The sequence below is a fragment of the Pseudarthrobacter sp. NPDC058362 genome (genome assembly GCF_042723515.1).
Classification (GTDB): Bacteria; Actinomycetota; Actinomycetes; order Actinomycetales; family Micrococcaceae; genus Arthrobacter.
The window spans coordinates 1,120-57,638 of sequence record NZ_JBHXIW010000009.1 but is presented as its reverse complement, the minus strand read 5'-3'; the positions used below and the strand labels follow the sequence as shown (position 1 = coordinate 57,638).

Below are 56,519 nucleotides of genomic sequence, written 5' to 3'. Positions count from 1 at the left end.
ACGTCCTCGCTGCGCCTGGCGGATGCCCTGGACCAGCTGGCCCGGCGATGGGGGATCGCCCAGTGACGCCCGCCCAGGGAACTCCGCATCCCGCAGCGGCGTTGCGCCGCCTTATCCGGCCGGCGGCACTGGGGGCCTGGCGGGCCGCGGCCTCGGCACCCCTGACGGTGACGGTGCTGCTGGCCCTGCTGGGGATTGGCGCGCTGACCGGGAGTATCCTGACCGGTCCACCGCCCGCCCTGCAGGATATTGCCGGCGTGAGTGCTTCCGGGCTCCGGTCCGGCAACTGGTGGTCCATGTTCACCAGCCTGTTCTTTGCCACCAACCCGCTGGCGTACGTTGCAGCGTCGCTGATGCTCCTCTTCCTGATGGGTCCCGCTGAGCGGAAACTGGGTACTGCTGCCGCTGCGGCGCTGTTGCTCGGCGGACAGTTTGCTGCCGTGACGATCTTCCTATTGCTGACGCAGTTGGCTGGGTATGCGGGCGACACCTGGCTCGGACCGATGGCGGATGAGACGCTGGTTGGCCCGTACGCTCCGGACCTTACAGCGGGGCTAGCCGCCAGTGCCCGCCTTCCGGTGCTGTGGCAGCGGCGCCTGCGGGCCCTGGTCCTGGCAGGCTCGCTGCTGCTCGTTCTTTACGTGGGCCACCCGGAAACAGTCGTGGGCCTGCTGGGCGCCACGGTTGGCCTGGTGGCAGGCTGGTGGATTCAAAGCGGACACGGCCAGCCGCGGCGCCACCACTCCACGGGAAGGGAAACCCGCAACCTGCTGGCGCTCACCGTGGCGGTATTTGCAGTGGGACCTGTACTGACGGCCGTCACGCGCGCACCCACCGGACCGCTGGCGCTGCTCCGCGACATCGTCCTGAGCCCCGTTCCCACCCTCGGGCAGCTCGCGGCCGGCTGCGGAGCTTCCGAGGGTGCGGCGTGCCTGGAGCGCGGGACCGCGGAATTCGGCGGCCCCCTGGGGTTGGCGCTGGCTGTAGTTCCGGTTGCGCTGCTGCTGATTTGCGCTGAAGCGATGCGCCGGGGCCGGCGGCTGGCCCTGAATATCGTCCTTGCCGTGCAGTTGTCCGTGGCGGCACTCGCCGTCGTCTACCTTGCGCTTTTCGCCATTGTTCCCGCGCCGGAGGCTGCCCGCGGCGCGGCAGCCGGCACCGCAGCCATCCTCCTCCTGCCGGTCGCCCTGGCCCCACTCCTTCTGGCGGGCGTGTTGTGGCTGAAATGGCGCCACTTCCGCGTGCAGACGCCGCCCGCGGTCCGGAAAAAACTGGGCCTGGCGGTGGGCGGCACCTGGCTGCTGCTGGCGGGGTCCTACGCAGGCGCGTGGTTCGCTTCGGGCGGCCCCCAGCGTGACGAAGGCGTTTCCGGTCTCTTCGAGGAACTGGCAAGGCAGTATCTTCCCGTCCCGCTGCCGCAGCACTACCAAGGGCTCTTTGCCGGCCGGAGCAGCGCTGAAACCATTCTGTTCGCCGCGTCAGGACCCGTTTTCTGGAGCATTGCGCTGGCCGCGGTGTGGTGGGCCCTGCGCGGCAGCCACCGCGCCCAGGACCCGGGACAGGAGGAGCGCGAAAAAGTGCGCAGCCTGCTCCATCAGGGCGGGGGACCGCTGTCCTGGATGGCTTTATGGGAACCCAACTCCTATTGGCTAAGCCCCGACGGAAACGGCGCCGTCGCCTTCCAACCGCACGGCAGCGTCGCGCTGACGCTGGGCGACCCGTTTGGGCCGTCCACCCATCGGCAGGCGACGCTTGAGGGGTTTCTTGCGTATTGCCGGGACCATGCCCTGGTGCCGGCACTCTACTCCTGCAGCGAGGACCTTTGGCCTGCTTTGCGGGGCCGCGGTTTCGCGCGGGTGGAGGTGGCCCAGGAGACCCGGCTTGACGTCCGGAACCTTGAGTTCAAGGGCAAGGAGTGGCAGAACGTCAGGACAGCGCAGAACCGCGCCGCGAAGCTGGGCATCCGCCCGGTATGGGCGCCGTACCGTGAGCTCCCTGCGGGGCTGCGCGCGCGGCTGGACGAGGTATCGGAGGAGTGGGCCGCCGGCAAGTCGGTGCCGGAGATGGGCTTTACCCTGGGCGGCGTGGACGAACTGGACGACCCCGCGGTCCTCTGCTGCCTCGCCGTGGATCCGGAGGGCGCCGTGCACGGGGTCACCAGCTGGCTACCCGTGTACGACGGCGGGAGGCTGGTCAGTCGCACGCTGGACGTCATGCGCCGGGGTGCCGCAGCATTTCCCGGCGTGATGGAGTTCCTGATCGCGTCCGCCGTGCTGGAATTGCGCGGATCGGTGGACACGATCTCGCTGTCCGGGTCGCCGCTGGCCCGCCGGCCCGAAGGCGCGGCAGGCGTGGAGGCTCCGGCTGCTGCCCTTGGCCCGGCGACGGCCGGCGGCGGACAACCTGCCGGCGACGGCGGCCACGAAAGCCTGGTGCGGATCCTGGACGTGGTGGGCAAGGCTCTGGAACCGGTGTACGGCTTCCGCTCGCTGGCGGCCTTCAAATCAAGGTTCAAACCGGAATACCGGTCCCTTTACCTTTATTACCAGGATCCACTGCACCTTCCGGCGATCGGGCGGGCCCTGACCCGTGCGTACCTGCCCGGCCTGTCCTTCGGGCAGGGCGCTCGGCTCCTGCGCACCCTGGTGCGGTAGTGCGTCCGGACTGACACTCGGTGGCAGCCACGCGCTAGCATTGAGTGCACGATGACGCACATATGCACTTGACGGAGGCCCGATGCTGGCGGTGTTGCGGGACACGACGTACCGGAGGCTATTCTCCGCCAAGGTGGTGGCCCTGCTGGGAACCGGCCTGTTGACCGTTGCGCTGGGCTTGCTCGCCTTCGACATTGCGGGAAGCAGTGCCGGCGCAGTCATGGGAACGGCGCTGACCATCAAGATGCTGGCTTACGTGGGCTTCGCACCGGTAGTGAACGCACTGGTGGCCCGGCTTCCCAAGAAGCCGGTGCTGATCGGTGCCGACCTGGTCCGGGCCGGCATGGCGCTGTGCCTGCCGTTCATCACGGAAGCCTGGCAGATCTATGTGGTCACCTTCCTGCTGCAGTCAGCGTCGGCCACCTTCACGCCGACCTTCCAGTCCCTGATTCCCAGCGTGCTGAAAGACGAACGGGACTACACCCGGGCGCTATCGCTCTCCCGGCTAGCGTATGACCTGGAAGCCCTGGCCAGCCCTGCGTTGGCGGCGTTGCTGCTGACCAGGGTCAGTTACAGCAACCTCTTTCTCGGCACGGTGGCCGGCTTCCTCGTATCGGCAGGCCTGGTTGCGGTGACAATGCTGCCGGCGCCGGATGCCGCCCCCGGGACGACAGGGTCGCTCTGGCAGCGCACCACCCTGGGCACGCGAATCTTTTGGCGGAACGGAAGGCTGCGCTCGCTGCTGGCCCTTAACCTGGTGGTGGCCGCTCCCACCGCGCTGGTCCTGGTCAACTCCGTGGTCTACGTGCGGGAGGTGCTGCGGCGGCCGGAGACGGACCTCGCGCTGGTGCTGGCCTGCTTCGGCGTGGGATCCATGCTCGTAGCGCTCTCGGCGCCGGCGCTGTTGGCGCGATACGGGGACCGCGCTGTGATGATGGCCGGAGCAGCATTGATCCCGGTGGTGCTGGCCGGTGTCACCGCACTGACGTTCCGGGCCGCCGCCTTGGCCGGCTCCGGGCCGGGTTGGTGGTGGCTGCCGGCCCTGTGGTTCCTGCTGGGCGCCGGAAACTCCACCATCCTGACGCCCTCTGCCCGGTTGCTGCGGGAGGCGTCTACGGAGCACACCCGTCCGTATGTCTTCACTGCGCAGTTTTCGCTGTCCCATGCCTGCTATATGGTGGCGTACCCGCTGGCCGGGTGGCTTGGCGCGGCCGCCGGGCTGGGACCCATGGCAGCGGCGCTGACAATCCTCGCCACACTGGGCACTGCGGCGGCGTTCGCCGCCTGGCCAGCCCGGGACGCTGGAGCCGCTGACGCAGCAGAGGAGGAGGAGGGCAGTGGAGAGACGCATGCCGGACGCCGGACCGGACAACGGCGTTAGCGGCGGAGGCGGCAGGCAGCCCTCTCTGTTCCACGCCGTCACGCCGGATGTCGCGTTGCTGGACAGCGCAGCAGCCACATTGCGCATGCTGGGCGAACCCACCCGTCTACAGCTTCTCTGGCAGCTGTCGCAGGGGCCGCGGTCGGTGACCGAGCTCGTGGACGCGGCCGCGGTACCGCGGACTGTTGTCAGCCAGCACTTGGCCAAGCTGCGCCTCAGCGGACTGGTGGACACCAGGAAGGAGGGGCGCCGCGTCATCTATTCCCTCCATGACGGGCACCTGCTGCGGCTGATCCAGGAGACCATCAACCTCGCCGATCACCGGAGGACAGGTGAGCCCAGCCACGGTTAAGCAAAGATGATCCCCGGCGATGGTGCCGGGGATCATCTCTGTCGCTGCGCACCGGTCGGTGGCCCGGCGGCTGGAAGGCTAGACCAGGGTCACGCCGGTGGCCTGGGGGCCCTTGGCGCCCTGGCCGATTTCGAACTGAACGCGCTGGTTCTCGTCGAGGGTCTTGAATCCACCGGTCTGGATCTCGGAGTAGTGAACAAAGACGTCACCGTCGGAGTCGTCCGGGGTAATGAAGCCGAAGCCCTTTTCTGCGTTGAACCACTTCACGGTTCCCTGTGCCATGTATTTCTCCTCATTTGGAACTTGTTTAAGACCGGCACACCTCGCGCCGGCCTTGGTCACTCCGCGAGAAGAATCCTGGATTACCCGCCCTGCTCAGGGCCGGTGCTGCAGGAGCTTCGCGCTCGCAACATGTCTTGCGAGCATGAAAAACACCTACACAAAGACTGACTCAAGAATTTCATGCCCGTTCCCGCAGGTCAACGGCCCAGAGAGGCAAAAAATGCAAATTTTGGTAAAAAACAGGTTAACCGCATCGGCCCTATCGCTTGCGGATACCTAGAAGAGCCGGGACTCGCTGTCGTCCACGCCGCGCATTGCGTCATAATCCAGCGTGACGCAATCAATTCCACGGTCGTTGGCCAGGACTTTCGCCTGGGGCTTGATTTGCTGGGCCGCGAAGATGCCCCGGACCGGAGCCAGGAGGGGGTCGCGGTTCAGGAGTTCAAGGTAGCGGGTAAGCTGCTCCACGCCGTCGATGTCACCGCGGCGTTTCAGCTCGATGGCCACCGTGGCGCCGTCCGCGTCCCGGGCCAGGATGTCCACCGGACCGATCGCGGTGAAGTACTCGCGGCGAATCAGGGAGTAGCCCGTTCCCAAGGTTTCGATCTGTTCTGCCAGGAGCCGCTGGAGGTCCGCTTCCACCCCGTCCTTGATCAGGCCCGGGTCCACGCCGAGGTCATGCGAGGACTCGTCCAGTTTCTCGTGGATGTTGATGATCAGGCGGTCGTCGGTCTTGGCGGATTGGACCGTCCACTGTTCCACCACTCCCAACTCCAGGTCCACCTCGTCCGGAGAGGTGACACGGAGGGTTGCCGGCGGGCTCATCCAGTTGAGCGGCTTGTAGGAACCGCCATCGGAGTGGACCAGCACGGAGCCGTCCGCCTTGACCAGGAGGAGCCTGGTCGCGAGGGGGAGGTGGGCTTTGAGCCGGCCAACGTAATCAACGGAGCATTTGGCTATCACGAGTCGCACGCCGTACAGACTACCGTCTGCCGGGGCAAGGGCTTGCGCCGGACGCCGCCGGCGTCGGGCAGAATGGAACCATGCCGCGCTCCAACCGCCCCCGCCGTCCGGTCTCCGGGAAGGGTGGTCCCCGTGCCGCAGGCAGGAAGGGCAGCAGCGAGGTGCCGGAGCTCGACCTGGAGCGCGCCCGCGCCGGCATTGCCCGCCGGGAAAGCGCGCCCGACGGCGACTGGATGGTCCGCACCATGACCGCCCGGAACGCTGAGAAGACCTATATCTGCCCGGAATGCTCCACGGCGGTCCTTCCCGGGGTAGCGCACCTGGTGGTGTGGAAGGACGACCATCTCTTCGGGGCGGCCGCCGGCCTGGCGGAACGCCGCCACTGGCACACAAACTGCTGGATGACCCGCAGCTACCGTTACCGGTAGGCCATGCCGCACCGCTCCAGCCCTGCGCCCCAGCCCATCCACGGGCAAAGACGACATGAAACTGGCTAAGCTTGCAGGCATGACTTTTGATCCGGCGTCGTACGATTTCATCCAGTCCCCGGGGCCTGTGCCCATCCGCGCCGCAACGGTCCTGCCGGCGCGGCGCGAGAACGTGGAACTGCGCACGGCGGACGGGCACACCCTGGTGGGGGAGCTCGCGCTCCCGGAGTCGGGCGAGGTCAAAGCGACCCTCATAACGCTTCACCCGCTGCCCACCCACGGCGGATTCATGGACTCGCACGTTTTCCGAAAGGCGTCCTACCGCCTCCCGGCGCTGGCCGGCGTTGCCGTGCTGCGCTTCAACACCCGCGGTACCTCGTCGCCGCGGGGTACCAGCGGCGGATCGTTCGAGGAAGGCGTGGGTGAACGCTACGACGTAGAGGCGGCCGTGGCATACGCCGTTGAGCGCGGCCTGCCCAACCGCTGGCTGGTGGGCTGGTCCTTCGGCACCGAACTGGCCCTGATGTACGGTGCTGTGGACCCCGTGGCGCAGGAGGTTGAGGGTGCCGTGCTGTTGTCCCCGCCGCTGCACCGCGCCACGGACAAGAACCTGGTGCAGTGGGCCGAATCCGGCAAGCCGTTGACCGTTGTGGTCCCCGAACACGACGACTATCTGCAGCCGGCCGAAGCCGCCTCGCGGTTCAGCCTGGTGCCGCAGGCCCGCGTGGTGGGGGTCGACGGCGCCAAGCACCTCTGGGTGGGGGAGAAGCAGGCGTCGCGCGCGTTGATGGAAATAGTCGGGACGGTTGTTCCTGGCGGGACGCCGGGCGGGCTTCCCTCGGAGTGGGACGGGCCGGCGGCCACCGCAACGGCCTAGCTGCGGGTCCCGGGTTCCCAGGCTGCGGAGCCCGGTGCTTGTCCTGCCGGGAGCGCGTGCCCTTTAGTGTTTGTCCTGCCGGACGACAAAGATCTCCCGGATCAGGAGCAGCGCTGCCGCCGCGGTGGGGATAGCGATCAGCGCGCCGAGGACGCCCAGGAGGCTTCCGCCGGCGATTACCGAGATGACTGCCACCGCGCCGGGAACAGCCACGGCCTTTTGCATGATGCGTGGAGAGATGAAGTAAGCCTCGAACTGGAGGTAGGCGAAGTAGGCGATGGCGTAGATGGCCGCGCTCTGCCAGCCTTCGGTCAGTGACACCAGGATAACCACGACCCCGGCAATCACGCCGCCCACCAGCGGTATGAACGCAAGCAACGCCACAACGAAACCCAGCAGCAGCGCAAAGGGGATGCCCACGATGGACATCACAATGAAGGCAAACGTCGCGTTAAGCAGCGCCACGATGGCCTGGCCCATGACGTAGTTGCCGACGGAGCGGGTGATTTCTTCGGAGAGGGCCTCCACACGGTCCCGGCGGGAACGCGGCGCCAGCCGGTAGCCCCATTTCTTCATGGCCGGAAGCGCCGCCAGGAAGTAGAGGCTGAGCACCAGGACGATCAGGGCGCCGAACAGCCCGTTGGCCACCGTTGATCCGAAGCCCACCACACCACCGAAGATGCCTCCCATGGCGGCGGGGTCGTTGACGAACTTGTCCAGTTCGTCCGTGACCCGGTCGCGCACGCCGAACTGGTTGTCCAGGCTCTGGAAGAATTCGGAGTCGAGGAAGTCCCGGATCCAGACCGGAGCCTGCTCCACGATTTCGGTCACCTGTTCCACGATGGTGGGGATCAGGGTGGCAAAGAATCCAACGACGGCGCTCACCAGCACGCCGACGGAGACGAGGATGCCCGCCGGCCGGGGGATCCTGCGGCTTTCGAGCCAGCTGACCACCGGCTCCAGTCCCAGGGCGATGAACAGGGCCGCGACGATCCACAGCAGCAGCTGCGTGGTGTTGGACCCGATCCAGTAGACCAGCAGTGCGAGGCCAACGCCTACCGTGCCCATGAATCCCATGTACAGGGGGTGCTGCGGGGACATGCGCGGACCAAGGTCGCCAAACCGGGGTTCCAGCTGGTCCTGGCCGTCCACTTCGCTGCTTCCGTTGTGTTGGGCCTCCGGCGGCATTTCGAAGCGCAGCCTGGGCTGGGCGCCGGGCAGCGGCTGGCGCAGCCTGCGCATGACGAGGCCAAGGCCGGCGGCGGCAGGGAACTTGCGCCGGGCGGCAGCGGGTCCAGCCGCGGGGCCGGGCAGACCGGTTGCCTGGTTGGGTGACGCCTGGCCCTGTGACCGCCTGCCCTGTGACGGCTGGTCGGGCGCAGCACCGCGCTGCGGCGGTCGGCCCTGCGGCGCCTGACCCTGCGAAGACCGGTTTTGTGCAGCCTGGCCGCGCGCGGCCCCCGCAGGCCCGGCCCCGGCAGCGGAACCGGCAGTCGTGGAAGGGCCGGTGCCCGGGGTTGGCTTCCCGCCCGGTTGTCCGGCTGCCGCCGGGCCGCCGTCCGTCTTGTCAGTCACTGAATCCTGGGGCCTGTTCCGTGCGGGGCACCGCGTGGGCGGGCCGGTCTGTCGAATCTTCGCAAACACTATCAGCAGCCCTGTCAACAGGGCCGCAGGACCCGCTCCGGCGCCCCGCTCCGCGGACCTGGTAACAAAACGGTTACTATTGAAGGTAAACCCCCGCTGATGATAGGTGTTTCCCTTGCGTTTAAAGACTGCAGCCGCACTTGTGCTGCTCGGCCTCCTGACACTTTTGGCCGGTATCGGCCAGAGAACCATCTGGGCACCGGCAGAGACCTTTACGGCATCCCTGCCGGAAAGCGCCGCCGAAGCCCCCCTCACGGTCATTGACCAGGAGCTCCGTACCCTCCACGGCGGCACGCCGACCATCACGGTCGAAGGCGACGGCAGCTTCCTGCTGGCCGCCGGCCGGCCGGACGACGTCGAAGCCTGGGTCGGGAAAACGGCGCACAACACTGTCACGGGGGTCTCCGAGGACGGCAAGGAGCTGCAGGTGGAGCACGCCGATGGCGAGGCCACCGCGCCCAACCCGGCCGCGTCCGACCTCTGGGTGGCCACCGAGAACGCCAGCGGCGAGCTGGAGTACTCCTGGACCCCGCCCGCAGACGGCGACTGGTCCCTCCTGCTGGCCTCGGACGGAACCAAGGCGGCTCCCGCCAAGGTCTCCATGACCTTCCCCAACGACACCTCCACTCCGTGGGCCATTCCGCTCATGGTCCTGGGCGGCCTGCTCATCCTGGCCGGCGTCTTCATGGCTCTGGGCGGTGCGGCTGCCATCCGCGGCGGCGGCAAGGGCTTCGGCGGCGGCTTCGCCCGAAAAGCCCGCGCCCGCAACGAGGCGAAAGCCAGGTCCCGGCAGGCATCCGGGCTCAGCATGGTGGCGGCCGGACTGGCTGCCATCCTTGTCGCGGTCTCCGCGCCTGTGGCGCAAGCGGCCAGTCCGAGTCCTCAGCCCACCGGGGGAGCTTCGTCGGCCGAGCCTTCCCCGGGCGGAGCGGAAGGCGCCGATGCCGCGGCGTCGCCGGTCCTGCTGGACACGCAGTTCCGCCGCATCCTGGAGCAGGTCTCCAGCGCGGTCGAGGCTGGGGACGCAGCAAAGAATGCGGGCAGGCTGGCCAGCCGCGTGGGAGGCACCGAGCTTGAGGTCCGCACCCAGAACTACAAGATCCGGTCCAAGGTGGGAAGCTATGCCGCCAGGATGCCTGTCCGGGCCACCAAGCTCCTCACCACGGTGGTGACCACCGACCGCGACTGGCCGCGGTCCGTCCTTGCAGTCACCCAGGGTGACGGCAATGTTGTCCCGCAGCTGCTGACGCTGGTCCAGTCATCTCCGCGCGAGAACTACAAGCTCGTGGAAACCACCCCACTGCAGCCCGGCGCTACCTTCCCCTCCATCAGCCGTGAAGGAACGGACACCCTGGCCGCGGATGACAAGTCCGGACTGCTCTACAGCGGTGCCGAGGCCATGGCCGGCCTGGCTGACCGGCTCACCAAGTCCAACTCGGCCTTCAAATCCAAGCTGGTGGAAGGCAACTCCTCGCCGTACATCGCAGACACGCTGTCTTACCAGGCAGAGGTGGTCAAGGCCGGAACCAATGGCAACTTCACCTTCACCCATAAGGTGGTTCCGGACAGCACCGTGGTGTTCCGCACCTCCGACGGCGGCGCATTGGTGTTGGGCAGGATCAACTTCGGCTTCCAAGGCACGCCCAAGGCCGAGGGGGACAAGCTCACCATTGGCAGCGATGCCGCCGCGCTGGCCGGAGGAACGGTCACCACAACCGGCATGGTGCTGACCTTCGCCGAATCCGTGGCGGTCTACGTCCCGCCGGCTGGTTCTGCGGACCCGATGAAACTGGTAGCCGCAACCCGCGGCCTGGTGGGCGCCAGCTTCAAGTAGGACCCGCCCCCAGTACTTCCGGCAGCGGCCGGAGTGGCTAGAGTGGAAAGCATGAGTTCGCCAGCTTCCCGCCCAGTCCCTCCTGCCGCTGCCAATCTGGTTAACCTGCGCGGCGCCGTCGACCTTTCTTCCCTGAAACGGCCTTCACAGCCTGCCCCGCAAGCGCCCGGCGGTGTTCCCGGCGGGCCGGGAACCCAGGCCGGACAGGAGACCCCTGGCGGCCAGGGCAGCCCCGAACTGAGCGTCACGGTCACCGAGGGCAATTTCCAGCAGCTCGTTGAGCTCTCGGCCCAGGTCCCCGTCGTGTTCGCGCTGTGGGCCTCCTACTCGCCCGAATCTGCCGCCATGGTGGAAACGCTGGAACGCCTCGTGGCCGGTTACGGCGGACGCCTGGTGCTGGGCACCGCGGACATTGACGCTTTCCCGCAGCTGGCCCAGGCCTTCCAGGTCCAGGCTGTGCCCACGGCCGTCGCGGTTCTCAAGGGCCAGCCTGTCCCGCTGTTCCAGGGCGGCGCCGACGAGCAGCAGGTCCGGAGCCTGTTCGATGAACTGCTCAAGGTCGCCGCTGCCAACGGCGTCACCGGAAGCCTGGGCGCCGGGGAACCCCAGGATGCCGCACCCGCGCCGCTGCCCCCGCTCCACCAGGCCGCCTTTGATGCCATCGAGGCAGGCGACTACGCCGCCGCAGCCGATGCCTACCGGCAGGCGCTCAATGAAATGCCGTCGGACCACGAGGCCAAGGCGGGCCTGGCCCAGGTAGAGCTGATGGCCAGGCTTCAGCCGCTTTCGGCCCAGGACAGTGAGGCCGTGCGTTCGCAGGCCGCCGACGAACCTGACAACCTGCAGGCGCAACTGGCGGTGGCCGATCTCGACGTCGCCGGCGGGCATGTAGAAGACGCCCTCAACCGGCTGGTCGCGTTCATCGGACGGAACTTCGGACCGGAACGGGAAACAGCCCGCGTCCGCCTGCTGGAGCTGTTCGACGTGGTGGGCGCCGGCGACGAGCGGGTGGCCAAGGCCCGCCAGGCGCTCGCCCGGGTCCTGTTCTAGTGCCGGCGCTCTTCGAACCGCTGACGCTGCGCGGCCTGGAGATCCCCCACCGGGGCTGGGTTTCCCCGATGTGCCAATACAGCTGCGATGATCCTGAAGCGCCAGGCGTGCCGAACGACTGGCACCTGATGCACCTGGGATCCTTCGCCGCCGGCGGGGCCGCCCTGATCCTGACAGAGGCCACCGCGGTCAACCCCGAGGGCCGGATCAGCCCGCGGGACACTGGCCTCTACAACGATGCGCAGCAGGAAGCCTGGCAGCGCATCACCGGGTTCGTCCACCGGCACGGCGCGGGCACCCGGATCGGCGTCCAGCTTGCGCACGCGGGCCGGAAGGCATCGGTCTACTGGCCGTTCTCGGACCGGCGGGGCAGCGTGGAAGCGGCCGACGGCGGTTGGACCACCCGGGGTCCCTCACCGGTCGCGTTTGACGGCTATGCCGCACCGGCTGCCATGACCGAGGATCAGATCCGCCAGGTCATCGCAGACTTCGCCGCTTCCGCTCACCGTGCCGTGGATGCCGGCTTCGACACCGTCGAGATTCACGGGGCGCACGGCTACCTCCTGCACCAGTTCCAGAGCCCGCTGAGCAACACGCGCCAGGACGGCTGGGGCGGCGACGAAGCCGGCCGCAACCGGCTCATGTTGGCTGTCGTGGATGCTGTGCGCGGTGCCATTCCCGATTCCATGCCGCTCCTTCTGCGGATTTCGGCGACTGACTGGTCGCCTGGCGGCGTGGACCCTGCCGCCTCGGTACGCCTGGCGAGGGAAGCGGTGCACCGCGGTGTGGACCTGATCGACGTCTCCAGCGGGGGATTGGTACCCCACCAGCAGATCAAGCCAGGTCCGGGCTACCAAACCGGATTTGCCGCGGCCATTCGCAGCCAGGCGGACGTTCCCACCGGAACAGTGGGGCTGCTGACCTCGCCGGACCAGGCGGAACACGCTGTGGCCACGGGACAGGCTGACGCGGTCCTGATCGCCCGGGCGGCGCTGCGTGATCCGCACTGGTGGCTGCGTGCCGCGTTCGAACTGGGGCATGACTTGCCGTGGCCGCCGCAGTATGAACGGGCCATGCCCCGACAGTCGTTCTAGGGTCTAGGCTGGCAGCATGACCGTCCCGTCGCAGCCGGTAGCCCACACGGAAGTGCCAGCCTTGTCCCTTCGCGGCCTGGCCAAGCGGTTCGGCAACAAGATTGCCGTGGACGGCATCAGCCTTGACGTTCCCGCAAGGTCGTTCTTCGGCATCGTAGGCCCCAACGGGGCCGGCAAGACCACGCTGTTGTCCATGGCCACGGGACTGCTGCGTCCGGAGTTCGGCACCGCACTGGTCCACGGCATGGATGTCTGGCAGCACCCGCTCGAGGCAAAGCGGCTCCTGGGCATCCTGCCGGACGGCGTCCGCCTCTTTGACCGGCTGAGCGGGGAGCAGCTCCTGACCTACGCAGGCCTGCTGCGGGGCATGGACCGCGCCACGGTGGCCCCCCGGGTTGCTGAGCTCCTGGCGGCAATGGACCTGGACCAGGAGGCCGGGACGCTGGTGGTGGACTACTCAGCCGGGATGACCAAGAAGATCGCTCTTGCCTCGGCCCTCATCCATGCCCCTCGCGTCCTGGTGCTGGATGAACCGTTCGAAGCCGTGGACCCTGTGTCCGCAGCCAACATCCGCGCCATCCTGGACCGCTACGTGGCGTCCGGCGGAACGGTGATTGTCTCCAGCCATGTCATGGACTTGGTCCAGCGCATGTGCAGCCACGTGGCGGTGGTGGCCTCCGGCAGGATCCTCGCCGCGGGAACCGTGGCAGAGGTGCGTGGAAACGTCACGCTCGAGGAACGCTTCGTGGACCTGGTAGGCGGCAGGAACAGCACGGAGGGGCTGGAATGGTTGCGCACCTTCTGAGGCTGAAGCTGGCGCTGCTTCGCAACGGGCTGCGGCGAAGCCCGTGGCAGCTGGCCGGCATGGTCCTGGCAGCGCTCTATGCGCTCGGTGTGGTCGCCACCTTGGTCCTGATCCTCGTGGCGCTGCGCTCCGCCCCGCACGAGGCGGCCTATACCGCCGTCGTCCTCGGCGGAACCGCGGCGATCGGCGGGTGGGGAATCGTGCCGGTGGTGGCCGCCGCCACGGACCTGACTCTGGATCCGTCCCGTTTCACCACTTTCGCCGTTCCCATGACCCAACTGCTCGCCGGCCTCGCCCTGGCAGGCCTGCTCGGAGTGCCCGGCCTTGCCACGCTCCTTGTTGCCCTTGCCACCGTTGCCACCTGGTCCACCGGAATCGTTCCGGCGCTCGCGGCAGTCGCCGGCGCCCTGCTGGGCGTTGCCGGCTGCATCATCCTTGCCAAGGTGGTCACCACCGCCACGGCCGGCCTTGCCGCTTCCCGGCGGTTCAAGGACGCCAGCGGCCTGGCCTTCCTGGTTCCGCTGGTGGTCCTGGTTCCGGTGCTGGCGGTCCTGGCCAAGGAGGGGCAGGCGCCTGCATTCCTCCCCGGACTGGCCCGGGTGCTGTCCTGGACGCCCCTGGGTGCGGCCTGGTCTGTGGGCGGCGACGCCTCCGCCGGACTGGGCGGTGCCGCGGCCCTCAAGCTGCTGATTGCCGCGGCGACGGTGGCGGGGCTGACCTGGTGCTGGAAGGCACTTCTGGAACGCGCCCTGGTCACTCCACCGTTTGCGGGTTCGGCCAAACGCGGCGGCGGCCACCCCGGGCTCCTCGGGGCCGTTCCTGCTGTTCCCGCAGCCGCCGTCATGGCCCGCTGCCTGACCTACTGGGTCAAGGACCCGCGCTATTCCGGGTCGCTGGCAGTGATCCCGCTGCTGCCTCTTGTCCTCTACTTCCAGGGCGTCCAAACAGGAGACTTCGACGGGCTGGTGATCCTTCCTCCTCTGGTGGCGTTCATTCTGGCGTGGTCGATATCCGCGGACGTCTCGTATGACAACACCGCCTTCGCGCTGCATCTGGCCACCGGAGTCTCCGGCGCGGCGGACAGGCTGGGGCGCGTGCTGGCCTGCCTCGCCTTTGCCCTGCCGGTGGTCCTGGCCTTCGGAGTGGGGCAGGCGGCACTCAACGGGTCGTGGACAGGCCTCCCGGGCCTGCTGGGCCTCAGCGTGGGGATCCTGCTGACCGGCCTCGGCCTGTCCTCAGTGGTGTCCGCGCGGTACACGGTGGCCGTTCCACTTCCCGGCGACAGTCCCTTCAAGAAGCCGCCCGGAAACGTGGCCCAGACCTTGGCCGTCCAACTCATCGGCATGGCGCTCCTGGGGGTCCTGGTCCTGCCGGAAGCCGTCCTGTTCGTGGCCGAAGTCACCACCGGGAACCACGTGCTGGGCTGGGCCAACCTCGCGGCGGGCCCACTGCTGGGTCTGGCCCTGCTGGCCGGGGGAGTCCGGCTGGGAGGCAGGTGGCTCGAAGCCCGCGGCCCTGAGCTGCTGGCCCAGGTGGCGGTGAACCGGTGAAGCAGTCACCGCCGCTTTAGACAATCCGGAAAGGAATCCCCATGGAAGTAGTGATCCTCAACGGCAGCAAAGCGCCGGGACGCCTGGCCGCGGACGCCATCCAGGCCCTCCTGGAGCGCACGCCGGACGCGGTCCTGGGCCTTGCCACGGGCTCCTCGCCCCTGCCCGTTTACGATGAGCTGGCAGCAAGGCCCGGCCTGGATTTCAACCGTGTATCCGCTTTCGCGCTGGACGAGTACGTGGGGCTTCCGGAAGGCCATCCCGAGTCCTACCGAGAGGTGATCCGACGCGGGTTCACCAACCGGGTGAACATCCGGCCGGAGAACGTGCATTGCCCGGACGGGACGGCGGCGGACATTCCGGCAGCGTGCGCCGCCTACGAAGAAGCCATCGCGGCCGCCGGGGGAATCGACCTGCAGTTGCTGGGCGTGGGCACCGACGGGCATCTCGCCTTCAACGAGCCGGGGTCCTCGCTGGCCTCGCGGACTCGGATCAAGAGTCTGATCGAGCAAACCCGCAGGGACAACGCGCGGTTCTTCACCAGCCTGGCCGATGTCCCGCACCACGTCATCACCCAGGGCCTGGGCACCATCATGGAAGCCCGGCACGTGGTGCTCCTGGCCACCGGTGCGCGGAAAGCACAGGCCGTCCGGGACCTGGTAGAAGGACCGGTATCGGCCATCTGCCCGGCATCGGTGCTGCAGTTCCACCCGCACGCCACCGTGCTGCTGGATGAAGCGGCAGCTTCCGCCTTGAAGCTCGCCGACTTCTACCGGCATACCTATGACAGCAAGCCGGCGTGGCAGGGCCTCTAGCTCAGGGGCTCCGGGCCGGCGCGCCTGGGCTGGTGCCCGGCGCGCCGGCGGCGCCTTCCGGCCACCGCGGACGGCACGACGGCGGCAGGTTCCGCGGGCGCGCTGGTGACACGCCGCCGTCGGACGCGGAGCCTCACGAACGGCTAAGATGGAAGGCATGACTAGCATGACGGACCCTCTCGAAAACGACCCGATGCGCGAGCTTTCCGGGGCTGGAACGTCCACGGCCACCATTGAGCGCGAGGAACTGCGCCAGGAAGTGGAGCCGGGTGACCGGGAGCGCTTTTCGCACTATGTGCGCAAGGAAAAAATCATGGAGTCCGCACTGACCGGCGAGCCCGTCATCGCCCTGTGCGGCAAAGTCTGGACGCCGGGCCGGGACCCGCAGAAGTTCCCGGTGTGCCCCACCTGCAAAGAGGTCTACGAGGGCCTCCGCCCGGGCAATGACGGCGGCAAGGGTCCCGGAGGGGACTCGGGCAACAACAAGTAGTGACGGAGACGCTCTTTGGCGGCCCCACCCTGCCTCCGGCCTATCCGGAACGTGCAGCCTGGGGAACCGCCCCGAAACTCCGTGCCTGGCAGCAGGAAGCTCTGGACCTTTACCTGCGCAACAGCCCCCGGGATTTCCTGGCCGTAGCAACCCCCGGTGCGGGTAAGACCACCTTTGCGCTGCGCGTGGCGTCAACGCTGATCGACTCCGGCGTGGTCAATCGGGTGACCATTGTGGCGCCCACCGACCACCTGAAGCGCCAGTGGGCCGACGCTGCCGCGCGGGTGGGCATTGCCATCGATCCCAACTTCAAGAACTCGGACGGCCAGCACGGCCGCGGCTTCATCGGCGTTGCCGTCACCTATGCCCAGGTGGCCAGCAAGCCGCTGCTGCACCGGGCCAAGACGGAAGCCGCACGCACCCTGGTGATCCTGGATGAGATCCACCACGGTGGCGAGGCGCTCTCCTGGGGCGACGGCCTGCGCGAGGCCTTCGACCCCGCCGTGCGCCGGCTGTCACTGACCGGTACGCCGTTCCGTTCGGACACCTCGCCCATCCCGTTCGTCGAGTACGCGCAGGACCGGGACGGCATCCGCCGCTCCAAGGCGGACTACACATACGGCTACGGCAACGCCCTGCGCGACCACGTGGTCCGGCCCGTGATGTTCATGGCGTATTCGGGGCAGATGCGATGGCGCACCAGCGGCGGCGAGGAAATGGCCGCGTCCCTGGGCGAGGCCGCGGTGACGAAGGACGTTACCTCGCAGGCATGGCGTACGGCGCTCAACCCGGCCGGAGAATGGATCCCCGCGGTCCTGGCCGGCGCAGACAAGCGGCTCAGCGAAGTCCGCCGCACCGTGCCGGATGCCGGCGGCCTGGTCATCGCCACGGACCATGAGGACGCCCGTGCGTACGCCGGGCAGCTGAAGCGCATCACGGGGGAATCGCCCACGGTCATCCTCTCCGACGACGCCAAGGCCTCCAGCAAGATCGAGGAGTTCTCCGCAGGGGAGCAGCGCTGGATGGTGGCCGTGCGGATGGTGTCCGAAGGCGTGGACGTGCCGCGGCTCTCGGTCGGCGTGTACGCCACGTCAACCTCAACGCCGCTGTTCTTCGCGCAGGCCGTAGGGCGCTTCGTCCGTGCCCGCAAGAGGGGCGAGACGGCGTCGGTCTTCCTGCCGTCGGTCCCGCAGCTAATGGCGCTGGCCAACAGCATGGAAGCCGAACGGGACCACGCCCTGGACCGTCCGGAGAAGGACGACGACGGCCTCTTCACCCCTGAAGACTCCCTGATGGACGAGGCCAACCGCGAGGAGAAGGCCTCGGACAGCCTGACCAAGGGCAAGTTCGAGGCGCTCGATTCGCAGGCGTCCTTCGACCGCGTGCTCTTCGACGGCGGCGAGTTCGGCACCGGCGGCGAGGTAGGGTCCGACGACGAACTGGACTTTCTGGGCATCCCCGGGCTGCTGGACGCAGAGCAGGTGGGAACCCTGCTGCGGCAACGCCAGCACGAGCAGTTGAGCCGCAAGGGCAGGAAGGCGCCCGCGCAGGCTGCCGAAACCCAGACGCCCGCCGTGCCGGACCATAGGATGCTGATGGACCTGCGGAACGAGCTGGCCAAGAACGTAGCCGCGTGGTCTGCCCGTACGGGAACACCCCACGGTGTGGTCCACACCAAGCTGCGCACGGTCTGCGGCGGCCCCGCGGTGGCCCAGGCGAACGAGGAGCAGCTGCAGGCACGCCTGCGAAAGCTCCAGGACTGGTTTATCGGGCGGAAGTAGCCGCTCAGGCCACGTCCACACCGCCGAGCTCCAGCTCAGCGACTGTTTCCTCAAGGTCTTCGGCGATCCCCGCAGTCAGCGAGCGGATCACAGTGACGGAATAGCCGGCCTGGACGGCGTCCAGCGCCGTAGCCCGCACGCAATAGTCCGTGGCGATGCCTACCACCACCACGTCTTCCACGTCGTGGCTCTGCAGCCAGTCGTCCAGTCCAATGGCGTCCTCATTGGGAGCGAACCGGTCCAGGTCCCCCGTGCCGGGCTGGCGTTCTCCGGTGGGGACGGCGTCCTCGGGCGCCAGCAGGCCCTCGAAGCCCGAGTAGGCTGCGGCGTACTGGCCCTTCTGGAAGTAGGCCTGGATGTACTCGGTGTCGAGATCCGGGTGCAGCTCCGCTCCCCGCGTGCCGGCCACACAGTGCGGCGGCCAGCTGTCCTTGAAATCGGGAGTGTCGGAGAAGTGGCTTCCCGGGTCGATGTGCCAGTCCTGCGTCGCCACGATGTGGTCAAAGGCAGCATGGTGCGAATCCACGTAGTCGCTGATGGCGCCGGCAACGGCGGCGCCGCCGGTAACGGCCAGCGATCCGCCTTCACAAAAGTCGTTCTGCACGTCGACAATGATCAGGGCGCGTGACATCAGTCCTCCTCATAAATGGTGGGGATGGCGGCCTCGCCGCGCTGGAGGCGGTTGACCACCAGAGGGAGTTCGGCCATCGAATCCGCGTGCCGCTGCCGTGCCCGGACCACGCCGTCATGGCCGGTCCAGCCCGGGAGGAGCTCGCCGTTCTTCATGAACTGCTGCAGCAGGGGCCGGTCGTTGCCGTCGTCCTCGGGCCGCTGGCCAACGCCCACCACCTCGGCAGTGGCGGTGCCGCGCTCGTTGAGCCTGCGCAGGGCGTACTTGCGGCCGCCGACGCTGGCCTTGTTCTTCGCCGCCTTTGCCACGGAAACGAAATTGCCGGCGTCGTCGGTGCGGCTGACCAGCTTGTAGACCATGCTGGCCGTAGGCGCTCCGGACCCGGTAACCAGCGAGGTGCCCACCCCGTAGGAATCCACGGGGGCCGACTGCAGCGCCGCGATGGCGAACTCGTCCAGGTCCGAGGTGACCACGATCTTGGTGTTCTCATTGCCCAGGTCGTCCAGCAGCCGGCGCACCCACTGCGCCTGGTCCACGAGGTCGCCCGAGTCCAGCCGCACCGCGCCCAGCCGCGGACCCGCAAGGTCAACGGCCCTGCGGACGGCCGCTTCGACGTCGTACGTATCCACCAGGAGCGACGTGCCCTCGCCGAGCGAGGCGATCTGGGCCTCGAAGGCGTCCCGTTCTGTGTCATGCAGGAGCGTGAAGGAGTGGGCGGCGGTGCCCACAGTCCGGATGCCGTAGCGGATGCCGGCCTCCAGGTTCGAAGTGCTGTCGAAGCCGGCGATGACGGCGGCGCGGGCAGACGCTGCGGCCGCTTCCTCATGCGTACGCCGCGAGCCCATTTCGATGCAGGGCCGGCCGTGGGCGGCACTGACCATGCGGGACGCGGCCGAGGCAATGGCGCTGTCATGGTTAAGTACGGACAGGATGTAGGTTTCCAGCATGCACGCCTCGGCGAACGTGCCCTCCACGATCAGGATGGGGGAGTGCGGGAAATAGGCGTCGCCCTCGGCGTAGCCCCAGATGTCCCCGCTGAAGCGGTAGGACGCCAGGAAATCCAGGGTCTTGCCGTTGACCACGTTGGTCCGTTCGAGGAATTCGAGTTCAGCATCTCCAAACCGGAAGTTTGCGATCCCCTCGAGCAGGCGGCCCGTGCCGGCCACGATGCCGTACCGCCGGCCATCCGGGAGGCGCCGGGCAAACGCCTCGAACACCGACTTCCGGTGCGCGGCCCCCGAATGCAGCGAGGCCTGGAGCATGGTGAGCTCGTAGTGGTCGGTGTAAAAGGACGTGCGGGGATGGTCCCAGCCGGCTGAGGTACTCACGAAAATCACTTTAGTCCCCACCGGCTCCCGCGTCTCGCTTCGCTTCGCTGCGGGCCCCTCGCCGGCGTGGCCCCACCCACCGGCTTCCGCGTCTCGCCGGTGTGGTTCCATTCATCCCCATAGAATGGACAGATGACCTTAAGCGTTACGCTCGGCCCTGACACCCAGGAGAGCACCCGGACCGGGACAGCGGAGGCCACAGCCTCCCTGACCGCCCCCGATATCCCCTGGAACCTGGTGGTCTGGAACGATCCCGTAAACCTCATGAGCTACGTCAGCTACATTTTCCAAAGCTATTTCGGCTACGCGGAGAGCAAGGCCAACAAGCTCATGATGGAGGTCCACAAAAAGGGCCGCTCCGTGGTCGCCTCAGGCAGCAAGGAACAGGTGGAACGCCACGCCGTGGCCATGCACGGTTTCGGCCTCTGGGCCACGGTGGAGAAGGCCGGCGGCGGTTCCGGCGGCTCAGGGAAATCCGGCGGATCCGGCCAGGGCAAGGGGAAACGTGGCTAAGGCATTCAAAAGCGGGCTTAAAGGCATTACCGGGTTCCTGGAACCGGCCGAGCGGGATCTCCTCCGCAGCCTTTTCAGCGACGTCATCTCCATGCTCGAGCCCGAGGAGCGGGAGGGGCAAGACCCTCTGGCCGCCCTGATCGGGCTGGATATGGACGTGGCCGAGCCGTCGGACCGCGCCATGAAACGGCTCCTTCCGAACGTTTCCAAGGACGACGTCGGCGCCTCGCTGGAGTTCCGGCAGCTCACCGAGCGCTCACTGCGGGAGACCAAGACCGGCGCCCTGCGGGCCGCCGCGCTGGACCTGGACAAGGACGAGATCATCCTGACGCCCCAAGGCGCAAAGCACTGGTCCATGGCGCTCAACGACGTGCGGCTCGTTCTGGCGGAGCGGCTGGACATCCGCGACGAGGCGGACGCGGACCACGTCCACAGGATGCAGGACTGGTCCCAGGCCGAGGACGTGGAAAGCTACCTGGCCCTGGTCTACAACTTCGCCACCTGGCTGCAGGAATCGCTGGTTCAGGCCATGCTGCAGTCGCTGGAACCCCGCCGGTGACCGTTGCCCCGCCGCGGCGGCCCTGTGAGAAACCAGACATGAGGCGAAGGCCACAACATCATGGCTGACACGCCCCGGACCACCTATCCTCGAATGATCATGACAACATCCCCGGGCACCCCCGCGCCGCTCCAGGACCCGCCTGCGGATACCGCCGCGCCGGTGGCCTCACGCCCCATCGGGGTGTTCGATTCCGGAGTCGGCGGGCTCACCGTGGCCCGCTCCATCATCGACCAGCTCCCCAACGAGTCCATCCTCTACGTGGGCGACACCGCCAACGGGCCCTATGGGCCCCTCCCCATCGCCGAAGTGAGGGCGAATGCCCTCGGCGTGATGGACGAACTGGTGGACTCCGGAGTCAAGCTGCTCACCATTGCCTGCAACTCGGCGTCGGCCGCTGTTCTGCGCGACGCCCGGGAACGCTACACCGCCAGGTACGGCATCCCGGTGATCGAGGTCATCCAGCCGGCCGTCCGGCGTGCCGTCTCTGCCACCCGGAGCGGCCGCGTCGGCGTGATCGGCACCTCCGCCACGGTAGGATCCCGCGCGTATGAGGACACGTTCGCCGCCGCCCCGGACCTGGCCATCACCTCCGTTGCCTGCCCCGCCTTCGTGGAATACGTCGAAGCGGGAATCACCACCGGCGCCGAACTGCTTGCCGTCGCTGAGGAATACCTGGCGCCGCTGAAGGCCGCGGAGGTGGACACTGTGGTTCTCGGCTGCACGCACTATCCGCTCCTCACCGGCGTCATCTCCTACGTCATGGGCTCCGAGGTCACCCTCGTCTCCAGTGCCGAGGAAACCGCCAAGGACGTCTACCGCGCCCTGGCCACGCACGGGCTGCAGCGGGCCGCCGCGGCGCCGCCGGAACACCACTTCGTGGCCACCGGGGACGCCCGCCAGTTTGAAACCCTGGCCCGCCGGTTCCTCGGCCCGGAGGTCCTTTCCGTGCGGCATGTCGACCACGTCGCCGCGCAGTACCCTACGGGCAGCCTTGCGCGCATCACGCCTGAGATGATCGCCGCCGCCCGGAACTCCCGGACGCGTCCGCGCATCTCCAACTTCGTGGGAGGACCGGAGCTGTGAAGCTGACCATCGTGGGCTGCACCGGGTCATTTCCCGGTCCCGGTTCGCCGGCCTCCTGCTACCTGCTTACCGCCACGGACGGCCAGCGGACGTGGAAAGTCGTCATGGACCTGGGCAGCGGAGCGCTCGGGGCGATCCAGCGCTACACGGACCTGGAGGACATCGACGCCATTTTCCTGACCCACCTGCACCCCGACCACTGCATGGACCTCTGCGGCCTGCACGTGGCGGTCCGCTGGAAACCGGGCGGCTGGGGCCGGGACCGGATCCCGGTATGGGGACCGGCAGCGACGGCGGACAGGATGGCCACCGCCTATGGCCTTGACCTGGACCCGGGCATGCATGAGGAATTCGACTTCACCAACTGGGCCGAGCGCGAGCCTGTGACCGTGGGCCCGTTCACCGTCACCCCCTTCGCGGTGAACCACCCGGTGGAGGAGGCTTACGCCCTGCGCGTGGAGGTGGTGGAACCCGACAAGGACGGCAGTCCGGTGTCCCGGACCCTGACCTACTCCGGCGACACGGATTCCTGCCCCGGCCTGGAAGAAGCCGCCAAGGACGCGGACCTGTTCCTCTGCGAGGCCGCGTTCGAAGAGGGCCGCGACGACGCCATCAAGGATGTGCACCTGACCGGAAAGCGTGCCGGCGAGGCCGCCGCGGCGGCCGGCGCCCGGCGGCTGCTGCTGACTCACATCCCGGTCTGGACCTCACCCACCACGGTCATGGCCGAGGCCCGGCCCGTCTTCGGCGGGGACGTGGCCGTTGCCGTGGCCGGAGTCCACTACTCCATCTAGGCTGTGCCTGGATTGGGGCCGGCAGTCCGTGAGCATTCCTGGGCCGGGCGTAAACCCGCGCCGGTGCAGTGGATAAGCTAATGGCATGACTTCTGAAGCAACTGCAGTACCCATCGTGCGTGCCGACGGCCGTGCGCCGGACCAGCTCCGGCCCATCAGCATTACCCGCGGCTGGTCCAACCAGGCCGAAGGCTCGGCCCTGATCGAGTTCGGCAACACCCGGGTCCTGTGCACGGCTTCCCTCACCGCCGGTGTGCCCCGCTGGCTCAAGGGCGAGGGGCGCGGCTGGGTCACCGCGGAATACGCCATGCTGCCGCGGGCCACCAACACCCGCTCGGACCGTGAGTCGGTCAAGGGCAAGATCGGCGGTCGGACCCATGAGATTTCCCGCCTGATCGGCCGTTCACTGCGCTCCATCATCGACACCAAGGCGCTGGGCGAGAACACCATCGTCCTGGACTGCGACGTTCTTCAGGCCGATGGCGGCACCCGCACCGCCGCCATCACCGGCGCCTACGTGGCGCTCGCCGACGCCATCCGCTTCGCGCGGGACAACAAGCTGATTGCGCGCACCGCAGAGCCGCTGGTGGATACCATCGCGGCCGTCTCGGTCGGGATCATCGACGGCGTTCCCATGCTGGACCTGCCCTATGTTGAGGACGTCCGGGCCGAGACGGACATGAACGTAGTGGTCACCGGCTCCGGGAAGTTCGTGGAGGTCCAGGGAACCGCCGAAGGTGCACCGTTCGACCGCGCGGAACTCGATGCGCTCCTGGACCTTGCCCTGCTGGGTACCGCGCAGCTTGCCGCTATCCAGCGCGAAACCCTGGCTGACACCCTGTGAGTGCAGAACTACGCGGAGGCGCCTCAGCCGCCGCGGGCGCCCAGGGCGCGCGGCTGGTGCTCGCCACCCACAACCAGGGCAAGCTCCGCGAGCTCCGCGAACTGCTTCGCGGGCAGGTGCCGGGGCTCGACGTCGACACCCAGGTAGTGGACGCGGCGGCGGCAGGTGCCCCCGACGTCGTCGAAAGCGGAGTGACGTTCGCCGAGAATTCGCTGCTGAAGGCACGGGCGGTGGCGGAGGCCACCGGGCTGGTGGCCATCGCGGACGATTCCGGCCTGGCTGTTGACGTTCTGGGCGGGGCGCCGGGAATCTTCTCGGCGCGCTGGGCAGGCCGCCACGGCGATGACGAGGCCAACCTGCAGTTGCTGCTCGCCCAGCTCAGCGATGTGCCGGACGCACACCGCGGCGCGGCCTTTGTTTGCGCCGCCGCACTGGCCGTCCCCGACACCGGCGGCCTGCGGGGGCGCGAGGTGGTGGAGTACGGCCAGCTCGAGGGCTTCCTGCTGCGCGAACCGCGTGGCGACGGCGGCTTCGGGTACGACCCCATCCTGCAGCCCGTGGGAGAAGACCGCAGCTGTGCGGAACTGACGTCTCCGGAGAAGAACGCGATCAGCCACCGCGGGAAGGCATTCCGTGCCCTGCTGCCGGCCATCGTCGAGGCCCTGGACCGCCCCTGACCTGGAGTCTTATTTCTCCGGCCGGATGCCCTGGGTGCTGCGGGGCGTGCGGTGCTCTTCTTCCGGCGCGTGCTCCTCGATGAACTCGTCCACAGGGTCGGTTCCGTAAGCTTCGGCCTGGCGCCTGGCGGACATGCCGCGCAGGACTTCGACGCCGATGGGCAGCACGGAGACGAGGACGATGGCGATGAAGATGATGTCCAGGTTGTCGCGGACCCAGGGGATGCGGTCGCCCAAGAGATAGCCCAGGAGGGTGACTCCGCCGCCCCACAGCAGGGCGCCGATGACGTTGTAGAGGAAGAACTTCTTCCGGCTCATCTGTGCAACGCCCACGATGACGGGGACGAAGGTGCGGATGATCGGAACGAACCGGGCCAGGATCAGCGCCTTGCCGCCGTGCTTTTCGAAGAAGGCATGGGCGTTTTCCACGTTTTCGCGCTTGAACAGGCGCGAGTTGGGCTTGTTGAAGATGGCCGGACCGGCTTTGGAACCGATGAGGTAGCCGGTCTGGTTGCCGATGATTGCGGACACCACGATCAGCAGGGCGAACAGCCAGATATTGAACTTGATGGTCTCCGTTGCCACCAGGAGGCCGGCAGTGAACAGCATGGAATCGCCGGGGAGGAAGAAGCCCACCAGCAGTCCGGTCTCGGCGAAGACGATGCCGCAGACCAGGAGCACCACCCAGGGAGCGAGGGCGGGATCAGCCAGGAAGACCTGGGGGTTCAGCCAGTCAGGCAGGAACGAGGCCAGCTGGGGCTGGACCGGTCCTGCCCCGCCCAGCATGGACACGGCGAGGTCGTTTATCACAGGAAAGTTCACCCCTCAAGGGTACTTGACGGGTTTGTGGGGTCACCGGCGGTAAAGTGGGCGCGTGGGTTTGGACTTTACGGCGATCGACTTCGAAACGGCCAACGGCTTCCGCGGATCTCCGTGTTCCGTTGGCCTGACCAAGGTGCGGGACGGCCGGGTCGTGGAGGAAGCGTCCTGGCTGATGCGGCCCCCGGCCCGTCACGACCATTTCGAGCACCACAACGTCCGGATCCACGGCATCACTGCTGCGGATGTGGCGGGCATGCCGCGCTTCGGGGACCTGTTTCCGGAAATCGGCGCCTTCATTGGCGACGACATCCTGGCCGCCCACAACGCAGCTTTCGACCTGGGCGTGATCCGGTCCGCCCTGGAAGTGTCCGGGCTGCCCGGTCCCGCGTACGACTACGTGTGCACGGTGATACTGTCCCGCCGCTGCTACTCGCTGGTGTCCAATTCGCTGCCGTTCGCCGCTGAAGAGGCGGGCGTGCCGCTGCTGAACCACCACGACGCCGTCGAGGATGCCCGCGCCTGTGCAGGCATCCTCGTTGATATCGCCCGCCGGAACGGCGCCAACAGCTTGGCTGAGCTGTTCCTGTCGTTGGGCCTGGCCATGCCCCGGCAGCCCGCCTTCGATCCTGGTACGGGAGTCCTGTCCAAGCCCAGCATCGCGGCCATGGCACAGGCTGCCGCCGGGGGAGCGCCCCCGGCCCGGCTGTTCCGGGGCTGGCCGGAGGAGGGGGAGAACCCGCTGCCCAACCCGGACGCCGAACCGGACCATCCGCTCTTCGGCCAAACCGTAGTGTTCACCGGGCAGCTCGCCATGGCCCGCCCGGAAGCGAAGCTCCGTTCCGCGGAGCTGGGGGCGCGCACGGAAAGCCGGGTGACCGGCCGCACCACGGTCCTGGTGGTAGGCGACGGCTTCGACGCCACGGACCTGCGGTCCGGCAGGCTGACGGGCAAGGCGCGCCGCGTCCTGGAACTCCACGGCCGGGGCCAGGCCATCGAGGTGCTGTCCGAGGGTGAGTTCCTGCAGATGGTGGGCAATGGCGCATCCGTTCACAGGAGGCAACAAAGCTTCTCCGCTTAGCCGGCGGACCCCTACCCTTGCTCTATGCGCTCCCTTTTTGCCTTCCCGAATCCCGTCAACGAGTACGCGGCACGCATTACGGCCGGCCTCGTGGTGCTGCTGGCGCTTGTTACAGCCGTGTCAGGTTCGGGCTGGGGCCTCCTGGCGATCGCCGCCGGTTTCTGGCTGAGGGTCCTGTTCGGCCCCCGCATCTCACCGCTGGCGCTCCTGTCCGTCAAGGTCATCGCGCCCAGGCTGGGCCGGACCAAGCTGGTTCCGGGCCCACCCAAGCGCTTTGCGCAAGGCATAGGTGCGGGGATGTCCACCCTGGCGCTCGCCCTGTTCGTCGCCGGTGCACAGCCCGCTGCCTGGACGGTGCTGGGAATCCTGATGGTGGCAGCCTCCCTGGAAGCCTTCGCCGGATTGTGCCTGGGCTGCCGGGCCTTCGCTCTCCTCCAGAGCCGCGGGCTGATCCCCGAGGACGTTTGCGAGGCGTGCAACAACATCAGTCTTCGCCGGTCGTAACCTTCACCAGCCGGGCGGCCATCCCACGGACCACGTCACGGCCCTCCAGGGCCTCCAGCCATTCCTCCGGCAGGCATTCCTCGCCATACAGTGCGCCCAGGATGTTGCCGGCAACCGAGGCCGTGGAATCGCTGTCCCCGCTGTGGTTGACGGCAACGGCCAGCGCCTCGCGGAAATGCCCTTCGGCCTCCTCCCGAGTGCCTGCGCCTCCGCCCGGCAGGGTTGCCAATGCGGCGTAAAGTCCGACGGCGAGAGCCTCCTCCGCGATCCAACCCTCCCCGAGTGCCTGGTTAAGTTCCTCGGGGGAGACAGCGCCCCTGGCCGCCAGGTCCAGGGCAGCGGCCAGGCGCTCAGGCAGCTCAGCCGCAACGTCCGGCAACTCGCGGGCTGAGGCGGCCACCGCGGCTGCTGCCTCCTTCAGGCCCTCCCCGGACACCAGCCGGTGGATGAGGAGGCTGAAGGTTCCGGCACTCTGGCGCGCCGACGGATGTCCGTGCGTCAGGGCGGCGGCGTCGGCACTTAGCTTATAGACGGCGTCGGACGCTATATGCGGAACAAGGCCGAACGGCGCTGAGCGCATTACGGTGCCGCAGCCCTTGGAACCGGGGTTGACCGGGCGGGCGGACGTGCCCATCTCCCCGCTGGCCAGGCCGGAAATACAGGCCTTGCCGGGGTGCCGGCGGTGGTGCAGCACTGCCTGGCCGTCGATCCAGCGCGGCTGCGGTGCCGGCGCGGACGGGCCGGCGTCCTCGCCCTGGGTGGCCAGCCAGCGCAGGTAGGAGAGCCACAGGCAGGCGTTCACGTCCGCTCCCACGCCCGAATTCGCCCATTCCAGCGCTTCTGCGAGCCCGTCGACGGTGTAGAGGGTCATTTGGGTATCGTCCGAAAACACGCCCCCCTCGGGGAGCTGCGCAAAACCGGTCAGCCCCCGCCCGCCGAACCGCTGCCGGATGCCGGCAATGGAATCGAATTCGACGGCGTACCCCAGCGCGTCGCCCAGCGAACCGCCCAACAGGCAGCCGTGGATGCGGGATTTCAGACTTGGGGCAGGAAATACGGGGACGTTGCTCATGGCCCAAATTTACCGTGGCCCGTACGGGCGCGGGGACCGGGCGGCGCGCTCTTGCCGGCACCGGTCCTGCCCGGCGTCCAAAACTGTGGCCCGGGCTGGAATAATGGTCTGGTTGTCCCTTTGCAGCCCCGTTCCCGCACCTACCCCGAGGTCACACATGAGCATGCCCGGCACCGACCGCCACGACACCTTGCTGCCCGGAACGGCGCCCGCCGAGTACGGGTTGGCGCCCCGCCTTGCAGCCGAGGCCTTCGGAACCCTGTTCCTGGTGCTGGCCGCGGTCGGGGTACCGCTGTTCACCATCCCGCAGTCCAGCCCGCTGCCCGCCCCGCTGGCTGCAGGCCTGGCCGTCACGGCAGCAATGCTGGCGTTCGGGCATGTATCCGGTGGCCACTTCAATCCGGCCATTACGCTGGGGCACCTGCTGGCCGGTCGGATCCGGACCGTGGCGGCGGCTGGCTATGCCGCCGCGCAGCTGGCCGGGGCTGTAGCGGGCGCGCTGGTGCTGTACGGGGTCCTGCGGACCCTTCCCGGCATCGCGGACAGCCGGACAGCGTTCGACACCGTCAGCCCGGGCTACGGTGCGCACTCCATCATTGAGGCACCACTGGCAGCTGCGTTCCTGCTGGGGATGCTTGGTGCAGCCGTGATCGTCGCCGTGTTCCTGGGGGCGGCTGGCCGCGACAACTCGAACACAGCGGCGGCGGCGCTCGCGGTGGGCCTGAGCTTTGCCGTCCTGCTCCAGCTGGGCCAGGCCATTGGGAACCTGCCGTTCAACCCCGCCCGCGCCGCAGCCTCAGCCGTGTTCAGCTCTGCCTGGGCCATGGAGCAGCTGTGGGTTTTCGTCCTGGCTCCGCTGGCGGGTGCTGCCATCGCCGGCCTGGTCTTCCGTGCTTTGCCTTCCCCGTTGGCGTCAGTGCCCGAGGACGAACCGGCAGCGCCTGCGGACCTGCCGGCAGCGCGCCTCCCGTAGAGGCCCGCCCACCGTCCGCCACGTTCTGTCAGTGCCAGCCGATAGCGTAGGAATATGCGGTTACTTCACACTTCCGACTGGCACCTGGGCCGGTCCTTCCACGGAGTCGGCATGCTCGATGCCCAGCGGGACTTCGTTGACCAGCTGGTGGACGCCGTTACGCGCCACGGGGTGGACGTGGTCCTGATCGCCGGGGATGTCTACGACCGGGCGCTCCCCGGCGTGGATGTGGTCCGCCTGCTTGATGACGCGCTGGTACGGCTGACATCTGCCGGCGCACAGGTGGTGCTCACCAGCGGAAACCATGATTCGGCCATCAGGCTGGGGTTTGCCTCCCGGCTGCTGGAACGCGGGGGCGTGCACCTTCGCACCAGGCTCGAAGGACTTGCCGAGCCCCTGGTGCTCCCGCTGGAACCCGGTGCAGGGGCAGGCAGCGCTGTCCTGGCCGTCTATGGCATCCCATGGCTGGAACCCCGGCTCGTGGCGGACCAGCTGGGGGTGGAGACCGCCAGCCATTTCGAGGTGACCCGCGCTGCTGCCGAGCTGGTCCGGACGGACATCCAACGCCGCTCCGAGGAATCGCCGGTGCATTCGGTGGTCCTGGCCCATACCTTCGCCAGCGGAGGCATCAGTTCCGACAGCGAACGGGACCTGAGCATCGGCGGCGTGGGGGCAGTGCCGCTGGACCTCTTTGACGCCTTCACCTATACCGCACTCGGCCACCTGCACGGCCGGCAGGAACTCTCAAATTCGGTGCGGTATTCGGGGTCCCCCTTGGCCTACTCATTTTCGGAAGCAAACCACCGCAAGGGTGCGTGGCTGGTGGACATCGGACCGGACGGGCTGGAGGGGGTCAAGGAGGTGACCTGGACGGCGCCCCGGGCCCTGGCCGTGCTGCGCGGCAGGCTCGAAGACCTCCTGGCGTCCAAGGAATTCGGGTGGGCCGAAGCCGCATACTGCCAGGTTACCCTGACTGATGCGCAGCGTCCCGTCCGCGCCATGGACCGCCTGCGGGCCCGTTTCCCCGACACCCTGGTGCTCGGCTTCGACCCTGAGGGCGGCCCATCCGGCACGTCCGCCACCTACAGCAGCCGGCTCGCCGACGCTCCGGATGACCTCGCGGTGTGTTGCGGTTTCCTGTCACACGTACGCGGCCGGGAAGCCGATGAAGCGGAGCAGGCTGCCCTCGCCGCTGCCCTTGAAAACGTTCGTCTCCAGGAGGTGTCGCGGTGAGGATCCATTCCCTGCGGATTTCCGGCTTCGGCCCGTTTGCCGGCACCGAGGATATCGACTTCGACCGGCTCAGCGCCCACGGGCTCTTCCTCCTGAACGGTCCCACCGGTGCCGGGAAGACCAGCGTCCTGGACGCCATCTGCTTCGCGCTCTACGGTTCGGTGCCCGGCGCCCGGCAGGAGGGAAAGCGGCTCCGCAGTGATCACGCCGATCCGTCGCGGGAACCGGCGGTGACCTGCGTCTTCTCGGCCCAGGGGCGGCGGTTCGAAGTGACGCGATCGCCGGCCTGGGATAAGCCCAGTGCGCGCGGGCGCAACGGTTTTGCCACGCAGCAGGCCAAGACGCTTCTTCGGGAGCGGGTTGGGACGGACTGGAAGGAGCTGTCGGCCCGCAATGATGAGGCCGCTGCAGAGATCATGGCCGTGCTGGGCATGGACAGGGAACAGTTCACCCGCGTGGTTATGCTCCCGCAGGGGGACTTTGCCGCCTTCCTGCGGTCCAAGGCCACGGACCGGCTGGAGCTGTTACAGAAGCTTTTTGGGACCGAGCGGTTCGAAGCTGTGGAGCAGGACCTGGCCCGCCAGGCGCAGTTGGCGCGCCAGGAAGTTGCCGCAATCTCCGGCCAGCTTGAAATCCTGGCGGCCCGGGCCGAATCGGAAGCTGCAGCCCTGGGCCTCCCGTCGGATGATCAGCCGGACACGGCTGCCGAGGCCCGGATTGCCGGGCTGCAGGAGGCGGCCGTGGCCCGCCTTGCGGCGCTGAAGGACGCAGCCGGCGAGGCGGAGAGGGCCAGCAGGCAGCGGGCAGCGGCAGCCGAGGCCGAGGAAGCCCGGACCGAACGCAGGCGGCGGCTCGACGCCGCGTCTGTCCGCAGGGCTGCGGTTGAGGCAGGTGGGCAGGAGCTCGAGGGCAACGTTCTCCGGCTTGCGCGGCACCGCCAGGCAGAAGTGCTGGCCGGCCACCTTCACAACGTCGATGCCGCCGCCGCAAAGGTGCGCGCCGCCGCCGGTGCAGCAGGCTCCTCCCTCACCCTGCTGCGGGTTTCTGCAGCGGAAGAAGCGGAACTGACTGGTCTGGAACTGAGGGAAGCGGAGGCCCTGCCGGCGAACGCGGCGGCTGAACTCGGCCGGCTGCGTTCCCTGCAGGCAGTGGTGGAAGCGCGGCTCCCGGACGAGGAGCGGCTCCAGTCGCTCCGGGCAAGGAAGACCGGGCTGGTCAAGGAACAGGAAAAGCTGGCGGCGGCCCTGGCTGCTGTCAGCAGGACCTCGGCGAACCTGCAGGGCGAACAATCCCGCCTGCTCGAGGAACTGGAACCCCTGGAACGCCGGGCGGCAGCGGCTCCGCTGCTGGCCAAGGACGCCGAGAATGCCAGGGAGCTCCTGGACGTGGTTCGGCAGCACCGGCTGGCTGCCGTCGCAAGGGACGCTGCCACTGGCCGCTGGCACGAGTCCCGCAGCCGCCAGCTTGAAGCCAAGCAAGCCTGGCTGGACCTACGGGAAGAACGGCTCGCCAATGCCGCGGCCGAGCTCGCGGCCGGCCTGGCAGACGGAGCCCCCTGCCCCGTCTGCGGCAATGCCAAGCATCCGGACCCGGCCACAGGGGGTACGGCAGGTCCTGGCCTGGCACAGCAGGAGGAAGATGCCCGGCTGGTCTACGAGGACGCAGACGCGGCACTCTCCGAGGCAGCCCGCAGCCTGGCTGAAGCGGAGCAACTGGTGGCCGTGCTCGCCGGCCAGGGAGGCGGCACCGCAGAGGAAGACGCAGCAAAGGCCTGCGCGGAAGCGGTCCGTGCGGCAGGCGATGCCGCGCGCGCCGCAGAAGAACTTGAAACCCTGCGCTTCCGCCTGAGCGTCCTCAAAGAAGACCTTGACGCTGCGGCCGAGTCACACCAGGAAACAGACAAAGAGCTTGCCGCCGCCGTGTCGGCCGCCAAGGACCTGGCGGCGCAGGAGGAGGCCCTCGACCAGGCGCTGGCCGAACTGCGCGCCGGTCAACCGACGCTGGCACGCCGGCTGCGGTCACTGGGCAAGGCCGTGGCCGTCCTCGACAAGGCCGTGGAAGCGCACGCAGTCCTGGCAGCGGCCCAGGAGCGGGAGCGGGAAACCGTCGGCCAGTTTGAGCTCGCCCTGCCCGACGCAGGCTTCAGCTCGGCGGCGGAAGCCCGCGCGCAATTGCTGGACACTGCTGCAGCGTCGGCCCTCCAGGAGGCCGTGCGCGCCGCGCAGGACGAGGCCGCCCGGGTCGCCGAGCTCTTCGAGTCCGAGGACATCGTCCGGGCGTTGGAAGAACAGGCCGCCGGCTTCGAATCTGATCCGCAGCGACTGGACCTGTTGCGCGCAGAAGCCGCGGAGGCTGGCCGCGCGGCGCGGGAGGCCGAGGTTGCGGCGGGAGTGGCGGCCCGGTGCCTTACTTCGCTGCAGGGCATAGCGGCTGAATACCACGAGGCGGCGGGGGCCTCGCGCGGCCCCGCCGAGCGGGCGCAGATGCTGGCGGGCCTTGCTGAAGCCGCGTCCGGCCGCGGCGAGAACACCTACCGGATGAGCCTGAACAGCTACGTCCTGGCCGCCCGGCTTGAGCAGGTGGCCGTGGCAGCCTCCGAGCGCCTGGTGGCCATGAGCGACGGACGCTACCTGCTGCAGCATACGGACGCCCGGGCAGCCCGTGGCGCCAAATCCGGGCTGGGCCTTGAAGTGGTTGACCAGTGGACCGGCCACCGCCGGGACACCTCCACCCTCTCGGGCGGAGAGTCCTTCATGGCCTCGCTCGCGCTTGCCCTTGGGCTGGCGGACGTGGTCCAGCAGGAGGCAGGCGGCGTTGAAATCGAAACGCTCTTCGTGGACGAGGGTTTCGGGAGCCTGGATGAGCAGTCGCTGGAGCAGGTCATGGATGCCCTCGAGGGGCTCCGTGACGGCGGCCGCGTGGTGGGCCTGGTAAGCCATGTCGCCGAAATGAAGCAGCGGATCGGCACCCAACTGCAGGTGCTGAAAGGCCGGAACGGGTCCACCCTGCAGATTTCCGAGGCTCTGGAAGCCGCAGCGTAGGTCACTGCACCTAGGTGAGCACTGCACCTAGGCGAGCTGTTGCTCGATTCTGGCGGCGCTCTCCGCCAGCGCCGGTCCCACCACTGTTTCGGGGTCGTGCGGGGAGCTGATATAGACGACGGCCAGAGCGGCGGGACGTCCGCCCGGGACCCGGACGGGCGCAGCCAGCGAGGATACCCCGGCGATCACTTCATCATGGCTCGCCGAGAAACCCTTGCGGCGCGCCTCCGCCGCCTCTGCCCGGTAACCTACGCCGGTGCCCAGACGCTCCCATTCCGCCTCGGTCAGCGCGGACTGGATGGCAATGCCCGGCGCTCCGGCATTGATGGGGTGCCGGGTTCCGGGGTGCTGGGCCACGGTGGCGCCGGAATGCCGCGGTTCAACGGTCACGAGCGTGATGCAGTCGTGGTGGTCCCACACCGCGATGAACGCGGTCATGTCGAGGCCGTTGGCCAGTTGGGTCAGTTCGGGCAGCGCCGCGGACTGCAGGTTGCGGGAGACGCCCCGGGCCAGGACGGCGAGTCCGGGGCCCGGCTGGACCCGGCCGGCGTCGTCCCTCACCAGCAGCGAGTGGTCCTCCAGGGTGCGCAGGATCCGGTACGCAACGGAACGGTGCACCCCCATGGCGTCTGCCAGTTCGGCGATGGTCAGGGGGCCGGAGGAGGCGGCCAGGATCTCGAGCGCCCGTATTCCCCGTGACAGCGTCTGGGAGGGGGAAGCCTGGGCAGGTGAGGCGCCGGCCACAGCCGATCCGGGAACGTTCATGCGCTCCATCCTAGGTGTGCCACGGGCCGGAAGGCCCTCGTGTAACGGGGAACCCACCCGTAGTGTTCTCACTGCGAATTACCAGTTCAATTATAGAACTGAGGACGCGAAAGCCTGAATCTTTGGGAAATCGTGTCGTGTCTCACAATTTCGTAGTACCCTACTAACTAACTGACCGTTCTGTCGGTAATCATGAAGGCGACCCGGTGGCGCAGCCGCCAATAAACAATGGAGTTTCAATGACCTCACCTTCCGCGGTGGACACACCCGCTGGCCCCAGCAGCCGGCGGGAGGAGCGCAAAGTCCTCGCAGGCACCCTCGTCGGCACCACCATCGAGTGGTATGACTTCTTCATCTTTGCCCAGCTGACGGCTACGCTGCTGTCGCCCCTGTTCCTGGCGCCGTTGAACGAGTCCAACCCCGGCCTGGCCCAGATCCTCTCCTTTGCCCTGATCGGCATCAGCTTCCTGTTCCGCCCCCTCGGCGCGGTCATTGCCGGCCACCTTGGTGACCGGCTGGGACGCAAGGCCATGCTCGTTTTCACCCTGGTGATGATGGGTGCTGCCACCGCCCTGATCGGCATGCTTCCCACTTACGCGCAGATCGGTGCCTGGGCTCCGATCCTCCTGATCCTGCTGCGCATCGTGCAGGGCTTCTCCGCCGGCGGCGAATGGGGCGGTGCGGCACTGATGGCCGTGGAACACGCGCCCCTGCACAAGCGTGGCCTGTTCGGCGCCTACCCGCAGATCGGTGTCCCGGTCGGCATGATCCTCGCCACCGGCCTCCTCTACTTCCTGAACACCAGCATGTCCAAGGAAGACTTCGCGTCCTGGGGCTGGCGGGTGCCGTTCCTGCTCTCCATCGTCCTTATTGTGGTGGGCTACCTGATCCGCCGCGCCGTGGCAGAGAGCCCGGTATTCAAGGAAATGGCTGCACGCAAGGCCGAAAGCAAGGCGCCCCTGGGTGAGCTGCTCCGCAGCCACAAGCTGCCGGTCCTGTATTCGACCATGATCTTCATCGCCAACAACGCCGCGGGCTACCTCCTGATTGCATTCTTCATCGCCTACGCCACCCGGACCCTGAAGATGCCGGTGCCCGAAGTCCTGCTCGCCACCACCCTGGCCTCCTTCGGCTGGCTGATCTTCACCCTCGCGGGCGGTTGGCTCTCGGACCGGATCGGCCGCGTCAAGACCTTCCTTACCGGCTACGCGATCGTCTTCGCCTGGATGCTGCCGATGTTCGCGCTGATCGATACCAAAAACATCTGGCTGTACGGCGTGGCGCTGTTCGTCCTCACCATCGGCCTGGGACTGTCCTACGGCCCGATGTCCGCGATGTATGCGGAGATGTTCCCCGCCCACGTGCGGTACTCGGGCATCTCCATCGGCTACGCCTTCGGCGCGATCCTGGGCGGCGCATTTGCGGCGACCATCGCCGAAGCGCTGCTGCAGAGCACCAAGTGGGCCGGCTCCATCGGCATCTACATCATGGTGCTGTGCGTCATTTCGGCCATCGGCGTGGTGCTGGCCAAGGAGACCAAGGGCAACCCCCTCGGCGTCAGCAGCCACCACTAGCATCCGGCCCGCCAGGGCAGGAGCTCCACCCCGATAACGCTCGACGGCGGGTCCGGACCATCGCGGTCCGGACCCGTCTCGCTGCCCCCGCCAATCCGGAGCCCGGCGTGCTGCAAGCCCGGCGCAGGGCTGCGACTATGGACGGGAACGGGCCGGGGACCGCTAGTGCCTGAGGAAGCTGATTGCGTCGTCGTCTGTTAGCTGCTCAAACCGGTCGTAAAAGCTGCCCACCGCACCGAACTTTCCCGGCAGGTGCGGGCACAGGACCGCATCGGAGGCTTCCTCCACTGAGGCGACCGCTTCGACCGATGCCACCGGTGCGGCGGCAACCACGGCAGCGGCGCCTCCGCCCCGGACGGCCTCGAGGGCGGCCCGCATCGTGGCCCCGGTGGCCAGGCCGTCGTCCACCAGGAGCACGGTTTTGCCAGCGACGGCATGCTCCGTCCCAGGGTAGAGGTCCACGCGCCGGAGCAGTTCCGCGCGTTCCCGTTCCTCCACCGCGTCCAGCAGTTCCTGCCGGGCCCCCTCTTCGAGGATGCGCCGCACCAGGGATGTGTTCAAAAGGCGCACGATGCGGCCGTTGGCCCAGGCGAGGGCGCCGAAGGCAGTCTCTTCATGGCCGGGGATGCCGAGCTTGCGGACCAGCACGGTGCCCAGCGGCAAATGCAGTTCCTCCGCGACCGCGGCTGCCACCGGAAGACCGCCGCGGGCCAGGCCGAAGACCAGCGTGTCCGGCCGGTCCCGGTAGCCGGCCAGCAGCTCAGCCAGGCGAATGCCTGCGTCGGTGCGGTCCTTGAATCGCCTGCGCATGTGTCCTCCCTGTGTCTTTCTTCAGGGTACCGCCGGCACTCGTCCCGGGCCCCCGGTCATCCGGAGGGACCGCGGGCTACACCGCCAGGAACGAAACGGCGGCCTGCTTGAAAGCCCGGCTGGTGACGGCGTTGGTGTGGTTGCGTCCGGAAAGGGTCAGCACCTCCGCCATGGAGCCGGCGCCACGGGCCAGTTCCGCGAGTTTCGGAAGACTGTCCACCCGTTCATCCTGGTCTCCGGCGACCAGCAGCATCGGCACGTGCGGCACTGCCTCGGTGGGATCGTAGGGTTCGTCCTTGATGGCTTCGACGAGGGTCAGGAGCGCGAAGATGTTGTTGCTGGGCAGCAGCAGGGCCATTTTCAGCAGCCGCGCCGTTGACTCGTCCGCAATCGGCGTTCCGTCCGCCAGGTACCGCTGCGCGGCCACGAGGTCGAACGCAGCCAGCGGATCGGTGATGTTGGGTCCGCCCAGGACCAGGCGGTGCACGATTTCGGGCTGCGTCGCCCCGAACTCCCAGGCGAGTCTGGCGCCCAGGGAATAACCCACTACGTCCAGCCCGCTGGAAGGGTCGCCGTCCTGCACCGGCCGCACGCCGGCGTCGAACGCTGCCTGCAGGAGGTCCGCGCGGATCCTGCTGGGGGAGTAAGAGTCCCGGTCCTCCGGTGCGCCGCTGCGGCCATGGCCGGGCAGGTCGACCATGATCACCCTGCGCCCGGCCTCGAGCAGCGCGGGGAGCCAGCCGGTGTCCACCCAGTTCAGCTTGCTGGAGGAGGAAAAGCCGTGCACCAGCAGGACCGGCCGGAGCCCGGCATCGGTGTCAGGCTCATGGACCTCCGCGTACATCTGGGGGTCGGTGCCCTCCACGGTGTGCGCCTGCTGGGGTCCGGTGTGCCTGCCGCTCATGGTCTTAGTCCTCATCAAGTACGGCGCTCAGGCGGACCCGGCGCTTGGGGGCTTCATCCTTCGGCACCGTGCCCACCTGGTTCCCCGAAGGTACGCAACACTCTACCTGCCGGCCCAACTGGGTAGCACCAAGTGGCGTTTTGAGGGTTCAAAACGCCACTTGGCGATACTTAGTTTCGGGCGTCCACCGGCTGGCGGGACCGGCCGCTGACCCTGGCGGCGATTTTGCAGGCGACGGCAATGCCGGCGATCAGGGCAAAAGTGCTGAACAGCTGGACGCGGCTGGCCTCCGCGCTGAAGCCCACCGCGAAGATCAAGGCCAGCAGGACCAGCCCGAGGATGGTCAGGGCCGGGAAGGCCTTCATGCGCAGGGGCAGGTCGAGGCCGTCACGGTCCGCGCGGCGGCGCAGGATCAGCTGGGAAACCAGGGCGGTGCCCCAGACCACCAGGCAGGTGGAGCCCACCAGTTGGAACAGCGCGGGCAGGATGCGCTCGGGGAACAGGAGTTCCAGTACGGTGGCCGCGAAGCCGAATGCCACCGAAACGGCAACGGCAAGCATGGGCACATGCGCACCGCTGAGGCGGGTCAGGAACCGGGGAGCCTCGGCGCGCTCCGCAAGTGAGTACACCATCCGGGAGGCGCCGTACAGGTTTGCGTTCAGGGCGGAGAGAAGGGCGACGACGGCCACCAGGGTGATCGCCGTCCCGGCGCCGGGGATGCGGGCAACATCCAGCACGCCCGCGAACGGGGACGCCAGGCCCTCCGACGAGGCGGGCAGGACGGCGGCGATCACGAAGACGGAGCCGATGTAGAAGACCAGGATCCGCCAGAGGACCGTGCGGATGGCCTTGGTCACGCTGTGCCGTGGATTCTCGGTTTCAGCTGCGGCCACGGAGACGATTTCCGTGCCGCCGAAGGCGAAGATGACCACGAACAGGGCGGACGCAATGCCCGCCAGTCCATGGGGGGCAAAGTCGGTGGTGAAGTTGCTCAGCCCTGGAGACTTCACGTCGGGCAAGAGGCCGAGCAGCAGGGCTGCGCCGATGACCAGGAACATCACGATGGCGGCCACCTTCAGGATGGCGAACCAAAACTCGAACTCGCCGAAGTTGCGGACACCAGCGAGGTTTATGGCGGTAAAGACCACCATAAAGACGAGCGCCAGTGCCCATACCGGAACTACGGGCCAAATCGAAAACAGGAGCCCTGCCGCGCCGAGCGCTTCGGCTGCGATGACCACCACCAGCTGGAACCACCAGAGCCAGCCGATCGTCGCCCCGGCAGTCCGGCCCATGGCGCGCTCTGCGTAGACGGAGAATGCGCCGCTGTTCGGGTTGGCCGCAGCCATTTCACCGAGCGCCCACATCACCAGGATGATGAGGGTGCCGGCCACCAGGTAGGAGATCAGGACGGCCGGGCCTGCCGCCTGGACGCCCGCGCCGGAGCCGAGGAAGAGGCCCGCGCCGATGGCGCTGCCCAGCCCCATCATGGTGAGCTGGCGGGATTTCATGCTGTGGCCCGCGGCGGCCGCCGGCCGTGCGGGAAGGGACTTCGTTGTCATGAGCAGGGGTGACCTTCTTGGGGTTAATGGGTGGGGCGCGTTGTGGGCCCATTCGAATTTACCGCCTGCCTGGCGGCTCCGGAGAATGAAGGGCGTGCAACCATGGAAGCAAGTTGTTCGGAAGATGGCGGGAATTCCATGCAAGTTGCGGACCCCTGCCGGCGTTGTGCAAGGAGTTTGCCCCATGGTTGATGCGCTGGATGCCAGGATTGTCCGATTCTTCACGGAGCAGCCGCGGGCTTCCGTCCTGGAAGCGTCGAGGACCCTGGGTGTAGCCCGGGCAACGGTCCAGTCGCGGCTGGACCGGATGGCGGAGACGGGCGTTATCAGCTCGTGGGTGCCGCAGCCCGATCCGGCCAGTTTTGGATTTCCGGTGGTGGCCTTCTGTTCGCTCACCATTAACCAGGATGCCGGGCACGACACTGTAGCGGAGGCGCTCGCCGCCATTCCCGAAATCATCGAGGTGCATACTGTCTCCGGCAGTTCTGACCTGATGGCCCGCGTGGCGGCCCGCTCCAACCCGGACCTGCAGCGGGTCCTGGACGCCATGATCGCCACGAAAATGGTGCAGCGGGCCTCTTCGGTCATCGTCCTCAATACGCACTTCCAGGGCCGGACGCTGAACCTGCTCGAGGCCGCCGCGACGTAGCCGCCCGGCGGCCCGCCGAAACATTTCCGCATCCGGGGCTGCAGCCGTAGAATTAGTTTTGGTCAACATGACCATAACTAGGACTGCCGCTGGGGCAGGTCCCCGGACAGGCCGAGGGCGGTGAATCGTGTTCAACAGTGCTGCGAACGTGTCGGAGCGCCGCACCGCGCCGCCCGCCCTGGCCATCTCCACGGTGATCTTCGCCCTGCGTCCCAGTGCCACCTCCGGACGCCCGACGCTCTGGCTGCCGCTGGTCCGCCGGATCCGGGAACCGTACAAGGGGATGTGGGCACTGCCGGGCGGACCGCTCAGCCACGATGAGTCCCTGCAGGATGCGGCCTCCCGCAACCTGCGGGAAACCACCGGTCTTGCCCCCACCTACCTGGAGCAGCTCTATGCTTTCGGCGGCCTGCACCGCTCGCCGTCCCAACGGGTGGTGTCCATCGTGTACTGGGCCCTGGTCCAGCCCACCGAGGCGGCCCTGGCGGACGAATCGGAGAACGTCCGCTGGTTCCGTGCCGACCGCCCGGGCGAGCTGGCATTCGACCACAACACCATCGTGGACTACGCGCTCTGGCGCCTGCGGAACAAGCTGGCCTACGGGTCGGTTGCCTACCACCTGCTGGGCGAGTACTTCACGCTGGCCCAGGTCCGCGAGGTCTATGAAGCGGTCCTCGACCGCAGGCTGGATCCCGCAAACTTCCGCCGGCAGCTCAAGGCTGCCCCGGAGATCGAGGAAACCGGCGAATACCTCCAGGGCGGCAAACACCGCCCGCCCCGCCTTTACCGCTACACCGGCCGGCCCGGCCTGGATCCAGACAACAGGAGCACACCATGAGCAGCGTCAACACTGCCATCCAGCTGATCACGCGCGAGCAGGCCGCCAACAGCGCCACGGCCGCCGCCGGCACCTGCAGCCCCGCCCTCGCCAAGGGGCCCTGGGACTTCGACCTTGCCGAGGCGCTGGCAGGCGCACCCGCGTACGGTCCGGGCGCTTCCAGCCGAGACACCGCACCCGCCAGCACGCCTCGCCAGGGCCAGCTTCCCGAGGAATACAAGAAGGCCAGCGACGAAGAACTGGCCGCCCGGATCCTGGCCGCCAAAGAGACGCTGGGGGACCGGGCCGTCATTCTGGGCCACTTCTACCAGCGCGACGAAGTGGTGCAGTACGCGGACTTCGTGGGTGATTCCTTCCAGCTGGCCAACGCGGCGCTGACCCGGCCCGACGCCGAGGCGATCGTCTTCTGCGGAGTCCACTTCATGGCCGAGACCGCGGACATCCTCTCGTCGCCCGAACAGGCAGTGATCCTGCCCAACCTCGCGGCCGGCTGCTCCATGGCGGACATGGCGGACGCCGACTCCGTGGCCGAATGCTGGGAACAACTCGAGGAGATCTTCGGAACAGAGCCCGACGCCGACGGCCGGGTCCCGGTCCTTCCCGTCACCTACATGAACTCCTCCGCAGCCCTGAAGGCTTTCTGCGGCGAGCGCGGCGGGATCGTCTGCACCTCCTCGAATGCCGCAACGGTGCTGGAGTGGGCGTTTGAGCGTGCCCAGCGGGTGCTGTTCTTCCCTGACCAGCACCTGGGCCGCAACACCGCGAAGGCGTTGGGTGTCCCGCTGGAGCAGATGCCCATGTGGAACCCGCGCAAGAATCTGGGCGGGAACACCGAACAGGACCTGGTGGACTCGCGGGTTATCCTGTGGCACGGGTTCTGCTCCGTTCACAAGCGTTTCAATGTCGCGCAGATCGAGAAGGCCCGGGCGGACTTCCCGGGCGTCCAGGTCATCGTCCATCCCGAGTGCCCCATGGACGTGGTGGACGCCGCGGATTCGGCCGGTTCCACGGACTTCATCAAGAAGGCCATCGCGGCCGCCACGGAACCCACCACCTTTGCCATCGGCACTGAAATCAACATGGTGAACCGACTGGCCGCCGAGAACCCGCAGCACACCATCTTCTGCCTTGATCCGGTGATCTGCCCCTGCTCCACGATGTACCGGATCCACCCCGGCTACCTCGCCTGGGTGCTGGAGGAGCTCGTGGCCGGCCGGGTGGTCAACCAAATCACGGTGGATTCCTCGGTGCAGGCAAACGCCCGCACCGCACTGGAGCGCATGCTGGCCGCACGGCCCCAGGGCTAAGGCGTCCAGTCATGTCCACCTTTCCTACCACTGACCCGGCCGGGCACCATGGAGGCAGCACGCAGCGCCGGCTGATCGTCGTCGGCAGCGGCATTGCCGGACTGTACGCCGCGCTGCTCGCCGGGGAAGCCGGCGTCCCGGCAGTCCTTGTGACCAAGGGCGGCCTCGGCGAAAGCAACACGTGGTACGCCCAGGGCGGCATCTCCGCGGTGCTTGACGACCCTGCCCCGGGTGACACGGCGGCCGCGCACATCGCCGACACCCTGGCTGCCGGTGCCGGCCATTGCAACGAGGCGGCCGTGCGGGCCATGTGTACGGAAGCGCGCCGGGACATCGCGGGGCTGCACCGCTTTGGCGTGCTCTTTGACGCAGAGCCCGACGGCGGTCCCGCCCTGGGCCTCGAAGCCGCCCACAGTGCCCCGCGGATCCTCCACGCGGGAGGGGACGCAACGGGCGCCCGGGTTTCGCACGCCCTGGTCCGCGCCGTCCTGGACCGGCAGGCCCGGGGGAGTATCAGCATCATCGCCGGCGCCCACGTCACAGCACTTATCCGGGACGGCGGACGGGTCACCGGCGTCCAATACCTGCGCGAAGGCCGCACCTGCACCCTTGCAGGCAGCGCCGTGCTGCTCGCCACCGGCGGGGCAGGGCAACTGTTTGCCCAGACCACCAACCCCGCCGTAGCTACGGCCGACGGGCTGGCGCTCGCCGTCCGTGCGGGCGCCGAGGTGGCCGACCTGGAGTTCTTCCAGTTCCACCCCACCTGCCTGGTCCGGACCACGGCTGCGACACCGGGCGCTGCCCAGGACGGACCGCTGCTCATCTCCGAAGCCGTCCGCGGCGACGGCGCGATCCTCCTGGACGCCGGCGGACGCCGCTTCATGCGCGCCTACCATCCGGACGCCGAACTGGCGCCGCGCGACGTCGTCTCCCGCAGCATCGCCCTGCACCTGGCCAAGGTCGGCGACCCCAACGGGCATGTGTACCTGGACGCGCGGGTCATCGAACAGGAACGGGGTGCCGGGTACCTTGCCTGGCGGTTCCCCACGCTGACCCAAAAAACCCTGGACGCCGGCATCGACTGGACCAGGGAACCCGTGCCCGTCGCGCCGGCCGCCCACTACTGGATGGGGGGAGTCGCCACCGATCTCTCCGCCCGGACCTCCGTACCCGGCCTCTACGCCGCCGGCGAGGTGGCCCGCACCGGCGTCCATGGCGCCAACCGGCTGGCCAGCAACTCGCTCCTCGAAGGGCTCGTCTTCGGCCGTCGCGCTGTTGAAGACTTCCTGGCGGGCAGCTCCGCAGGTCCCTCGGCGCCTGCGCTCCCGCCTCGCACCGGCGAACGCCTCGCAAGCTCGGCGGCCGGTGTGGACGCTCACGCGACAACGGCGCTGTCGGGACCTCGGGAGCTGCCATCGGGATCCGAGGTGACACAGCCCTGGTCCGTCAGGCGCGACGTCCATCCTGTTCCCGAACCTATCCAGTCCGCCACCGCGCGACCCACCCCGTTCTCACGGGAAGCCCTTCGGCGGTTGATGACTTCGCATGCCGGGGTATTGCGCACTGGGACGCTGTTGCGGGAGGCGGCTTTGGTGCTCGAGGGGTGGGCCGCCGTCGTCCGTCCTGACGCGGTGGATGCTGAACCGGTGGCTTCCGGTGATGCTGCTGCGCACGAGGACCGGAACCTGCTGCTGGCGGCGCAGCTGCTGGTTGCCGACGCGCTGCGCCGCCCCGATTCCCTCGGCGCCCATTACCGCAGCGACGATCCAGAAGAAACCCCCGTCTTCCGCCCGAAAGTGAGCCTTTTCCATGACTGAAACCAGCGTCCGTGTCCGTGGGCTTGATCTGGCCCTGCCAGCCGCCGCGGTGCGGGAGATCCTGGAACGGGCGTTCGCCGAAGACGCCCCCGCCGGGGACATTACATCCCAGCTGCTGATCCCTGCCTCGGCCCGGGCCACCGCTGTGCTCAACGCCCGGGTGCCCGGCGTCTTCAGCGGCGCCACCGTCTTCCGCGACGCCATGCTGCTGGTGGACCCGGCTATCAGCGTCGACCTGCTCGTCGCGGACGGTGAAACGTTCGACGCCGGCACGCACCTCGCCCGGGTCAGCGGCCCCGCGCGCCCGGTCCTCCTCGCGGAACGGGTCGCACTGAACCTGGTGCAGCGTATGTCCGCCATCGCCACCCGCACCGCGGAGTTCGTCCGCCTGGCCGAAGGGACCAATGCCCGGATCACGGATACGCGCAAAACCACCCCCGGCCTGCGCATTCTGGACCGCTTCGCCGTCCGGTGCGGCGGCGGCGCCAACCACCGGTACAGCCTGTCCGACGCGGTCCTGGCCAAGGACAACCACTTGGCCGTCATGACCGGCGGGGACCCCGCCAGGCTCACTGAACTGCTCGCTGCCGCCAAGGCCCAGCTGGGGCACACCACGCACTTCGAAGTGGAGGTGGACCGGATGGACCAGATCGAACCGGTGCTTGCCGCGGGCGTGGACACCATCATGCTGGACAACTTCACGGTGGAGGAACTGAAAGCCGGGGTTGCCCTGGTGGCGGGACGGGCACGCGTGGAGGCCAGCGGCAACGTCAACCGGGCCACCGTGGCCGCCATCGCCGCGACGGGGGTGGACGTGATCTCCATCGGAGCCCTCACACACACCGTGGCCGCCCTGGACCTCGGCCTGGACGTCGAACTCAGCGTGGAGTAGGCCGTGATCTTCCTCGACGCCGCCGCCACGACGCCCGTGCGGCGCGAAGTGCTCGACGCCATGTGGCCCTACTTGAGCGGAGAGTTCGGCAACACGTCCAGCCACCACAGCCTGGGGGAGTCGGCGGCCGCCGCGCTCGCGGACGCCCGTGCGTCCGTCGCCGCCGCCTTGGGCTGCCGGCCCGGGGAAGTGGTCTTCACCTCCGGCGGCACGGAAGCGGACAACCTGGCCGTCAAAGGCATTGCCCTGGCCCGGCAGGCAGCGGACCCTTGCCTGGACCGTGTGCTGGTCAGCGCCGTCGAACACCCCGCCGTGGAGGAATCCGCACGGTACCTGGCGAAGTACCACGGCTTCACCGTGGACGTGGTGGCCGTGGACAGGGACGGGCTGGTCAGCCCTGAAGCCTTCGCCGCCGCGCTGCGGCCCGGCACCGCGGTGGCCAGCATCATGTACGCCAACAACGAGGTCGGCACCGTCCAGCCGGTCGCTGAGTTGGCTGCCCTGGCCCGGGACCGCGGCATCCCGCTCCATACCGACGCCGTCCAGGCGGCCGGCTGGCAGCCGCTGGATGTCCGCGGGCTCGGTGTCGATGCGCTCAGCATTTCGGGGCACAAGCTCGGGGCACCCAAAGGCTGCGGGGCGCTGTATGTGCGGAGCCGGACCCCGCTGGAACCGCTTGTCCACGGCGGCGGCCAGGAACGCGGCCGCAGGTCCGGGACGTCCAATGTTGCCGGGGCGGTGGGGCTGGCCACGGCATTGTCGCTGGTACAGACGCGGCAGCCAGAAGAAGCAGAGAGGGTTACGGCCCTCCGCGACGCTTTCATCCGCGCCATACTCTCCAGCGTGCCGGGTGCTGAGCTCACGGGGCACCCGGTCCACCGCCTGCCGTCGGTGGCCTCCTTCTGTTTCCCAGGCACGAGCGGGGAGTCCGTGCTGCTGGAACTTGAACGGCAGGGCGTGGTGTGCTCCAGCGGCTCAGCCTGTGCTGCGGGATCCGACGAACCCTCTCCCGTGCTGACCGCCATGGGTGTTCCGGCCGCGGTGGCGCAGACCGCCGTCCGGTTCAGCTTTGACGCCTCCGTCACCAGGGAGGACCTGGACACGGCCGCCCGCGCGGTGGCTGCAGCCGTGGCCGGAGTCAGGTCCCTGGGAACCCGCTAGCGGCAGGATCCTGGCAGTACCGGGCACGTCGGAAAATCCAGTGCCCGCAGCAGGGTAAAGCGCACCGCCGTGGCCGCAACCCGGCCAGTGTGGTGGTCAGCAGTTCCTGCCCCACTGTGGCCCCGGGATGGAGCCAGTGCAGGATGCCCAGGCTGCCCCGGTGCCGGCGCCTACTACGGCCCGTCCTGGTACAGCTCGCCGGCCGGGATCTCCACCGCGAGCCGGTTCGCAGGCCCCGGCAGGGGGCACGCCCATGCCTCGTTGTATGCGCACGACGGGTTGTAGGCGAAGTTGAAGTCCAGCACGAAAGCGCCGTCCTTGCCACCGGTTCCGTGGAACGCCCCCTTGATGGTGTCCAGCAGGTAGCGTCCGGCGCCATAGGTTCCGCCGGGCTGGCCGGCAGTGGCATCCCGGAACGGCAGGAAGATTCCTCCGCCGTAACCGCGGAGCTTCCAGACGGCGAGCTGGCCCATTTCGGGGAGGTCGAAGGTGCCCAGCCGGACGAAGTTCACCACGCCGTCGGTACCGGTCTCCACGCTCATCTCACGTCCGGCGCCCTCTTTGGTCAGCGGGACGTGGAAACGGTAGATCGGATCATAGTCCGCGGTCCGCAGCCCGGAGAAGCTGGCCTTGCCCTCGGCAGTCAGCGGCGAAGCGGGATGGGTGGCGAACATAAGGTCGCGCTGATGGCGCCAGTAGGAGTGCGCCTCGGCCGGGTTGTCCGCGGCTATCCTGCGTACCGCGTCGTACAGGGCAAACGTCCGCAGCCGCCAGTCGGCAACATCGAGGGCGGACATTTCCGCCAGTTCTTCCTGGATTCCGCCGTGCTGCTCTTCCGCCATACGTCCACCCTAGTGCCCGGAACCACAGCCGGAGTACGACGCCGGCATGCGCCAGGGTGCCTTGCCGCATCGGGGAGCCGCCGTGGCGCCCGCCTGCCGGGAAGCTAGGCTGGATGTATGAGAGGCCAGGCTGCACGCACACCCTATCCGGCCACCGCACCTGCGCTCTTTGCGGCAGCGGCGCTGTTCCTTTCGGGCTGCACCGGCCCGGGAGGCGGCGGGTCCGGGTGGACGGCCGCGCCCGAGGCGCCACCGGCATCCGAAGCGGCAGGCGAGGACCCCGGCGCCACCGCCACCTCCAGCCCCTCGGCAACTTCACCAGGCACTGCGGACCCGTCGGCCGGGCCGCAGCCCGCAGCCACCGCGTCCGCCTGGAAAACCTACTCGGCTCCGGACAAGTCGGTCTCCTTCGAACTGCCGGAGGAATGGATCGTTCAGTCCGTGTCAACTGCGAAAGGCACCCTGGCAGGCGCGCTCGCACTCGAGGTGAAGAAGCCCGACGGGACTTTCATGGCCGCGCTCCGGACGGGACTCCCGCCGTCGTCCGCCACATGCTCCGAAGCCGCCAAGCGGGAATACACGGTGCTCAGCAGCGTCCCGGCGGGAAACCTGGCCGCGGGGACGGTGGCCGGAACCATCCCGCCCCGGGTGGTGTTCCGCGTCATCAAGGGGTACCGGTACTTCGGCTCGTACGGCATCACCAACGTGGTGGCCGGGACCGACGGCCGGGCCTGCGAACTCCGGAATACAGTCCGCGGACCGGCTGCCAAGGGCGACTACTCGTTCGGTGACGTCCCCGTGCTGCGGGCGTTCGCCGCGGATGAAAAGGTGGCCCCGGCCAAGGCGTTCAACACCCTGGCGGAGGCGGGGGAGTACGCGGCGGAAAGCGAAGACTTTGCCAACGTGCAGCGGATGCTAATGTCTCTGGAGATCGAAGACTAGTCCAGCTGCCGGCCGCCACCTTGGGCCGGAACGTGCGGGGGCTGGCTTCCCGCCGTCCACACCCCGGAGAGTCATGGAACGCACCGTTTCCGCACGCCTGGTCTTCAAGACCACCGCCAACACCAAGGTGGCCATGGCCATCGCCGTCGCGGAAAACAGCGGGTACTCCCGCTTCGACGAATCGCTGTCCGTCGAGGCCGGCGGCGTACAAGTACCCCTGACCGCCGTGGCGGACCATCACGGCGGCCGGTTCCACTACATGGAGTTCACTGAGCCGGCCGAGGTCACCGTGGACTACGCGGCCACCGTGTCCGGCCGCGGGCTGCCGCAGGAGGCCGACCTGGCGGACCGCATCCGGTACGTCCGACCCAGCCGGTACGCCGAATCAGACCGACTCCTGCCCACTGCCTACGCCACGTTCGGCCAGGCACAGGGCGCCGCTCTGGTCAGGGAAGTCCGCGCCTGGGTGCACCGGGAACTGCGCTACATCAGCGGGTCCTCGCGCGGCACGGACGGCGCCGTGGAGACGCTGCTCGCCCGCCGGGGCGTGTGCCGGGACTTTGCCCACCTGACCATCGCCCTGCTGCGGTCCAAGGACGTACCCGCGCGGCTCGCGGCCGTTTACGCACCCGGGCTGAAACCCATGGACTTTCACGCGGTGGCCGAGGCCTGGGTGGACGGAGCCTGGCATGTCATCGACCCCACGGGCCTCGCGCCGCGCGAATCAATGCTGCGCATCACCGCCGGACGGGATTCGTCGGACACGGCGTTCCTGTCCACGGTGGGCGGCAGCCTGGCCCTCAGCCAGCTGCGGGTCTCCGCAGAGGTCAGCGGAACCCTGCCGGCCGAGGATCCGGAAGCGATGGTCCGGCTCGGCTGAATCCAGCCCTACCGCGCCGGGCGCTGCGGCAGTGACGCCCGCAGCTTGTCCGTCAGCCGCTGGAGCTCCTTCTGCTCCGCGGCCGTCAGTGCCGGGGTCATCAACTCGGCGATGTCCCGGACGTGCTCGCGCCCGATTTCTTTCTGGAGTTCCTGGCCGGCTTCGGTGAGCTTAAGCAATACGCCCCGGCCATCGTCCGGGGCGGGCATCCGGGCCACCAGCCCGCGCTTCTCAAGACGTTCCACCAGCCTGCTCAGGCTCGACTGGCTGAGCAGGACATTGTCGTTCAGCTCATTGAGCCGGAGCCATCCGGACGGGCACCGGGACAGGGTGAACAGCACGTCGTACTCGTTGACCGCCAGCCTGCGGAAGGCGGGGCCGGACTGTAGCCGCCGCATCACCGCAACCTGGGTTCGGAACAGGGACTCCCACGTTTCGGCAGCCAGCCGCACGGGGGACGCTGAGGTTTCGCCGGCCACCTATGCCCCCGCCCGGGTTTCGGAAGCCTCCTGCGCCGCCACCGAGGCTGCGAGGCGGTTGGCGTGGATGGGCGGATCCGGGACGTGTGCAGGCTTCTTGTCCGCGTACTCCTTGCGGAGGACCGGGAGGACTTCCTCGCCGAACAGGTCCAGCTGCTCCAGCACCGTCTTCAGCGGCAGGCCGGCATGGTCGATCAGGAACAGCTGCCGCTGGTAGTCGCCGAAGTATTCGCGGAAGGTCAGGGTCTTCTCGATGACTTCCTGAGGGCTGCCCACCGTGAGCGGGGTCTGGGCGGTGAAGTCCTCCAGCGACGGGCCATGGCCGTACACGGGCGCATTGTCGAAGTAGGGCCGGAACTCCTTCACGGCGTCCTGCGAGTTCTTCCGCATGAAGAACTGTCCGCCAAGCCCCACGATGGCCTGGTCTGCCTTCCCGTGGCCGTAGTGCTCGTAGCGTTCGCGGTACAGGCCGATCAGCTGCTGGTAGTGCTCCTTGGGCCAGAAGATGTTGTTGGCGAAGAAGCCGTCACCAAAGTAGGCCGCCACTTCGGCGATCTGCGGCGTGCGGATGGAGCCGTGCCACACGAAGGGCGGCACACCGTCCAGCGGGCGGGGCGTGGACGTGAAGTTCTGCAGCGGCGTCCGGAACTTGCCGGACCAGTTCACGGTGTCCTCGTCCCACAGCTTGCGCAGCAGGCTGTAGTTCTCGATGGCCAGTTCCACGCCGTCCTGGATGTTCTTACCGAACCAGGGGTACACCGGTGCAGTGTTGCCGCGGCCCAGGACCAGGTCCACGCGGCCGTCTGCCAGGTGCTGGAGCATGGCGAAGTCCTCGGCGATCTTGACCGGATCGTTCGTGGTGATCAGCGTGGTCGCCGTGGAAAGGATGATCCGCTCCGTCTGGGCGGCGATGTAGGCCAGCGTGGTGGTGGGGGAGGAGGAGAAGAACGGCCGGTTGTGGTGCTCGCCGAGGGCATACACATCCATGCCGATTTCTTCGACCTTCTTGGCGATGGCCACCGATGCCTTGATGCGTTCGTGCTCGGTGGGAGTCCGGCCGGTGGTGGGGTCGGTGGTGATGTCGCTGACGCTGAAAACACCGATCTGCATGGTGTGCCTTTCCGTTGCGGGACCGCTTGAATTGGTTTAATAGTAAACCAATTTAGATGCATTTGCATCTATTGCCTCGTGTAACGTCTTTATCGGCCGAATATTCCCGCCGGCAGCCATGAGCTCAGCCTGCCTGCTCCGGACCTCCGTTGGCCGCCCGCCGCCCGCTGACCTTGGGCACCATTCCCGTGGTCCAATCCCGGAATTCGTCCTCGACGTCGGACGCGGACACGAATTCCGGACGTTCCTTCAGTTCGCGCAGCAGGGCCTTCTTCTCGCGCCGGCCCTCCACCAGCCGGTATAGCACGGGTACCAGGACGAGCGTCAACGCAGTGGAGGAGACCAGGCCGCCAACCACGACGACGGCGAGCGGCTGGGAGATAAAGCCGCCTCCCCCGGTAAGTCCCATGGCCATCGGCGTCAGGGCAAAGACGGTGGCCAGCGCAGTCATCAGGATCGGCCGGAGCCGCTGGCGCGCGCCGTGGGTGATGGCGTCCTGGACGTTCATGGCCGGTCTGCCCTCCCCGGGCCGGCGGTACTGGTTGATGAGGTCGATGAGCACGATGGCGTTGGTCACCACGATGCCCACCAGCATCAGCATGCCGATCAGCGAGGGGAGGCCCAGGGGGACGCCGGTGACCAGCAGCAGCGCCACCGCTCCGGTGGCCGCGAACGGAACCGATACCAGCAGGATCAGCGGCTGGACCAGGGATTTGAACGTGGCCACCATGATCACGTAGACGATGGCGATCGCCGCGAGGAGGGCCAGCCCCAGTTGCCGGAACGATTCGGCCTGCTGCGTGGTGGCACCGCCCAGCTCCGCGGTGACGCCTGGAGGAAGGCCAACGCCGGCAAGGCGCTTTTCCACTTCCGCACTTACGGCACCCAAATTGGAGCCGGACGGCGTGATCGATACCTTCGCGGTCCGCTGGCCGTTACTCGCGGTGATGCTCACCGGGACGTCCACCTGCTCCACGCTGGCGATACTGCCAAGACGGACCGGACCGCGGGCTCCGGGCAAGGCGATATCCCGGACCGCTTCGATACTGGTGAAGCGCGTTCCCTTGCCGATCCGGACAGGAAAGTCGGTAGTGCCGATGCGCACTTCACCGGCCGGCACCGGGCTGATGGTGGAGGCGAGCACACCGGCCACCTGTTCTTCGTTGAGGCCGGCAGCCACCGTCTTGGCCCGGTCCACCCGGACCTGGACTACGGGCTGGCCCTCTGAGAGGTTGGTGGCCACCTCGCTGGTGCCCGGCGTGCCTTCCATCGCTGCGACCATGGCGTCGCTCGCGGTCCGGAGGTCCGCCGTCGTTGCCGCCTTCAGCGTGATGTCGACGGTGGAGGAGGTGCCGAAACCGCCCTGCTGGGTCCCCACGGACACCTTGCCGGATCCGGGCACCTTGGCCAGTTCGGCGCGGACTGTCTCCCGCAGCTCGTCCTGGTCCGCCTTTTCGTCCGTCACCACGGTGAAAGTGGAGTTGGAGGACCCCGTGGAGACGAGCGCGGCAAACCCCGCCTGCGCGTTCCCGGAGGTCACCTGGATGTCCTTGACGCCGTCGATGGTCTGCAGCGCCTCCTCCAGCCGGGTGGCGGCGGCGCTGGTGTCCGCGAGGCTGGTGCCCGGGGGAAGGACCTGCCGGACTGTCATACTGTTCTGCCCTGAACCGCCCAGCAGGTTCGTGGCCAGCAGCGGTGTCATGGCCGCGGTTGCGCCCAGCACCAGGACGGCCGCCACCAGCGTGGTCACGGGATGCTTCTGGGTGGTCCGGAGGATGGGCAGGTAGCCGCGGTGGAGCCTGCTCCGCTGTTCGGAGGCCAGCGCCTTGGCGCGGGCTTCGGCGGCATGCGCCCGGGCCGCGGGGGTCCCGGACGAGAGTCCGACGGCGGCTCCCGGGTTCCTGAGGAACCAGTACGCCAGTACGGGGACGATGGTCAGTGAAACCAGCAGCGAGGCCAGCAGCGCCATGGTGACGGTCAGGGCGAAAGGGCGGAACAGTTCGCCGGCGAGCTCGCCTACGAAGGCGATTGGCAGGAAGACGGCCACGGTGGTCAGCGTCGATGCGGTGATGGCGCCGGCCGCCTCGCGGATGGCCGTGAGGATGGCGGTGACCTTGTCCTCGCCATAGGTGAGGTGGCGCTTGATGTTCTCGATGACCACGATCGAATCGTCCACCACGCGGCCGATCGCGATGGTCAAGGCGCCGAGGGTGAGGATGTTGAGCGAGTAGCCGGTCGCGGAGAGGCCTATGAACGTGACCAGCAGAGACAGCGGGATGGAGACCGCCGTGACCAGCGTGGAGCGGGTGGACATCAGGAACACCAGGATGACCGCCACGGCGAAGCCCAGGCCCAGCAGGCCCTCCGTGGTCAGGTCCTTGATGGACTTCTCGATGAACGGCGCCTGGTCGAAGACAGGAGTGAACTTGGCATTGGAGCCGAGTTCGGCCTCAAGTTCAGCCAGCGAATCGCGGACGGCGTGGGAAATCCCCACCGTGTCGCCCTCCGGCTTCTTGGTAACGGATACCGCGAGCGTTTCTTCCCCGTTGGTCCGGGTGATGGACGTCCGCTCATCGTCCTGGATTGAGACGTCGGCCACCGAGCCGACAGTGGCTGCCTTCTTTGCCCCGGAGAGGGGGAGGGCGCGGATCGCATCGATGGAGTCCACCGGGCTACCGATCTGCAGCGAGAGCGTCTTGCCTTTTTCCTCAAGGGTTCCGGCGGGGATGAGCGCACCGTTGTTGGAAAGGGCATCGCGGATGGCGCTGATGCCGGTGCCGGCGGCGGCCATATCCCTGGTCCGCGGCAGGATCTCGATGTGCTGGGTGGCCCCGCCAGTGACGTCGGCGCCGCGGACGCCGTCAATCTTCTGCAGGCGCGGCACGCTCAGCCGCTGCAGGTCTGCGTTGAGCTCGCTAAGCGGCTTGTCCGAGGACACGGCCAGGAAGACGATGGGGAAATCGCTGATGTTGCCGGCAATGGCCTGCGGCTGGACGTCTTCGGGCAGGGTGCGCTTGGCGTTGGAGATGGCCCGGTCAATCTGGTTCCGGGCCCGGTCCAGGTCCGCGCCGTAGGTGAAGGCCAGGGTGATCTGGGAGACGCCGTTGCGCGACGTGGAGGAAGTGGATTCCAGCCCCTCCACGCCGTTCAGCGCGGTTTCCAGGGGAGCGCTGACCTGCTTGTCCACCACTTCCGGCGAGGCGCCGGGCATGGCGGTGAGCACCGTAATCTGCGGAAACTCAATCGAGGGAATGAGTTCCTGCTTCAGCGAGGACATGGTGATCACGCCGAAGACGGAGGCAAAGACGGTGATCAGTGCGATCAGGGCCCGGTTCGCCAGTGAAAGGTGTGCCAGCCTGAACATCGCATGTTCTCCCGGTGGTGGTCAGAAGCTGGCGGAAATACTTTCCAGCTGGAGGGACTTGGCCGTTGCCTTTTCAAGCTCCATGGCGAGGTCCGGATTTTCATCCAGCTTCACCCCGTAGCCGGGCATCATGTCCTTCAGCTTGGACTGCCAGCCCTTGAAGTTCCGGGGGAACGTCTTCTGCAGCAGCTCGATCATGATGGGCACTGCAGTAGACGCACCCGGGGATGCGCCCAACAGTGCACCGATGGAGCCGTCGCGGCCGGCGATCACCTCGGTGCCGAACTGCAGGACACCGCCCTTTTGCGGGTCCTTCTTAATGATCTGTACACGCTGGCCGGCCGTGATCAGTTCCCAGTCGCCGTCGCGCGCCTCGGGGTAGTACTCCCGCAGGGCTTCAACCTTGTCGCCGTGACGCTTGGCCACCTCTTTGATGAGGTAGGCCGTGAGGTCCATGTTGTCCTTCGCCACAGCCAGCATGGGGATGATGTTCCCGGGCCGGATGGACAGGGGCAGGTCCAGGTAGGAGCCGTTCTTGAGGAAGTTGGTGGAGAAGCCGGCGTAGGGTCCGAAGAGGAGGGACCGCTTGCCGTTGACATAGCGGGTGTCCAGATGGGGAACGGACATGGGCGGTGCTCCGACGGAGGCCTGGCCGTAGACCTTGGCGCTGTGCTGGGCCGCGATGGTTTCGTCAGTGCACCGGAAGAACTGTCCGGAGACCGGGAACCCTCCATAGCCCTTGCTCTCGGGGATGCCGGAGGCCTGGAGCAGGTGCAGGGCGCCGCCGCCGGCGCCTACGAAAACGAACTTGGCGTGGATCTTGCCGTGCTCACCGGAACGGGGGTATTTCAGCGAAAGGTCCCAACCGCCGTCGGCCGCCCGGGAGATTCCGGTGACATCGTGGCCGTAGTTGACCTCCACCCCATTGTTGGCCAGGTAGGTGGTGAGTTCGCGGGTCAGCGCGCCGAAGTCGACGTCGGTGCCCTCGGCGGCGCGGGTGGCTGCAATCTGCTGCTTGGGGTCACGGCCCTTGACGATCAGCGGCGCCCACTTGGCGATCTGGCCGTGGTCCTCGGAGTACTCCATGCTCCGGAACAGCGTGTGGGACTTCAGCGCCTCGTAGCGGGTCCTAAGGAACCGGCTGTGGTCCTCGCCGATGACGAAGCTCATGTGTGGAACTGTGTTGATGAAGCCCTTGGGGGAACCGATCAGGTTCTGGTCCACGAGGTGGGACCAGAACTGGCGGGACAGCTGGAACTGCTCGTTGATGTGCAGGGCCTTGGCGGGGTTCACCGAGCCGTCCTTGGCTGCGGGGGAGTAGTTGAGCTCGCAGAGCGCAGCGTGGCCGGTTCCGGCGTTGTTCCAGGGGCCGGAGCTTTCCAGCCCCGGCTCGTCCAGCCGTTCGAAGAGCGAGATGGTCCAGTTCGGCTCCAGCTGCTTAAGGAAAGCCCCCAGCGTGGCGCTCATGATGCCTCCGCCAATCAGGACGACGTCGGCATGAGGGGTTTTGGAAATGAAGGTCACGATCAGTCTCCGATTGCTGCGGCTCTGGCTGTCACAGAATATCCCCGCCCGGCGGACATACTGAAATTGAGCCGGTCCGTCAAGGCTTTAGCTGGACCTTCGTGAAAACTTCATGCAGCACGGGAGAAGCCGGGTAGCTGAGGACCCGGTCCGAGAGGGCCAGCGCCGAGATGGGGAATGCGATGGGAACGGCCGGGACGGTGGCCGCGATCTGTTCATTGATGGTGTGATACAGCTCATCCCGCTCGTCGCCCTGGGGGAGCCCCCGGGCGCGGTTGATCTTGGCGAAGACCTGCGGATCCTGGTAGCCGAATTCACCGTTCTTCTCACCGAACAGTGGGCCCACGAAGTTATCCGCGTCCGAATAGGAGCCATTCCAGCCGAGGAGATGCAGCGCGTGGTCCCCGGCCGACTGCACGTCGTGGAGGTAGCCTTCTGACCACTCCACCGGGACCGGGCGGATATTGAAGCCGGCGGCCGTGAGCTGCCGGCTGATTTCGGCGTAGACCTTTTCCGGCGTGGGCAGGTAGGGCCGGGTGACGTTGAGCGGATAGTAGAACTTCAGCGGCTCGCCTGCATAGCCGGCCTCCTGGAGGTACTTTTTCGCCTTGGTCAGGTCATGTCCCAGCTCGGGCGCGTCGTTGTTGAATCCGCTGATCTTGGGCGGCACGAATTGGGTCGCCTTGCCGGTGTTGTCGATGAAGAAGCGCCGGATCAGCGTGTCCTTGTCGATTGCCATTTCAATCGCCTGCCGCACCTTGAGCTTGCGCAGCACCGGAATTTCCTGGTTGATCCCGACATACATGACGGAGAACGGGTCCCGCTGGACGATCTGCTTGCCCCGCTTGACCAGTTGGTCGAAGTTTCCCACGGTCACGGCGTCGTAGCCATCGATCGTGCCTTCCAGGAGGGCGTGCAGGCGAGCCTGGGGGTGGGTGTAGGCCTTGAAGTTGATGGTGGCGATCTGGCCGCGGTCACCCCAGTACGAATCGTTGGTGGCGAGTGTGACGCTCGATTCGTCCCACGCGGTGAGACGGAACGGTCCGGTGCCCACAGGGCGGGTGGCGAACCGGGAGAGCCGCTGGCCGGCCCGGTCCTGGTCCAGCACGTCGGCGGTGTCCTTTGCGAGCGCCGCCGGAGACGCGATCGCGAACGCGGGCAGTGTCAGTGCCTGGAGGAAGGCGGTGAAGCGCTGGTTCAGGTCGATCCGGACCGTGTGCGCCGATACCGCTGTGCAGCCCTTGAAGATCGAAAGTCCGGCGTCGTCCGCATGTGCCTTGAACACCCCTTTAAAGGAGATGCCGGGAGCCTGGTCGCGGAGGGCACGGGGCAGGGCGAACCACCGGTTGAAATTGGTGCACACCGCCTCGGCATTAAAAGGAGTGCCGTCCTGGAATGTGACGTCCGTCCGGAGCCTAAAGGTGTAGGAGCGGCCCTCGTTGGACTCGCTCCATTCGGTGGCGAGGAGCGGCGTGGGCTGGCCCGTGGTCTGGTCAACACCCACCAGGCCCTCCATGATCTGGCGGGTTATGCGCTGGGACTCCACGTCGTTGGAGAGGGCGGGATCCAGGCCGAGCGGCTGCGCGGCGGTGCCGAAGTTGAAGGTCGCGGTGGGGCTTGTCCCTGCCCTGGAACCAGGGGAGCCCTGAGATGGCGACGGACCGGGCGCGCCTGTGCACGACGTTGCCCCCAATGCCAGGAAGGCGGCTCCGGTCAGGAGGACAGTCCGCCGCGATGTACTGCTGGGCACTCGTTACCACCTCGGGATGTTCCGGCTCCGCCGCCTGCGGGCCGGACCCCAGTCTAATTGACGCAGCTTGGCGGCGGGGGGCGGCGCCGGCGTTGGGGGGCGCGCCCCCCGGCGCGGGGGTGGTGCCAGCCCGGAGATGTGGTGGCAGACACGAAGGGGGCCCAGCTAGATGGGGGCGTTTCTAGTTGGTTGAG

General features: G+C 67.8%; 51 protein-coding genes and 1 pseudogene (1 of these 52 running past the window's edge). 34 read left to right on the top strand and 18 right to left on the bottom strand.

Annotated features, from left to right (window positions below; all coding sequences use genetic code 11):
• From ACFWIX_RS14975 to ACFWIX_RS14960, 4 genes are all read left to right on the top strand, one after another.
• Positions 1-66 carry the final stretch of an alpha/beta hydrolase gene (locus ACFWIX_RS14975; protein WP_377216924.1) on the top strand. The gene continues 1,281 nt to the left of window position 1, outside the view, so 66 of the gene's 1,347 nt are visible here — the last part of the coding sequence; the start codon falls outside the window, past its left edge; it ends in the stop codon at positions 64-66.
• Positions 48-2,654, top strand: a complete 2,607-nt coding sequence (locus ACFWIX_RS14970; protein ID WP_377216923.1) for a bifunctional lysylphosphatidylglycerol flippase/synthetase MprF — start codon at positions 48-50, stop codon at positions 2,652-2,654. The genes ACFWIX_RS14975 and ACFWIX_RS14970 overlap by 19 nt, the downstream gene beginning before the upstream one ends.
• A gap of 82 nt (positions 2,655-2,736) precedes the next feature.
• Positions 2,737-4,035, top strand: a complete 1,299-nt coding sequence (locus tag ACFWIX_RS14965) for an MFS transporter (RefSeq protein WP_377216922.1) — start codon at positions 2,737-2,739, stop codon at positions 4,033-4,035.
• Positions 4,004-4,387, top strand: coding sequence for an ArsR/SmtB family transcription factor (locus tag ACFWIX_RS14960; protein WP_377216921.1), 384 nt, complete (start codon positions 4,004-4,006; stop codon positions 4,385-4,387). The genes ACFWIX_RS14965 and ACFWIX_RS14960 overlap by 32 nt, the downstream gene beginning before the upstream one ends.
• 78 nt (positions 4,388-4,465) lie before the next feature.
• Here ACFWIX_RS14960 and ACFWIX_RS14955 read toward each other — a convergent pair whose 3' ends face one another.
• A complete protein-coding gene (locus tag ACFWIX_RS14955) occupies positions 4,466-4,669 on the bottom strand; it encodes a cold-shock protein (RefSeq protein WP_011692441.1) in 204 nt (67 codons plus the stop codon).
• Between the two features lie 276 nt (positions 4,670-4,945).
• Positions 4,946-5,641 (bottom strand): endonuclease NucS, encoded by a 696-nt coding sequence (gene nucS, locus ACFWIX_RS14950; RefSeq protein ID WP_377216920.1) that lies wholly within the window; start codon positions 5,639-5,641, stop codon positions 4,946-4,948.
• A gap of 71 nt (positions 5,642-5,712) precedes the next feature.
• Here nucS and ACFWIX_RS14945 point away from each other — a divergent pair, with 71 nt between their 5' ends.
• Both ACFWIX_RS14945 and ACFWIX_RS14940 read left to right on the top strand, forming a co-directional pair.
• Positions 5,713-6,060 (top strand): ATP/GTP-binding protein, encoded by a 348-nt coding sequence (locus ACFWIX_RS14945; RefSeq protein WP_377216919.1) that lies wholly within the window; start codon positions 5,713-5,715, stop codon positions 6,058-6,060.
• Positions 6,061-6,139: 79 nt separating this feature from the next.
• A complete protein-coding gene (locus ACFWIX_RS14940) occupies positions 6,140-6,937 on the top strand; it encodes an alpha/beta hydrolase (protein WP_377216918.1) in 798 nt (265 codons plus the stop codon).
• A 63-nt stretch (positions 6,938-7,000) separates the two neighbouring features.
• Here ACFWIX_RS14940 and ACFWIX_RS14935 read toward each other — a convergent pair whose 3' ends face one another.
• Positions 7,001-8,179 carry an AI-2E family transporter gene (locus ACFWIX_RS14935; protein WP_377216982.1) on the bottom strand — a complete coding sequence of 393 codons (1,179 nt, stop codon included), beginning with the start codon at positions 8,177-8,179 and terminating at the stop codon, positions 7,001-7,003.
• Positions 8,180-8,696: 517 nt separating this feature from the next.
• Here ACFWIX_RS14935 and ACFWIX_RS14930 point away from each other — a divergent pair.
• The 8 genes from ACFWIX_RS14930 to ACFWIX_RS14895 all read left to right on the top strand — a co-directional run bounded on the left by ACFWIX_RS14930 (position 8,697) and on the right by ACFWIX_RS14895 (position 18,000).
• Positions 8,697-10,415, top strand: coding sequence for a hypothetical protein (locus ACFWIX_RS14930; protein WP_377216917.1), 1,719 nt, complete (start codon positions 8,697-8,699; stop codon positions 10,413-10,415).
• A gap of 51 nt (positions 10,416-10,466) precedes the next feature.
• On the top strand, positions 10,467-11,465 hold the full coding sequence (locus ACFWIX_RS14925) for a co-chaperone YbbN (protein ID WP_377216916.1): 999 nt from the start codon (positions 10,467-10,469) through the stop codon (positions 11,463-11,465).
• Complete coding sequence (locus ACFWIX_RS14920) at positions 11,465-12,559, top strand: NADH:flavin oxidoreductase/NADH oxidase (RefSeq protein WP_377216915.1); 1,095 nt, start codon at positions 11,465-11,467, stop codon at positions 12,557-12,559. Before ACFWIX_RS14925 ends, ACFWIX_RS14920 begins: the two co-directional genes overlap by 1 nt.
• A gap of 16 nt (positions 12,560-12,575) precedes the next feature.
• Positions 12,576-13,364 carry an ABC transporter ATP-binding protein gene (locus tag ACFWIX_RS14915; protein ID WP_377216914.1) on the top strand — a complete coding sequence of 263 codons (789 nt, stop codon included), beginning with the start codon at positions 12,576-12,578 and terminating at the stop codon, positions 13,362-13,364.
• A complete protein-coding gene (locus ACFWIX_RS14910; RefSeq protein WP_377216913.1) occupies positions 13,346-14,914 on the top strand; it encodes a transporter in 1,569 nt (522 codons plus the stop codon). The genes ACFWIX_RS14915 and ACFWIX_RS14910 overlap by 19 nt, the downstream gene beginning before the upstream one ends.
• A gap of 41 nt (positions 14,915-14,955) precedes the next feature.
• Positions 14,956-15,729 carry a glucosamine-6-phosphate deaminase gene (nagB, locus tag ACFWIX_RS14905; protein WP_377216912.1) on the top strand — a complete coding sequence of 258 codons (774 nt, stop codon included), beginning with the start codon at positions 14,956-14,958 and terminating at the stop codon, positions 15,727-15,729.
• Between the two features lie 148 nt (positions 15,730-15,877).
• Complete coding sequence (locus ACFWIX_RS14900; protein WP_377216911.1) at positions 15,878-16,219, top strand: DUF3039 domain-containing protein; 342 nt, start codon at positions 15,878-15,880, stop codon at positions 16,217-16,219.
• Positions 16,219-18,000, top strand: coding sequence for a DEAD/DEAH box helicase (locus ACFWIX_RS14895; protein ID WP_377216910.1), 1,782 nt, complete (start codon positions 16,219-16,221; stop codon positions 17,998-18,000). Before ACFWIX_RS14900 ends, ACFWIX_RS14895 begins: the two co-directional genes overlap by 1 nt.
• Positions 18,001-18,004: 4 nt before the next feature.
• Here the strand turns inward: ACFWIX_RS14895 and ACFWIX_RS14890 are convergent, their stop codons facing one another.
• Both ACFWIX_RS14890 and ACFWIX_RS14885 read right to left on the bottom strand, forming a co-directional pair.
• The gene (locus ACFWIX_RS14890) at positions 18,005-18,631 is read right to left on the bottom strand and encodes an isochorismatase family protein (RefSeq protein WP_377216909.1); all 627 of its coding nucleotides are present in this window, start codon (positions 18,629-18,631) and stop codon (positions 18,005-18,007) included.
• Positions 18,631-19,959, bottom strand: a complete 1,329-nt coding sequence (locus ACFWIX_RS14885; protein WP_377216908.1) for a nicotinate phosphoribosyltransferase — start codon at positions 19,957-19,959, stop codon at positions 18,631-18,633. Before ACFWIX_RS14885 ends, ACFWIX_RS14890 begins: the two co-directional genes overlap by 1 nt.
• 132 nt (positions 19,960-20,091) lie before the next feature.
• Between ACFWIX_RS14885 and clpS the strand changes: the two genes are divergently transcribed.
• From clpS to rdgB, 6 genes are all read left to right on the top strand, one after another.
• A complete protein-coding gene (gene clpS / locus ACFWIX_RS14880) occupies positions 20,092-20,472 on the top strand; it encodes an ATP-dependent Clp protease adapter ClpS (protein WP_377216907.1) in 381 nt (126 codons plus the stop codon).
• The gene (locus ACFWIX_RS14875; RefSeq protein ID WP_377216906.1) at positions 20,465-21,031 is read left to right on the top strand and encodes a DUF2017 domain-containing protein; all 567 of its coding nucleotides are present in this window, start codon (positions 20,465-20,467) and stop codon (positions 21,029-21,031) included. Before clpS ends, ACFWIX_RS14875 begins: the two co-directional genes overlap by 8 nt.
• Before the next feature lie 99 nt (positions 21,032-21,130).
• Positions 21,131-22,117 (top strand): glutamate racemase, encoded by a 987-nt coding sequence (gene murI / locus ACFWIX_RS14870; RefSeq protein ID WP_377216905.1) that lies wholly within the window; start codon positions 21,131-21,133, stop codon positions 22,115-22,117.
• On the top strand, positions 22,114-22,911 hold the full coding sequence (locus ACFWIX_RS14865) for an MBL fold metallo-hydrolase (protein WP_377216904.1): 798 nt from the start codon (positions 22,114-22,116) through the stop codon (positions 22,909-22,911). Before murI ends, ACFWIX_RS14865 begins: the two co-directional genes overlap by 4 nt.
• Positions 22,912-22,996: 85 nt before the next feature.
• Positions 22,997-23,755, top strand: coding sequence for a ribonuclease PH (gene rph, locus ACFWIX_RS14860; RefSeq protein WP_377216903.1), 759 nt, complete (start codon positions 22,997-22,999; stop codon positions 23,753-23,755).
• Positions 23,752-24,432, top strand: a complete 681-nt coding sequence (rdgB, locus tag ACFWIX_RS14855; RefSeq protein WP_377216902.1) for an RdgB/HAM1 family non-canonical purine NTP pyrophosphatase — start codon at positions 23,752-23,754, stop codon at positions 24,430-24,432. Before rph ends, rdgB begins: the two co-directional genes overlap by 4 nt.
• Positions 24,433-24,441: 9 nt before the next feature.
• Here rdgB and ACFWIX_RS14850 read toward each other — a convergent pair whose 3' ends face one another.
• Complete coding sequence (locus ACFWIX_RS14850) at positions 24,442-25,239, bottom strand: DedA family protein (protein ID WP_377216981.1); 798 nt, start codon at positions 25,237-25,239, stop codon at positions 24,442-24,444.
• Positions 25,240-25,306: 67 nt separating this feature from the next.
• Here ACFWIX_RS14850 and ACFWIX_RS14845 point away from each other — a divergent pair, with 67 nt between their 5' ends.
• Both ACFWIX_RS14845 and ACFWIX_RS14840 read left to right on the top strand, forming a co-directional pair.
• Positions 25,307-26,332 (top strand): exonuclease domain-containing protein, encoded by a 1,026-nt coding sequence (locus tag ACFWIX_RS14845; protein ID WP_377216901.1) that lies wholly within the window; start codon positions 25,307-25,309, stop codon positions 26,330-26,332.
• Between the two features lie 24 nt (positions 26,333-26,356).
• Positions 26,357-26,836: a DUF4395 domain-containing protein gene (locus tag ACFWIX_RS14840; protein WP_377216900.1), complete on the top strand. Its 480-nt coding sequence runs from the start codon at positions 26,357-26,359 to the stop codon at positions 26,834-26,836.
• Here the strand turns inward: ACFWIX_RS14840 and ACFWIX_RS14835 are convergent.
• The gene (locus tag ACFWIX_RS14835; protein ID WP_377216899.1) at positions 26,817-27,908 is read right to left on the bottom strand and encodes an ADP-ribosylglycohydrolase family protein; all 1,092 of its coding nucleotides are present in this window, start codon (positions 27,906-27,908) and stop codon (positions 26,817-26,819) included. The genes ACFWIX_RS14840 and ACFWIX_RS14835 overlap by 20 nt on opposite strands.
• A gap of 157 nt (positions 27,909-28,065) precedes the next feature.
• On the opposite strand from ACFWIX_RS14835, the gene ACFWIX_RS14830 reads away from it, so the two are divergent.
• From ACFWIX_RS14830 to ACFWIX_RS14820, 3 genes are read left to right on the top strand one after another with little or no spacing between them, the layout of a single operon-like run.
• A complete protein-coding gene (locus ACFWIX_RS14830; protein ID WP_377216898.1) occupies positions 28,066-28,881 on the top strand; it encodes an aquaporin in 816 nt (271 codons plus the stop codon).
• A 54-nt stretch (positions 28,882-28,935) separates the two neighbouring features.
• Positions 28,936-30,114, top strand: a complete 1,179-nt coding sequence (locus tag ACFWIX_RS14825) for an exonuclease SbcCD subunit D (RefSeq protein WP_377216897.1) — start codon at positions 28,936-28,938, stop codon at positions 30,112-30,114.
• On the top strand, positions 30,111-33,155 hold the full coding sequence (locus ACFWIX_RS14820) for an AAA family ATPase (RefSeq protein ID WP_377216896.1): 3,045 nt from the start codon (positions 30,111-30,113) through the stop codon (positions 33,153-33,155). Before ACFWIX_RS14825 ends, ACFWIX_RS14820 begins: the two co-directional genes overlap by 4 nt.
• Before the next feature lie 27 nt (positions 33,156-33,182).
• Here the strand turns inward: ACFWIX_RS14820 and ACFWIX_RS14815 are convergent, their stop codons facing one another.
• Positions 33,183-33,929, bottom strand: coding sequence for an IclR family transcriptional regulator (locus ACFWIX_RS14815; RefSeq protein WP_377216895.1), 747 nt, complete (start codon positions 33,927-33,929; stop codon positions 33,183-33,185).
• Positions 33,930-34,159: 230 nt separating this feature from the next.
• On the opposite strand from ACFWIX_RS14815, the gene ACFWIX_RS14810 reads away from it, so the two are divergent.
• Positions 34,160-35,494, top strand: a complete 1,335-nt coding sequence (locus ACFWIX_RS14810; protein WP_377216894.1) for an MFS transporter — start codon at positions 34,160-34,162, stop codon at positions 35,492-35,494.
• A 162-nt stretch (positions 35,495-35,656) separates the two neighbouring features.
• Here the strand turns inward: ACFWIX_RS14810 and ACFWIX_RS14805 are convergent, their stop codons facing one another.
• The 3 genes from ACFWIX_RS14805 to ACFWIX_RS14795 all read right to left on the bottom strand — a co-directional run bounded on the left by ACFWIX_RS14805 (position 35,657) and on the right by ACFWIX_RS14795 (position 38,770).
• On the bottom strand, positions 35,657-36,304 hold the full coding sequence (locus ACFWIX_RS14805; protein ID WP_377216893.1) for a phosphoribosyltransferase: 648 nt from the start codon (positions 36,302-36,304) through the stop codon (positions 35,657-35,659).
• 76 nt (positions 36,305-36,380) lie between these two features.
• Positions 36,381-37,208 (bottom strand): alpha/beta fold hydrolase, encoded by an 828-nt coding sequence (locus ACFWIX_RS14800; RefSeq protein ID WP_377216892.1) that lies wholly within the window; start codon positions 37,206-37,208, stop codon positions 36,381-36,383.
• A gap of 170 nt (positions 37,209-37,378) precedes the next feature.
• Positions 37,379-38,770 carry an amino acid permease gene (locus tag ACFWIX_RS14795; RefSeq protein ID WP_377216891.1) on the bottom strand — a complete coding sequence of 464 codons (1,392 nt, stop codon included), beginning with the start codon at positions 38,768-38,770 and terminating at the stop codon, positions 37,379-37,381.
• A 184-nt stretch (positions 38,771-38,954) separates the two neighbouring features.
• On the opposite strand from ACFWIX_RS14795, the gene ACFWIX_RS14790 reads away from it, so the two are divergent.
• From ACFWIX_RS14790 to ACFWIX_RS14765, 6 genes are all read left to right on the top strand, one after another.
• The gene (locus ACFWIX_RS14790) at positions 38,955-39,419 is read left to right on the top strand and encodes an Lrp/AsnC family transcriptional regulator (RefSeq protein ID WP_377216890.1); all 465 of its coding nucleotides are present in this window, start codon (positions 38,955-38,957) and stop codon (positions 39,417-39,419) included.
• A 127-nt stretch (positions 39,420-39,546) separates the two neighbouring features.
• Positions 39,547-40,257: an NUDIX domain-containing protein gene (locus ACFWIX_RS14785; protein ID WP_377216889.1), complete on the top strand. Its 711-nt coding sequence runs from the start codon at positions 39,547-39,549 to the stop codon at positions 40,255-40,257.
• Positions 40,254-41,564 (top strand): quinolinate synthase NadA, encoded by a 1,311-nt coding sequence (gene nadA, locus ACFWIX_RS14780; protein ID WP_377216888.1) that lies wholly within the window; start codon positions 40,254-40,256, stop codon positions 41,562-41,564. Before ACFWIX_RS14785 ends, nadA begins: the two co-directional genes overlap by 4 nt.
• An 11-nt stretch (positions 41,565-41,575) precedes the next feature.
• Entirely contained in the window at positions 41,576-43,381 is a 1,806-nt protein-coding gene (nadB, locus tag ACFWIX_RS14775) for an L-aspartate oxidase (RefSeq protein ID WP_377216887.1), read from the top strand.
• Positions 43,374-44,273: a carboxylating nicotinate-nucleotide diphosphorylase gene (nadC, locus tag ACFWIX_RS14770; RefSeq protein WP_377216886.1), complete on the top strand. Its 900-nt coding sequence runs from the start codon at positions 43,374-43,376 to the stop codon at positions 44,271-44,273. Before nadB ends, nadC begins: the two co-directional genes overlap by 8 nt.
• 3 nt (positions 44,274-44,276) lie before the next feature.
• On the top strand, positions 44,277-45,434 hold the full coding sequence (locus ACFWIX_RS14765) for a cysteine desulfurase family protein (RefSeq protein ID WP_377216885.1): 1,158 nt from the start codon (positions 44,277-44,279) through the stop codon (positions 45,432-45,434).
• Here ACFWIX_RS14765 and ACFWIX_RS14760 read toward each other — a convergent pair.
• Together ACFWIX_RS14760 and ACFWIX_RS14755 are read right to left on the bottom strand one after the other, a co-directional pair.
• A pseudogene (locus ACFWIX_RS14760) lies at positions 45,412-45,591 on the bottom strand (hypothetical protein); the annotation flags it as partial. The gene ACFWIX_RS14765 and the pseudogene ACFWIX_RS14760 overlap by 23 nt on opposite strands.
• A 16-nt stretch (positions 45,592-45,607) precedes the next feature.
• The gene (locus ACFWIX_RS14755) at positions 45,608-46,276 is read right to left on the bottom strand and encodes a DUF1684 domain-containing protein (RefSeq protein WP_377216884.1); all 669 of its coding nucleotides are present in this window, start codon (positions 46,274-46,276) and stop codon (positions 45,608-45,610) included.
• Positions 46,277-46,393: 117 nt separating this feature from the next.
• On the opposite strand from ACFWIX_RS14755, the gene ACFWIX_RS14750 reads away from it, so the two are divergent.
• Positions 46,394-47,218 carry a hypothetical protein gene (locus tag ACFWIX_RS14750; RefSeq protein WP_377216883.1) on the top strand — a complete coding sequence of 275 codons (825 nt, stop codon included), beginning with the start codon at positions 46,394-46,396 and terminating at the stop codon, positions 47,216-47,218.
• Positions 47,219-47,291: 73 nt separating this feature from the next.
• Positions 47,292-48,098, top strand: coding sequence for a transglutaminase family protein (locus ACFWIX_RS14745; RefSeq protein ID WP_377216882.1), 807 nt, complete (start codon positions 47,292-47,294; stop codon positions 48,096-48,098).
• Positions 48,099-48,106: 8 nt separating this feature from the next.
• Here ACFWIX_RS14745 and ACFWIX_RS14740 read toward each other — a convergent pair whose 3' ends face one another.
• From ACFWIX_RS14740 to ACFWIX_RS14720, 5 genes are all read right to left on the bottom strand, one after another.
• Positions 48,107-48,577, bottom strand: a complete 471-nt coding sequence (locus tag ACFWIX_RS14740; protein ID WP_377216881.1) for a MarR family winged helix-turn-helix transcriptional regulator — start codon at positions 48,575-48,577, stop codon at positions 48,107-48,109.
• Positions 48,578-49,687: an LLM class flavin-dependent oxidoreductase gene (locus tag ACFWIX_RS14735; RefSeq protein ID WP_377216880.1), complete on the bottom strand. Its 1,110-nt coding sequence runs from the start codon at positions 49,685-49,687 to the stop codon at positions 48,578-48,580. It lies immediately after the preceding gene.
• 124 nt (positions 49,688-49,811) lie between these two features.
• Positions 49,812-53,051 carry an efflux RND transporter permease subunit gene (locus tag ACFWIX_RS14730; RefSeq protein WP_377216879.1) on the bottom strand — a complete coding sequence of 1,080 codons (3,240 nt, stop codon included), beginning with the start codon at positions 53,049-53,051 and terminating at the stop codon, positions 49,812-49,814.
• A 21-nt stretch (positions 53,052-53,072) separates the two neighbouring features.
• Positions 53,073-54,575: a malate:quinone oxidoreductase gene (locus tag ACFWIX_RS14725; protein WP_377216878.1), complete on the bottom strand. Its 1,503-nt coding sequence runs from the start codon at positions 54,573-54,575 to the stop codon at positions 53,073-53,075.
• A 79-nt stretch (positions 54,576-54,654) separates the two neighbouring features.
• Complete coding sequence (locus ACFWIX_RS14720) at positions 54,655-56,325, bottom strand: ABC transporter substrate-binding protein (RefSeq protein ID WP_377216877.1); 1,671 nt, start codon at positions 56,323-56,325, stop codon at positions 54,655-54,657.
• Positions 56,326-56,519: the final 194 nt, after the last annotated feature.

What these genes read in the sequence shown, in the direction of transcription:
- ACFWIX_RS14970 (WP_377216923.1), top strand. Translation starts at nt 48, where the DNA reads ATGGGGGATCGCCCAGTGACGCCCGCCCAGGGAACTCCGCATCCCGCA.
- ACFWIX_RS14965 (WP_377216922.1), top strand. Translation starts at nt 2,737, where the DNA reads ATGCTGGCGGTGTTGCGGGACACGACGTACCGGAGGCTATTCTCCGCC.
- ACFWIX_RS14960 (WP_377216921.1), top strand. Translation starts at nt 4,004, where the DNA reads ATGCCGGACGCCGGACCGGACAACGGCGTTAGCGGCGGAGGCGGCAGG.
- ACFWIX_RS14955 (WP_011692441.1), bottom strand. Translation starts at nt 4,669, where the DNA reads ATGGCACAGGGAACCGTGAAGTGGTTCAACGCAGAAAAGGGCTTCGGC.
- ACFWIX_RS14945 (WP_377216919.1), top strand. Translation starts at nt 5,713, where the DNA reads ATGCCGCGCTCCAACCGCCCCCGCCGTCCGGTCTCCGGGAAGGGTGGT.
- ACFWIX_RS14940 (WP_377216918.1), top strand. Translation starts at nt 6,140, where the DNA reads ATGACTTTTGATCCGGCGTCGTACGATTTCATCCAGTCCCCGGGGCCT.
- ACFWIX_RS14935 (WP_377216982.1), bottom strand. Translation starts at nt 8,179, where the DNA reads ATGCGCAGGCTGCGCCAGCCGCTGCCCGGCGCCCAGCCCAGGCTGCGC.
- ACFWIX_RS14925 (WP_377216916.1), top strand. Translation starts at nt 10,467, where the DNA reads ATGAGTTCGCCAGCTTCCCGCCCAGTCCCTCCTGCCGCTGCCAATCTG.
- ACFWIX_RS14915 (WP_377216914.1), top strand. Translation starts at nt 12,576, where the DNA reads ATGACCGTCCCGTCGCAGCCGGTAGCCCACACGGAAGTGCCAGCCTTG.
- ACFWIX_RS14910 (WP_377216913.1), top strand. Translation starts at nt 13,346, where the DNA reads ATGGTTGCGCACCTTCTGAGGCTGAAGCTGGCGCTGCTTCGCAACGGG.
- nagB (WP_377216912.1), top strand. Translation starts at nt 14,956, where the DNA reads ATGGAAGTAGTGATCCTCAACGGCAGCAAAGCGCCGGGACGCCTGGCC.
- ACFWIX_RS14900 (WP_377216911.1), top strand. Translation starts at nt 15,878, where the DNA reads ATGGAAGGCATGACTAGCATGACGGACCCTCTCGAAAACGACCCGATG.
- ACFWIX_RS14890 (WP_377216909.1), bottom strand. Translation starts at nt 18,631, where the DNA reads ATGTCACGCGCCCTGATCATTGTCGACGTGCAGAACGACTTTTGTGAA.
- clpS (WP_377216907.1), top strand. Translation starts at nt 20,092, where the DNA reads ATGACCTTAAGCGTTACGCTCGGCCCTGACACCCAGGAGAGCACCCGG.
- murI (WP_377216905.1), top strand. Translation starts at nt 21,131, where the DNA reads ATGACAACATCCCCGGGCACCCCCGCGCCGCTCCAGGACCCGCCTGCG.
- rph (WP_377216903.1), top strand. Translation starts at nt 22,997, where the DNA reads ATGACTTCTGAAGCAACTGCAGTACCCATCGTGCGTGCCGACGGCCGT.
- ACFWIX_RS14840 (WP_377216900.1), top strand. Translation starts at nt 26,357, where the DNA reads ATGCGCTCCCTTTTTGCCTTCCCGAATCCCGTCAACGAGTACGCGGCA.
- ACFWIX_RS14835 (WP_377216899.1), bottom strand. Translation starts at nt 27,908, where the DNA reads ATGAGCAACGTCCCCGTATTTCCTGCCCCAAGTCTGAAATCCCGCATC.
- ACFWIX_RS14830 (WP_377216898.1), top strand. Translation starts at nt 28,066, where the DNA reads ATGAGCATGCCCGGCACCGACCGCCACGACACCTTGCTGCCCGGAACG.
- ACFWIX_RS14825 (WP_377216897.1), top strand. Translation starts at nt 28,936, where the DNA reads ATGCGGTTACTTCACACTTCCGACTGGCACCTGGGCCGGTCCTTCCAC.
- ACFWIX_RS14815 (WP_377216895.1), bottom strand. Translation starts at nt 33,929, where the DNA reads ATGGAGCGCATGAACGTTCCCGGATCGGCTGTGGCCGGCGCCTCACCT.
- ACFWIX_RS14810 (WP_377216894.1), top strand. Translation starts at nt 34,160, where the DNA reads ATGACCTCACCTTCCGCGGTGGACACACCCGCTGGCCCCAGCAGCCGG.
- ACFWIX_RS14805 (WP_377216893.1), bottom strand. Translation starts at nt 36,304, where the DNA reads ATGCGCAGGCGATTCAAGGACCGCACCGACGCAGGCATTCGCCTGGCT.
- ACFWIX_RS14800 (WP_377216892.1), bottom strand. Translation starts at nt 37,208, where the DNA reads ATGAGCGGCAGGCACACCGGACCCCAGCAGGCGCACACCGTGGAGGGC.
- ACFWIX_RS14795 (WP_377216891.1), bottom strand. Translation starts at nt 38,770, where the DNA reads ATGACAACGAAGTCCCTTCCCGCACGGCCGGCGGCCGCCGCGGGCCAC.
- ACFWIX_RS14790 (WP_377216890.1), top strand. Translation starts at nt 38,955, where the DNA reads ATGGTTGATGCGCTGGATGCCAGGATTGTCCGATTCTTCACGGAGCAG.
- nadA (WP_377216888.1), top strand. Translation starts at nt 40,254, where the DNA reads ATGAGCAGCGTCAACACTGCCATCCAGCTGATCACGCGCGAGCAGGCC.
- nadB (WP_377216887.1), top strand. Translation starts at nt 41,576, where the DNA reads ATGTCCACCTTTCCTACCACTGACCCGGCCGGGCACCATGGAGGCAGC.
- nadC (WP_377216886.1), top strand. Translation starts at nt 43,374, where the DNA reads ATGACTGAAACCAGCGTCCGTGTCCGTGGGCTTGATCTGGCCCTGCCA.
- ACFWIX_RS14755 (WP_377216884.1), bottom strand. Translation starts at nt 46,276, where the DNA reads ATGGCGGAAGAGCAGCACGGCGGAATCCAGGAAGAACTGGCGGAAATG.
- ACFWIX_RS14750 (WP_377216883.1), top strand. Translation starts at nt 46,394, where the DNA reads ATGAGAGGCCAGGCTGCACGCACACCCTATCCGGCCACCGCACCTGCG.
- ACFWIX_RS14745 (WP_377216882.1), top strand. Translation starts at nt 47,292, where the DNA reads ATGGAACGCACCGTTTCCGCACGCCTGGTCTTCAAGACCACCGCCAAC.
- ACFWIX_RS14735 (WP_377216880.1), bottom strand. Translation starts at nt 49,687, where the DNA reads ATGCAGATCGGTGTTTTCAGCGTCAGCGACATCACCACCGACCCCACC.
- ACFWIX_RS14730 (WP_377216879.1), bottom strand. Translation starts at nt 53,051, where the DNA reads ATGTTCAGGCTGGCACACCTTTCACTGGCGAACCGGGCCCTGATCGCA.